Annotated in this window: 49 protein-coding genes, 1 tRNA gene and 1 pseudogene; 23 read left to right on the plus strand and 28 right to left on the minus strand. The window is 71.0% G+C overall.

Features of this window, described 5'->3' with window-relative positions; translation table 11 throughout:
- Positions 1-272: 272 nt before the first annotated feature.
- The 3 genes from AB0J42_RS17030 (at position 273) to AB0J42_RS17040 (ending at position 2225) form a co-directional block, all read left to right on the plus strand.
- Entirely contained in the window at positions 273-680 is a 408-nt protein-coding gene (locus AB0J42_RS17030; RefSeq protein ID WP_364294909.1) for a DoxX family protein, read from the plus strand.
- Between the two features lie 108 nt (positions 681-788).
- Positions 789-1802: an aminotransferase class I/II-fold pyridoxal phosphate-dependent enzyme gene (locus AB0J42_RS17035; RefSeq protein WP_364294912.1), complete on the plus strand. Its 1014-nt coding sequence runs from the start codon at positions 789-791 to the stop codon at positions 1800-1802.
- Between the two features lie 147 nt (positions 1803-1949).
- Positions 1950-2225 carry a hypothetical protein gene (locus AB0J42_RS17040; protein WP_364294915.1) on the plus strand — a complete coding sequence of 92 codons (276 nt, stop codon included), beginning with the start codon at positions 1950-1952 and terminating at the stop codon, positions 2223-2225.
- 54 nt (positions 2226-2279) lie between these two features.
- On the opposite strand, the gene AB0J42_RS17045 is transcribed toward AB0J42_RS17040, so the two are convergent.
- On the minus strand, positions 2280-5429 hold the full coding sequence (locus tag AB0J42_RS17045; protein WP_364294918.1) for a PDZ domain-containing protein: 3150 nt from the start codon (positions 5427-5429) through the stop codon (positions 2280-2282).
- A gap of 149 nt (positions 5430-5578) precedes the next feature.
- On the opposite strand from AB0J42_RS17045, the gene AB0J42_RS17050 reads away from it, so the two are divergent.
- Positions 5579-6022: a hypothetical protein gene (locus tag AB0J42_RS17050; protein ID WP_364294921.1), complete on the plus strand. Its 444-nt coding sequence runs from the start codon at positions 5579-5581 to the stop codon at positions 6020-6022.
- Positions 6023-6026: 4 nt separating this feature from the next.
- Complete coding sequence (locus AB0J42_RS17055; RefSeq protein ID WP_364294924.1) at positions 6027-6995, plus strand: TIGR03557 family F420-dependent LLM class oxidoreductase; 969 nt, start codon at positions 6027-6029, stop codon at positions 6993-6995.
- A gap of 93 nt (positions 6996-7088) precedes the next feature.
- On the opposite strand, the gene leuS is transcribed toward AB0J42_RS17055, so the two are convergent.
- Both leuS and AB0J42_RS17065 read right to left on the minus strand, forming a co-directional pair.
- Positions 7089-9539 (minus strand): leucine--tRNA ligase, encoded by a 2451-nt coding sequence (gene leuS, locus AB0J42_RS17060; RefSeq protein WP_364294927.1) that lies wholly within the window; start codon positions 9537-9539, stop codon positions 7089-7091.
- 692 nt (positions 9540-10231) lie between these two features.
- Positions 10232-10588 carry a hypothetical protein gene (locus AB0J42_RS17065; RefSeq protein ID WP_364294930.1) on the minus strand — a complete coding sequence of 119 codons (357 nt, stop codon included), beginning with the start codon at positions 10586-10588 and terminating at the stop codon, positions 10232-10234.
- Positions 10589-11007: 419 nt separating this feature from the next.
- On the opposite strand from AB0J42_RS17065, the gene AB0J42_RS17070 reads away from it, so the two are divergent.
- Together AB0J42_RS17070 and AB0J42_RS17075 are read left to right on the plus strand one after the other, a co-directional pair.
- Positions 11008-11370 (plus strand): hypothetical protein, encoded by a 363-nt coding sequence (locus tag AB0J42_RS17070; protein ID WP_364294933.1) that lies wholly within the window; start codon positions 11008-11010, stop codon positions 11368-11370.
- Positions 11371-11402: 32 nt separating this feature from the next.
- Complete coding sequence (locus tag AB0J42_RS17075; protein WP_364294936.1) at positions 11403-12236, plus strand: hypothetical protein; 834 nt, start codon at positions 11403-11405, stop codon at positions 12234-12236.
- Positions 12237-12242: 6 nt separating this feature from the next.
- On the opposite strand, the gene AB0J42_RS17080 is transcribed toward AB0J42_RS17075, so the two are convergent.
- Positions 12243-13484: a cytochrome P450 gene (locus AB0J42_RS17080; protein ID WP_364294939.1), complete on the minus strand. Its 1242-nt coding sequence runs from the start codon at positions 13482-13484 to the stop codon at positions 12243-12245.
- Between the two features lie 286 nt (positions 13485-13770).
- Between AB0J42_RS17080 and AB0J42_RS17085 the strand changes: the two genes are divergently transcribed.
- Positions 13771-14991 carry a methyltransferase domain-containing protein gene (locus AB0J42_RS17085; protein WP_364294942.1) on the plus strand — a complete coding sequence of 407 codons (1221 nt, stop codon included), beginning with the start codon at positions 13771-13773 and terminating at the stop codon, positions 14989-14991.
- On the opposite strand, the gene AB0J42_RS17090 is transcribed toward AB0J42_RS17085, so the two are convergent.
- Positions 14972-15799, minus strand: a complete 828-nt coding sequence (locus AB0J42_RS17090; protein ID WP_364294945.1) for an alpha/beta hydrolase — start codon at positions 15797-15799, stop codon at positions 14972-14974. The two genes, AB0J42_RS17085 and AB0J42_RS17090, sit on opposite strands and share 20 nt — an antisense overlap.
- A gap of 52 nt (positions 15800-15851) precedes the next feature.
- A complete protein-coding gene (locus AB0J42_RS17095) occupies positions 15852-17393 on the minus strand; it encodes a GMC family oxidoreductase N-terminal domain-containing protein (protein ID WP_364294948.1) in 1542 nt (513 codons plus the stop codon).
- Between the two features lie 149 nt (positions 17394-17542).
- On the opposite strand from AB0J42_RS17095, the gene AB0J42_RS17100 reads away from it, so the two are divergent.
- Both AB0J42_RS17100 and AB0J42_RS17105 read left to right on the plus strand, forming a co-directional pair.
- Positions 17543-19078: a long-chain fatty acid--CoA ligase gene (locus AB0J42_RS17100; RefSeq protein WP_364294951.1), complete on the plus strand. Its 1536-nt coding sequence runs from the start codon at positions 17543-17545 to the stop codon at positions 19076-19078.
- A gap of 108 nt (positions 19079-19186) precedes the next feature.
- Entirely contained in the window at positions 19187-19996 is an 810-nt protein-coding gene (locus AB0J42_RS17105) for an alpha/beta hydrolase (protein WP_364294953.1), read from the plus strand.
- Between the two features lie 12 nt (positions 19997-20008).
- Here the strand turns inward: AB0J42_RS17105 and AB0J42_RS17110 are convergent, their stop codons facing one another.
- The 4 genes from AB0J42_RS17110 to AB0J42_RS17125 form a co-directional block, all read right to left on the minus strand.
- Entirely contained in the window at positions 20009-21268 is a 1260-nt protein-coding gene (locus tag AB0J42_RS17110) for a cyclopropane-fatty-acyl-phospholipid synthase family protein (protein WP_364294956.1), read from the minus strand.
- A gap of 4 nt (positions 21269-21272) precedes the next feature.
- Positions 21273-22622 (minus strand): FAD-binding oxidoreductase, encoded by a 1350-nt coding sequence (locus AB0J42_RS17115; RefSeq protein WP_364294958.1) that lies wholly within the window; start codon positions 22620-22622, stop codon positions 21273-21275.
- Between the two features lie 126 nt (positions 22623-22748).
- Positions 22749-23732 (minus strand): 2-hydroxyacid dehydrogenase, encoded by a 984-nt coding sequence (locus AB0J42_RS17120; protein WP_364294961.1) that lies wholly within the window; start codon positions 23730-23732, stop codon positions 22749-22751.
- On the minus strand, positions 23729-25279 hold the full coding sequence (locus tag AB0J42_RS17125) for a serine/threonine-protein kinase (RefSeq protein ID WP_364294964.1): 1551 nt from the start codon (positions 25277-25279) through the stop codon (positions 23729-23731). Before AB0J42_RS17125 ends, AB0J42_RS17120 begins: the two co-directional genes overlap by 4 nt.
- Positions 25280-25431: 152 nt before the next feature.
- On the opposite strand from AB0J42_RS17125, the gene AB0J42_RS17130 reads away from it, so the two are divergent.
- A complete protein-coding gene (locus AB0J42_RS17130; protein WP_364294967.1) occupies positions 25432-26553 on the plus strand; it encodes a CaiB/BaiF CoA-transferase family protein in 1122 nt (373 codons plus the stop codon).
- Positions 26554-26570: 17 nt separating this feature from the next.
- Here the strand turns inward: AB0J42_RS17130 and AB0J42_RS17135 are convergent, their stop codons facing one another.
- Positions 26571-27800, minus strand: a complete 1230-nt coding sequence (locus AB0J42_RS17135) for an FAD-dependent monooxygenase (RefSeq protein WP_364294970.1) — start codon at positions 27798-27800, stop codon at positions 26571-26573.
- 91 nt (positions 27801-27891) lie between these two features.
- Here AB0J42_RS17135 and AB0J42_RS17140 point away from each other — a divergent pair, with 91 nt between their 5' ends.
- Complete coding sequence (locus AB0J42_RS17140) at positions 27892-28419, plus strand: TetR/AcrR family transcriptional regulator (protein ID WP_364294973.1); 528 nt, start codon at positions 27892-27894, stop codon at positions 28417-28419.
- Here the strand turns inward: AB0J42_RS17140 and AB0J42_RS17145 are convergent.
- On the minus strand, positions 28416-28868 hold the full coding sequence (locus AB0J42_RS17145; protein WP_364294976.1) for an effector binding domain-containing protein: 453 nt from the start codon (positions 28866-28868) through the stop codon (positions 28416-28418). The genes AB0J42_RS17140 and AB0J42_RS17145 overlap by 4 nt on opposite strands.
- Positions 28869-28965: 97 nt before the next feature.
- Here AB0J42_RS17145 and AB0J42_RS17150 point away from each other — a divergent pair, with 97 nt between their 5' ends.
- The 3 genes from AB0J42_RS17150 (at position 28966) to AB0J42_RS17160 (ending at position 32604) form a co-directional block, all read left to right on the plus strand.
- Positions 28966-30405 (plus strand): GuaB1 family IMP dehydrogenase-related protein, encoded by a 1440-nt coding sequence (locus AB0J42_RS17150; protein WP_364294979.1) that lies wholly within the window; start codon positions 28966-28968, stop codon positions 30403-30405.
- 53 nt (positions 30406-30458) lie between these two features.
- Positions 30459-30833 carry an FKBP-type peptidyl-prolyl cis-trans isomerase gene (locus tag AB0J42_RS17155; protein WP_364294982.1) on the plus strand — a complete coding sequence of 125 codons (375 nt, stop codon included), beginning with the start codon at positions 30459-30461 and terminating at the stop codon, positions 30831-30833.
- Positions 30834-31077: 244 nt separating this feature from the next.
- Positions 31078-32604 carry an ATP-dependent DNA ligase gene (locus tag AB0J42_RS17160; RefSeq protein ID WP_364294984.1) on the plus strand — a complete coding sequence of 509 codons (1527 nt, stop codon included), beginning with the start codon at positions 31078-31080 and terminating at the stop codon, positions 32602-32604.
- 244 nt (positions 32605-32848) lie between these two features.
- Here the strand turns inward: AB0J42_RS17160 and AB0J42_RS17165 are convergent, their stop codons facing one another.
- On the minus strand, positions 32849-33322 hold the full coding sequence (locus tag AB0J42_RS17165) for a MarR family transcriptional regulator (RefSeq protein ID WP_364294987.1): 474 nt from the start codon (positions 33320-33322) through the stop codon (positions 32849-32851).
- Between the two features lie 57 nt (positions 33323-33379).
- Here AB0J42_RS17165 and AB0J42_RS17170 point away from each other — a divergent pair, with 57 nt between their 5' ends.
- Complete coding sequence (locus tag AB0J42_RS17170) at positions 33380-34156, plus strand: alpha/beta fold hydrolase (protein WP_364294990.1); 777 nt, start codon at positions 33380-33382, stop codon at positions 34154-34156.
- A gap of 188 nt (positions 34157-34344) precedes the next feature.
- Here the strand turns inward: AB0J42_RS17170 and AB0J42_RS17175 are convergent, their stop codons facing one another.
- Positions 34345-34935 (minus strand): DUF1707 and DUF4870 domain-containing protein, encoded by a 591-nt coding sequence (locus AB0J42_RS17175; RefSeq protein ID WP_364294993.1) that lies wholly within the window; start codon positions 34933-34935, stop codon positions 34345-34347.
- Positions 34936-35071: 136 nt separating this feature from the next.
- Between AB0J42_RS17175 and AB0J42_RS17180 the strand changes: the two genes are divergently transcribed.
- The gene (locus tag AB0J42_RS17180) at positions 35072-35419 is read left to right on the plus strand and encodes a hypothetical protein (RefSeq protein WP_364294996.1); all 348 of its coding nucleotides are present in this window, start codon (positions 35072-35074) and stop codon (positions 35417-35419) included.
- Positions 35420-35693: 274 nt separating this feature from the next.
- Here AB0J42_RS17180 and AB0J42_RS17185 read toward each other — a convergent pair.
- Positions 35694-36751: pseudogene (locus AB0J42_RS17185) on the minus strand (SDR family oxidoreductase).
- Between the two features lie 767 nt (positions 36752-37518).
- Here AB0J42_RS17185 and AB0J42_RS17190 point away from each other — a divergent pair.
- Entirely contained in the window at positions 37519-39357 is a 1839-nt protein-coding gene (locus AB0J42_RS17190) for a cellulose binding domain-containing protein (RefSeq protein WP_364294999.1), read from the plus strand.
- Positions 39358-39586: 229 nt separating this feature from the next.
- Here AB0J42_RS17190 and AB0J42_RS17195 read toward each other — a convergent pair whose 3' ends face one another.
- From AB0J42_RS17195 to AB0J42_RS17230, 8 genes are all read right to left on the minus strand, one after another.
- A complete protein-coding gene (locus AB0J42_RS17195; RefSeq protein ID WP_364295002.1) occupies positions 39587-40723 on the minus strand; it encodes a DUF4192 domain-containing protein in 1137 nt (378 codons plus the stop codon).
- A 95-nt stretch (positions 40724-40818) separates the two neighbouring features.
- Complete coding sequence (locus AB0J42_RS17200) at positions 40819-41547, minus strand: EI24 domain-containing protein (protein WP_364295005.1); 729 nt, start codon at positions 41545-41547, stop codon at positions 40819-40821.
- Positions 41548-41557: 10 nt separating this feature from the next.
- Entirely contained in the window at positions 41558-42139 is a 582-nt protein-coding gene (locus AB0J42_RS17205) for a nucleoside triphosphate pyrophosphatase (RefSeq protein ID WP_364295008.1), read from the minus strand.
- Between the two features lie 16 nt (positions 42140-42155).
- Positions 42156-42701: a DUF937 domain-containing protein gene (locus tag AB0J42_RS17210; RefSeq protein ID WP_364295011.1), complete on the minus strand. Its 546-nt coding sequence runs from the start codon at positions 42699-42701 to the stop codon at positions 42156-42158.
- Between the two features lie 67 nt (positions 42702-42768).
- Positions 42769-44712: an ATP-dependent zinc metalloprotease FtsH gene (gene ftsH, locus AB0J42_RS17215; protein ID WP_364295014.1), complete on the minus strand. Its 1944-nt coding sequence runs from the start codon at positions 44710-44712 to the stop codon at positions 42769-42771.
- Between the two features lie 35 nt (positions 44713-44747).
- Positions 44748-45557, minus strand: coding sequence for a hypothetical protein (locus AB0J42_RS17220; protein WP_364295017.1), 810 nt, complete (start codon positions 45555-45557; stop codon positions 44748-44750).
- Between the two features lie 168 nt (positions 45558-45725).
- Entirely contained in the window at positions 45726-46403 is a 678-nt protein-coding gene (locus tag AB0J42_RS17225; protein ID WP_364295021.1) for a peptidyl-tRNA hydrolase, read from the minus strand.
- Positions 46404-46440: 37 nt separating this feature from the next.
- A complete protein-coding gene (locus tag AB0J42_RS17230) occupies positions 46441-47376 on the minus strand; it encodes a DUF5996 family protein (RefSeq protein ID WP_364295024.1) in 936 nt (311 codons plus the stop codon).
- 56 nt (positions 47377-47432) lie between these two features.
- Between AB0J42_RS17230 and AB0J42_RS17235 the strand changes: the two genes are divergently transcribed.
- Entirely contained in the window at positions 47433-48635 is a 1203-nt protein-coding gene (locus tag AB0J42_RS17235) for an FAD-binding protein (protein ID WP_364295027.1), read from the plus strand.
- Positions 48636-48650: 15 nt separating this feature from the next.
- Entirely contained in the window at positions 48651-49706 is a 1056-nt protein-coding gene (locus tag AB0J42_RS17240) for a 3-oxoacyl-[acyl-carrier-protein] synthase III C-terminal domain-containing protein (protein ID WP_364295030.1), read from the plus strand.
- Here AB0J42_RS17240 and AB0J42_RS17245 read toward each other — a convergent pair whose 3' ends face one another.
- Positions 49707-51500: a hypothetical protein gene (locus AB0J42_RS17245; protein ID WP_364295033.1), complete on the minus strand. Its 1794-nt coding sequence runs from the start codon at positions 51498-51500 to the stop codon at positions 49707-49709.
- 124 nt (positions 51501-51624) lie between these two features.
- Here AB0J42_RS17245 and AB0J42_RS17250 point away from each other — a divergent pair, with 124 nt between their 5' ends.
- Positions 51625-53043, plus strand: coding sequence for a von Willebrand factor type A domain-containing protein (locus AB0J42_RS17250; protein WP_364295036.1), 1419 nt, complete (start codon positions 51625-51627; stop codon positions 53041-53043).
- A gap of 84 nt (positions 53044-53127) precedes the next feature.
- Positions 53128-53200 (plus strand) — tRNA-Ala (locus AB0J42_RS17255).
- Positions 53201-53618: 418 nt separating this feature from the next.
- Here the strand turns inward: AB0J42_RS17255 and AB0J42_RS17260 are convergent.
- Entirely contained in the window at positions 53619-53756 is a 138-nt protein-coding gene (locus tag AB0J42_RS17260) for a hypothetical protein (protein WP_364295039.1), read from the minus strand.
- A gap of 104 nt (positions 53757-53860) precedes the next feature.
- On the opposite strand from AB0J42_RS17260, the gene AB0J42_RS17265 reads away from it, so the two are divergent.
- A complete protein-coding gene (locus AB0J42_RS17265) occupies positions 53861-54880 on the plus strand; it encodes a hypothetical protein (RefSeq protein ID WP_364295042.1) in 1020 nt (339 codons plus the stop codon).
- A 92-nt stretch (positions 54881-54972) separates the two neighbouring features.
- Here AB0J42_RS17265 and AB0J42_RS17270 read toward each other — a convergent pair whose 3' ends face one another.
- From AB0J42_RS17270 to AB0J42_RS17280, 3 genes are all read right to left on the minus strand, one after another.
- Positions 54973-55410 (minus strand): hypothetical protein, encoded by a 438-nt coding sequence (locus AB0J42_RS17270; RefSeq protein WP_364295045.1) that lies wholly within the window; start codon positions 55408-55410, stop codon positions 54973-54975.
- 19 nt (positions 55411-55429) lie between these two features.
- The gene (locus tag AB0J42_RS17275; protein ID WP_364295048.1) at positions 55430-55909 is read right to left on the minus strand and encodes a hypothetical protein; all 480 of its coding nucleotides are present in this window, start codon (positions 55907-55909) and stop codon (positions 55430-55432) included.
- A gap of 584 nt (positions 55910-56493) precedes the next feature.
- On the minus strand, positions 56494-56991 hold the full coding sequence (locus tag AB0J42_RS17280) for a GNAT family N-acetyltransferase (RefSeq protein ID WP_364295051.1): 498 nt from the start codon (positions 56989-56991) through the stop codon (positions 56494-56496).
- Between the last annotated feature and the right edge of the window lie 201 nt (positions 56992-57192).

Raw genomic sequence — 57192 nt, forward strand, 5'->3', positions numbered from 1 at the left:
AGCATGGACGTACGGCATCACGCGGACGTAACGCATCACGCGGAGGCACCGCATGGACGTACGGCATCACACGGACGTAACGCATCACGCGGAGGCACCGCATGGACGTACGGCATCACACGGACGTAACGCATCACGCGGAGGCATGCGGCATCGAGAAGATACGCGGGTGGTAGGGCCTTTCCGGGTCCGTCGCACAGTGCACCTACCTCCACCCCGCCCTGTATCCAGGCCCATTCCGCCGCGTGATCGTGGTGCGTAGCGTCGCCGGCATGAAGAAGATCGGGCTGTGGGTGCTGCAGGTGATCGCGGCGCTGACGTTCCTGCTGGCCGCGGTGGGCAAGTTCACCGGGGCGGAGCCGTCGGCGTCGACGTTCGAGGCGATCGGGTGGGGTGTCTGGTTCCGTCACCTGGTGGGTGTGGTGGAGGTGGCGGGGGGCGCGGCGCTGCTGGTGCCTGCGCTGGCCGGGGTGGCCGCGATGGTGCTCGCCGGGTTGATGGCCGGTGCCGTGGTGACCGAGGCGTTCGTGAGCGGCGGGCCGGTGGCGGTGCCGCTGGTGTTGCTCGTGGTGAGCGGGCTGATCGCGTGGGGGCGGAGCGACCGCACCGCTGTGCTCTGGGAGCGTGTCGCGCGGGACGGGCGGGTATGCGACGAGAGTCGCCGCGAGGGGCATTCCTAGAATGACCGGGTGAGCGACGCATTCGTGAGTGAACCGTTCAGAGCACGTAATGACGGACTCAAATGGGCGAAAGCCAAACCAGGCGTCATTCCAGCCTGGGTCGCCGACATGGATCTGCCGACCGCTCCCGCGGTGGTGGAGGCGCTGCGGCGGCGCGCGGAGGGTGATCTCGGCTACCCGGTCTGGCTCGACAGCGCCGATGGCGGGCCGCTGGCGGTCGCTTTCGCGGAGCGGATGGCCGCCAGGTTCGGCTGGGAGCCCGATCCCGGCCTGGTCCGCACCTACAGCGATCTCAACCAGGCCCTCCAGGTGCTGCTGCACGTGTGGACCGCCCCGGGCGACGCGGTGGCGCTGCACGTCCCCGCATACCACCCGTTCCTCGGCACGCTGGAGACCATGGATCGGCCGCTGCGGCCGATCCGGCTGGTGCCGGACGGTGACTCGTGGCGCGCGGAGATCCCCGACCTGACCGGCTGCAGGGTGCTGCTGCTGGTCAACCCGCAGAATCCGACCGGCCGGGTCTTCACCCGCGCGGAGCTGGAGGAGCTGGCCGAGCTGGCCGAGCGGCATGACCTGCTGGTCATCTCCGACGAGATCCACGCGGATCTGGTGTACGAGCCGAACCGGCACATTCCGTTCGCCACGATCCTGCCTGACCGGACAGTCACCCTGACCTCGGCCACGAAGGCGTTCAACCTGGGCGGCATCCGTTGTTCAGTGGCCCACATCGGCTCGGCCGAGCTGCGTAAGGCGCTGGACGAGCAGCCGCCGTTCCTCTTCGGCTCGGCGAACCTGTTCGGTGTGGAGGCCACGGTCGCCGCCTGGGGGCACGGCGACGCCTGGCTGGCGGACACGGTCGCGCTGCTCGACCGCAACCGCCGGACCCTCGCCGAACGCCTGCCCGCCGGTGTCTCGTACCGCGTGCCGGAGGCCACCTACCTGGCGTGGCTCGACTACGGCCGGCCCGGCATGGCGGAGCGGCTGGAGCAGGAGGCGAAGGTGCTCCTCAACGACGGCGCGTCGTTCGGGCCGGGCGGCGAGACGTTTGTACGGCTCAACTTCGCGACGACCGAGCCGGTTCTCGACGAGATCCTCCGGAGGCTGGCCGGCGTCCGGCTATGATCGAAGTTCGCGGGCGACCCCGTCTTCCTGGCCGCCCTCACTCCCAAGGGCACGGCTCCGATCAAGGGCAGGCAGCGTATCAGCGGGCGCTGGTATAACCACAGCCTCGGCTTCAACATAGGGTGCGGCGTCGGCACGTCCAACACGGTGTACGCGATCGGCGAGGGCCACGGGCGCTTCCAGGCGACGGTCGGGGTGACCGGCGGGCGGAGCGACAGTCCGGTGACGTTCACCGTGTTCGCCGACGTCGACGAGGACGAGTGGGGTGACGAGTCCGAGGAGCTGGGGGTCGCCGCCGCGGTGCCAGGGCGGTCGGCCACGCTGGACGTGCCGCTGGACGGGGCCACGCGGATCATTCTGCGGTCCAACGCCTCGCTCTGTGTCAAGGGCATGGCCGTGTGGGCCGACCCTCGGGTCTTCTGACAGAAGCCCGGGTCTCCTGCCCCCGTGGGACAAGGGGGCAGGAGACCGGCCTGGTTACGGGACGGGCGGCAGGTCGGGCGGGGTCGCGGCGGGCGTCTCCTCCAGGGCGGCGAGCGCCAGTTCCACCGCCTTCTCCAGCTGCGGGTCGCGGTCGGCGGTGCGGTCCTGGGGCGTGATGACGACCTCGACGTCCGGGTCGACGCCGTGGTTCTCCACGCCCCAGCCGTGGCCCTCCAGCCAGAACGAGTACCGCGGCTGGGTGACGACGGTGCCGTCGACCAGCGAGTAGCGCTGGTCGATGCCGATCACGCCGCCCCAGGTGCGGACGCCGACCAGGGGCCCGATGTCGCGGTTCTTGATCCCGGCGCTGACGATGTCGCCGTCGGAGCCGGCGAACTCGTCGGTGACGGTGACGACGGGCCCGCGCGGCGAGTCCTCGGGGTAGCGCATCGGCTCGTGGCCGCGTGCCTGGATCCAGCCGGTGACCTTGCGCGACAGCTTCTCCAGGATCAGCTCGGACACGTGCCCGCCGCCGTTCTCGCGCACGTCCACGACGAGTCCTTCGTATGCCATCTCGGTGCGCAGGTCGCGGTGGAACTGCGCCCACCCGGACGCCACCATGTCGGGCACGTGCAGGTAGCCGAGCCGCCCGCCGGACGCCTCGCGGACGTAGGCGCGCCGGTTCTCCACCCAGTCGTGGTAGCGCAGCCGGGTCTCGTCGGAGATCGGGGTGACCACGACCGTGCGGGTCTCGCCGCCGGTGGCGGGGCGGACGGTCAGCTGGATGGGCTGGTTGGCGGTGCCCGCCAGCAGCGGCAGCGGCCCCCGTACCGGATCGACGGGCCGGCCGTTGACGGCGACGAGCGCGTCCCCGGGACGGACGGCGACGCCGGGCGCGAGCAGCGGCGAGCGTGCGTCGTGGTCGGACGACTCGCCGGGCAGGATGCGCGTCACCCGCCAGGTGCCGTCCTCGTCGCGGGCCAGGTCGGCGCCGAGGAGGCCCTGGCGGCGGCGCGGGTCGACGGGCTGGCCGTTGCCGATGGCGTAGGCGTGGGAGGTGCCGAGCTCGCCCTGCACCTCCCAGAGCAGGTCGACCAGTTCCGAGTAGGCGCCGATGCGTTCGACGAGCGGCGCGTAGCGGTCGAGGACGCCCTGCCAGTCGACGCCGTTCATGTCGGCGCGCCAGAAGTGGTCGCGCATGAGGCGCCCGGCCTCGCGGTAGCCCTGCCGCCATTCGGCGACGGGGTCGAGCTGGACGGAGACCCGGTCCAGTTCGATGGTGACGACCTCGTCGCCTTCCGCGGCGGGGCGGGTCTGCAGGCCGTTCTTGCCGTTGACGACGAGCCGGGTGCCGTCGCCGCTCACCTCGAAGGCGCGGTAGTCCTTGCCCAGCTCGCTCTTGGCGCGCTTCTTCAGGTCGTAGCGTTCCAGCACGATCTCGCCGGTGGAGTCGGTGCCGTCGCCGAGGCGGCCGGTGAGCGGGTGGCGCAGCCAGAGCAGCGCGTCCTTGGCGGTGCGCAGGTTGCCGTAGCGGCCGGCGGGCACCGGGACGGGGACCACGCGGGAGGCGAGCCCGTCGGGGTCGACCTCGGTGCGCGGGGGCGCGTCGTCCTTCTTCTTCTCCTCCGCGGGCGGGTGGTCGTCCTCGCCGTTGAAGCCGCGTCCCCGCAGGCTGGGGGCGAACGGGGAGGGGGTGTCGGCGCGCAGCGGCACCAGGTACGGGCGGCAGCCGACGGGGAACGACAGGTCGAACACGTGCGCGTCGTAGACCGGGTCGAACGTCCGGACCGACAGGAACGCCAGGTGCTTGCCGTCGCGGGTGAAGACGGGGTCGTAGTCGGCGAACCGGAGCGGGGTCACCTCGATGGTGGAGGTGCCGTCGACGCGGCCCATCTTGATCTGGGAGAGCGGCTCGTGGTGCGGGTGGACCCAGGCGAGCCAGGCGGAGTCGGGCGAGAACGTGAGCCCGCTGATGTCGCCGTGGCCCGTACGGTCCAGTTCGCGCTGGGCGCCGGTCTCGATGTCGACGACCAGGAGGCGGCCGTCGTGGGTGGCGACGGCGGCGTGCTTGCCGTCGGGCGAGGCTGTCAGGGCGAGGACGCGCCCGAGCTCGCCGGCGGCCAGCGTGCGGATCTCGCCGCCGGGGGTGCCGACCTCCAGGCCGTCCTCGCCGGTGGCGTCGGAGACCCAGATGGCGCGGCCGGTGGAGTCGAGCACGCGCGGCAGCCGGACCCGGACGCCGGGCTCGGCGCGGAGGGTGCCGGCGGGGCCGTCGCGGTGGGTGACCCAGTGGGCGGTGCCGCGGATCTCGACGGCGCTGGCGCGGCCGGTCTCGTCCGGGGAGAACCCGCCGACCTGGGCGGGCGCCGGTCGCTTGGCGCGGGCCGGGCGCGGCCCGCCGAGCTTGATGTCGAGCCGGTACGGTTCCGCGTCCAGGCTTTCCAGCAGCCAGAGGTCGCCGGCGTGGCTGTAGACGATCCGCTCGCCGTCGGAGGTGGCGTGGCGGGCGTAGAACTCCTCGTGGCCGGTGTGCCTGCGCAGGTCGGAGCCGTCGGGCAGGGCGGAGTAGACGTTCCCGGTGCCGTCGCGGTCGGACAGGAAGGCGATTCGGTCGCCGACCCACATGGCGGCCCAGTACTGGGCGGGGCTGTCGGCGAACAGGCGGGTGAACTCTCCGGAGCCTTCGGCGTCGATCCAGATCTTGCCCGCGGTGCCGCCGCGGTAGCGCTTCCACTGGGACGGTTCGCGCCACATGGAGGAGACCGCCACCACCCGGTCGCCGCTGACGTCGAACTCGCTCACCCAGCCGTACGGCAGGCGGGTGGCCGCGCCGCCGTCGAGCGGGACCGCGTAGCCCCACCTCCGCTGCCGGCCGCCCTGCCCGGCGGCGCTGACGACGTGCACGTGGCCGGTGGCGCTCCACCCGCACACCTTGGTCGTCGCGCTTCCCCAGTGGGTGAGCCGCTCGCCTTCCGGTCCGTCGATCTCGGCGGCGAACGCCTCGGGGTCGCCCTCTCGGGTGCTGGTCCAGGCGATGCGGGTGCCGTCGGGTGAGAAGCGGGGGTTCGAGACGGGGATCCGGTCGGCGGTGAACCGCCATGCTCGCCCACCGGCGATCGGGGCGAGCCAGACGTCGTCGTCGGCGACGAAGGTGACCAGGTCACCGGACAGATGGGGGAATCTCAGGTATGCGCCAGTTGTCACAGCTAGACACTAGTGCGCGCCAGGAGTTCCGGGCCAAGAAGACGGAATTACTCCGCCCCCCCTGAAGGCACGGTCAAAACCGGACACAAGGCAGGATGTCATGAAAAAGCATGGGAAGGGGTGAGGGATCGCATCACTCGGGAGGCACCATGCGCATCTTCGCCCGGCCCCACCAGATCCCGCCCCGCGCGGTCGCCGGGGCCTTCATCCTGAACTCCGGCCTGAACAAGGCCGACCCCGACGAGGAGGCGGCGGCCGTCATCCACGGCATGGCCGTCGGCACCTACCCCTTCCTGGCCGAGCAGCATCCGCAGCGGTTCACGAAGCTGGTCTCCGCGGCCGAGGTCGCGCTCGGCGCCGCGCTGCTGATGCCCGTGGTGCCCTCGCTGGTGGCCGGGGCCGCGCTGACCGCCTTCGCCGGCAGCCTGCTCGGCCTCTACCTCAAGACGCCCGGCATGCGCGAGGAGGGCAGCCTCAAGCCCACCCAGGAGGGCATCGGGCTGGCCAAGGACGTGTGGCTGCTCGGCATCGGCCTCGGCCTGGTGCTGGAGGAGCTCTGCGACCGCAAGTCATCCCCGTCCTCCGGAGCGTGACGCGATGGCGAAGATCGGCTACACCCTGATGTGCGAGCAGACGCCGGCCCGGCAGCTCGTCGACTTCGCGGCCCGGGCCGAGCAGGCCGGGTTCGACTACGCCGTCATCTCCGACCACTACTTCCCGTGGCTGGAGGAGATGGGCCACTCCCCGTACGCCTGGTCGGTGCTCGGCGCCGCCGCGCAGGCCACCGAGCGGCTGCCCCTGATGACGTACGTGACGTGCCCGACCATGCGCTACCACCCGGCGGTGGTGGCGCAGAAGGCCGCCACGATGGCGGTGCTGAGCGGCGGCCGGTTCTCGCTCGGGCTCGGGGCGGGCGAGAACCTGAACGAGCACGTCATCGGCGAGGGCTGGCCGTCCGCCGACACCCGCCACCGCATGCTCGTCGAGGCGGTACGGATCATCAAGGAACTGCTCGGCGGCGGCTACGTCACCTATCAGGGCGAGTTCTACGACGTGGACTCGGCCAAGCTCTACGACCTGCCGGAGGAGCCCATCCCGATCGGCATCGCGGCCTCCGGCGGCGACTCGGCCCGGCTCGCGGCCGAACACGCGGACATCCTCGTGGTCAACGAGCCGATGCCTGAGGTGGTGCGGCGCTTCCAGGGCGACGGCGGCTCGGGCAAGCCCGTGTACGGTCAGCTCGCGCTCTCGTACGACACCGACGCGGAGGCCGCCAGGGAACGGGCGCACCGGCTGTGGCGGTGGGCGTCGGCCGGCGGCTGGAAGGTGCTGGCCGAGCTGCCCGGCCCGGTCAACTTCGCGGCCGCCACCGGCACGGTCAGGCCGGAGGACGTGGCGCGGAGCGTGCCGTGCGGCGCCGACGTGGACGCGGTCGTCGAGGCGGCCCGCGCCTACGTCGAGGCCGGCCACACCCACATCGCCCTGGTCCAGATCGGTGCCGACCAGCAGGAACCCTTCTTCTCCTGGGCCGAGAAGGAACTCCTCCCAGCCCTGCGCCGACTCTGACCGCACTCGGCGAATCAGCACAGAACAGACAGGGGTTATAGAAGAGAAGAGCCGCCGCACCATCCGTGCGGCGGCCTTTCCCGTACGTACGACTCAGGGAACGATGTTGACCAGCTTCGGCGCGCGCACGATCACCCGCCGGGGCTCCCCGTCGAGGTGGGCGCGGACCTTCTCGGAGGCCAGCGCCAGAGACCGCAGCTCCTCCTCGGCGATCTCGGGCGAGACCTCCAGCCGGTCGCGGACCTTGCCCGCCACCTGGACCACGCAGGTCACCAGGTCCTGCACCAGCAGCGCGGGCTCGGCGCTCGGCCAGCCGGCCTTGGCGACGGTGCCGGTGCGGCCGAGCCGCTCCCAGCCCTCCTCGGCGGTGTAGGGCGCCACCAGGGACAGCATGATCGCCAGCGTCTCGGCGGCCTCGCGGACCGCCGGGTCGGCGGGGCCCGCGCCGGAGTCGATGGCCCGCCGGGCGGCGGTGGTCAGCTCCATCATGCGGGCCACCGCGACGTTGAACCGGTAGGACTCGACCAGCTTGGTGACCTCGTCGATCGTCCGGTGGGTGACCTTGCGCAGCTCCACGTCGCCGCCGTCGAAGGCGACGCCCGGCTCGCTGGTCACGTCGGACATCACGCGCAGCGCACGGGCCAGGAACTTCTGCGACGCGGCCGGCGAGACGTCGGCCCAGTCGATGTCCTCCTCGGGCGGGCCCGCGAAGACCATCGTCAGGCGGACCGCGTCGACGCCGTAGGCGTCGATCTGCTCGCCCAGGTCGACGCCGTTGCCCAGCGACTTGGACATCGCCTTGCCGCGGTTGATGACCTGGCCCTGGTTGAGCAGGCGCAGGAACGGCTCGGTGAAGTCGACCATGCCCATGTCGTACAGGACCTTGGTGAAGAACCGCGAGTAGAGCAGGTGGAGCACGGCGTGCTCGACACCGCCGACGTACTGGTCGATCGGGCCCCACTTGCGGACCTGCTCGACGTCGAACGGGCCGTCGGTGTAGCCCGGCGAGCAGTAACGCAGGAAGTACCACGACGAGTCGACGAAGGTGTCCATCGTGTCGGTGTCGCGCTGGGCCCGGCCGCCGCACTTGGGGCAGTCGACGTTGACCCAGTCGGTGGCGCCGGCCAGCGGGCTGATGCCCTTGGGCGCCAGCGCCTCGCCGCGCAGGTCGGGCAGGGTGACCGGCAGCTGCTCGTCGGGGACGGGCACCTCGCCGCAGTCGGGGCAGTGGATGATCGGGATCGGCGTGCCCCAGTAGCGCTGGCGGGACAGCAGCCAGTCGCGCAGCCGGAAGTTGACCGCGGCCTTGCCCTTGCCCTCGGTCTCCAGGATCTCGACGATCTTGGCGATGGCCTCGGCCTTGCTCAGCCCGTCGAGCGGCCCGGAGTTGACCAGCCGGCCCTCGCCGGGGGTGGCGACGCCGGACTCGCCGGGGTCGGCCAGCCCGGTGTGGACCACGACGCGCACCGGCAGGCCGAACTTGCGCGCGAAGTCGAGGTCGCGCTGGTCGTGGGCGGGCACCGCCATGATGGCGCCGTGGCCGTAGTCGGACAGCACGTAGTCGGCGGCCCAGACGGGGATGCGCTCGCCGTTGACCGGGTTGATCGCGTAGCGGCCCAGGAAGACGCCGGTCTTCTCCTTCTCGGTGGACAGCCGCTCGATGTCGCTCAGCTTGGCGACCTCGGCGCGGTAGGCCTCGAAGGCGGGGCGCTGCTCGTCGGTGACGATCTCGTCGGCCAGCGCCGCGTCGACGGCGACCACGAAGAACGTGGCGCCGAACAGGGTGTCGGGCCGGGTGGTGAAGACCTGCACCGGCTCGTCGCGGCCCTCGATCGTGAAGAGCACGTCGGCGCCCTCGGACCGGCCGATCCAGTTGCGCTGCATGGTCATGACGCGCTCGGGCCAGCCGCCTTCGAGCTGTTCCATGTCGTCCAGCAGGCGCTGCGCGTAGTCAGTGATCTTGAAGTACCACTGGGTGAGCTCGCGCCTTATGACGTCGGCGCCGCACCGCTCGCACTTGCCCGCCACGACCTGCTCGTTGGCCAGCACGGTCTGGTCGTTGGGGCACCAGTTGACCAGGCCGCCCTTGCGGTAGGCCAGGCCGCGCTCGAAGAAGCGGTTGAACAGCCACTGGTTCCAGTGGAAGTACTCAGGGTCGCTGGTGTGGAGGCGGCGCGACCAGTCGAAGGAGATGCCGTAGCGCTTGAACGAGGTGGCCTGCGTCTCGATGTTGCGGTAGGTCCACTCGGCGGGGTGGGCGTTCCGCCTGATCGCGGCGTTCTCCGCGGGCAGGCCGAAAGAGTCCCAGCCGATCGGGTGGAGCACGTTGTAGCCGCGCTGGAACCAGTAGCGCGCGATGACGTCCGCGAGAGCGAAGACCTCGCCGTGGCCCATGTGGAGGTCACCCGAGGGGTACGGGAACATGTCGAGGAGGTAGCGCCGCTCCCGGGGGTCGGCCGGGTCCTCACTCGCCCGGAACGGGTCCATCTCCTCCCAGCGCGGCAGCCACTTGGCCTGGAGCGCCTGCGGGTCGTACTCACTCACGGCGGTTGTCCTTCTGATTGACTCGGACCCATAAGAAAGCCCCCCGTGACCAGAACGAGGGGCAGCCGCGACGGCGAGACTTTCAGAACCGTCGCGGCCCGCTAAGCAGCAGGGTCGCGGAACGCATACGTCAAGCCTAGCGCACGTCTTCGGTTGAATGCGGGCGGTCGATCGAGGTCCGCGGGCACAATAGACCCTTCAGGTTCGCGAGACCTGATGGTGATCCATCCGTTGTGACCTCATATGTCCCATTAGAATACGCTCGTCACCGTGGTGCACTCAGCTGGACCGGAACGCTCGGAGGCCGATCTGCCGATGCAGGATCCGCCGACCGATCCGCATGGCTTCGCCCGTTTCGCTGCGGAGTCGGCTGACTCTCTTGGAAAATCCCATGAGATCATGCACGCGACGTCGAATCCGGACAAGTATTCAGGAGGGCCGGACCCCATGGCATCGGAGAACTCCGGAGCATCGCACCGGCCACCCTCCTGGCCCGAGGTTCCACGGCAGGACGTGCCCACCTCCTGGCCCGAGACGCCCGCGCCCGGCCCGCAGCCCTCGTGGCCCGAACCGCCGCGCGACGACGCGCCCGGCGGCTGGCCCGAGCCTTCCGGCGGCCCCACCTCCTGGCCGCCCGCCCAGCCGCCCGCGCCGTCCTGGCCCGAGCCGCCCGCCCCGAGCGGCGGGCCCCCTCAGTCTTCGCAGTCCTCGCAGCCCTCGTGGCCCGAGCCGCCGCCGGTCAAGGACCCGCTGCCCGCGTGGTCCGAGTCCCCGCGCTCGTCGTCGCCCTCCGACGCCTGGTCCAACCTGAACTCCCCCGCCCCCTGGCCCCGGCCGGCCGACAACCCGCCCGCCGACCCGCTGGAGGGCACCATGACCATGGACCGGGTCTCCGACCAGCCGAAGCCCGCGCCGGTGCCCAACGACCCGGACTCCTCCGTCCTGGGCTCGTACGGGCCGGGCAACCTCGAAGACCACCCCGGCCGCGCCAAGAGCTCCGCGGCCGCCGCCGCCGAGCGGACGATGATGTACGGCCGAGCAGACCTCACCGGCGCCCAGAGCTCCGGTGGTTCCGACGCCCCCGGCGGCGCAGACGGCTACGGCGGCCACGGAAGCGGCGCCGACGGGTATGGCGGCCACGGCAGTGGCGGCTACGGCGGGACCGACGGGTACGGCGGCCACGGTAGTGGCGGTTACGGCGGGGCTGACGGCTACGGCGGTCGTGGCGGCCCCGGAAGCGGTGATGGTTATGGCGGTCGCGGAAGCGGTGACGGCTACGGTGCCGACGGGTACGGGGGTCGCGGAAGCGGTGGAGCCGACGGTTACGGCAGGTCCGGTGGTACAGGCGAGTATGGCCGTCAGCCGCAGAGCGGGCAGTCCGGGCTGGCGGATCTCGTGAGGAGCGGACACCCGGGCGGGCCGGAAGGCAACGCCGGTCCAGGCGCGCGTGCGCATGCCGGAGCAGGTGTTGACGCTCCCACCGGCCCCGGTGGCGCGGGCGGCCCAGGTGGAGCCGGTGCCGGGGGACCCGGCGGGGCGGGCTCTGGTGGATTCGGTGGCCCAGGCGGACCCGGTGCTGGCGGACCCGGTGCTGGTGGCCCGGGCGGTGCCGGTCCCGGTGGGCCTGGTGCCGGCGGGTATGGGCCTGGTGGTCCCGGTGGGCGCGGCGGGTATGGGCCTGGGGGGCCGAGTGGGCCTCAGGGTCCAGGCGGCCCCGGCGGCAATTACGGGCCGGGTGGGCCGGACAACCCGTATGGGCCGGGCGGGCAGGACGGTCCGTATGGGCCAGGTGGGCGTGGCGGCGAGCAGGGGCGGCCGGGGGCGAACCTGAGCCGCGACCCCTCCGACCCCGACCGCCCGTTCGTGACGGCGGGTCAGATCGGCAGCTCCCGGACCCCTCCCCCGGAGCGCCAGCAGGAGCTCTGGAACACGGTCTTCGGCGACAACTACCAGGCGATGGGCGAGCCGGACTCCCTGGAGGAGCCGGGCAAGCCGCTGTGGATCTACGCGCTGGCCAGCTCGGCCGCCGTCGCGTTGGTGATCGCGCTGGTGTGGGCGTTCCTGGCGGGCCCGCTGGCCAGTGACGACTCCAGCGCGAGCGCCGCGGAGGCCACCCCGTCCCAGGCGCCCTCGGCCGCGCCGAAGAAGACCTCCAGCACGATCGGCAGGCTGCCCAACTACCGGGGCCAGGCGTCGCCCGTGACGGGCGTCGTGCAGGACTCGCAGGCGGGCATCCAGGTCCCGAGGCTGGGCGGCGACTGGCGGCTCGACGAGCGGCCCACGGTCAAGGGCACGTACGGGTACGACACCCGCCAGTACGCCATGGTCGGCGACGACCTGGCCGCCCAGGTGATGACCGGCCCGCTGCCGGAGAAGTTCGCGGGCAGGTACACCTCGCCGGACGACCTGGAGCCGGTGATCAAGGCGGTCGTGGTCGACGCGCGCAAGCGGCTCTACTCCGACGGCAACAAGGTGCGCAAGATCGCGCAGCAGCCGCTCAAGGTGGGCGACAGCACGGGCAGGCTCATCGCCTACTCGCTGACGTCGCCCACCGAGAAGGCGACGATCGTCGCCGCGGCGATCAACACGGGCGGCGACCTGCCGGCGATCGTCTTCATGTCGGTGCCCGCCGAGGGCAAGTCGCTGCTGCCGGACGTCAACACCGTCGTCAAGCGGCTGCGCCTGCTCCAGGGCTGAGCGCCGTCAGAAGACGCACTCCATGTGCTTGATGCCGTTGATGAAGGCGGAGTGCAGCCGGTCCGGCTTGTGACCTTCGATGCCGGGGACGCGCCGCAGCAGTTCGCGGAACATCACCGTGATCTCGCGGCGCGCCAGGTGGGCGCCGAGGCAGAAGTGCGGCCCGGGCCCGCCGAAGCCGACGTGCGGGTTGGGCTGGCGAGTGATGTCGAACCGCTCGGGGTCGTCGAACACCGCGGGGTCGCGGTTGGCGGCCCAGTAGTAGAGCACGACCTTCTCGCCCTGGCGGTACTGGTTGCCGTTCATGACGTGGTCGCGGGTGACCTTGCGGCGCATGAAGTTGACCGGTGACGCGAGGCGGACGATCTCCTCGACGGCTGTCGGGGCGTGCTTGTCGAAGTCCTGGCGCCAGAGTTCGCGCTGGTCGGGGTTCTTGGTGAGCAGGCGCAGCCCGTACGAGATCGCGTTGCGGGTGGTCTCGTTGCCCGCCACGACGAGCAGGATGAAGAACGAGCCGAGCTCCTGCGAGGTCAGCCGCTCGCCGTCGATGTTGGCGTTGACCAGCGAGGAGGTGAGGTCGCCGGTCGGGTTGTCGAGGCGGTGCGCGGCCAGGTCCTGCATGAGCTGCTGGAGTTCCATGCCGGCGGTGAGCAGGCGTTCGGCGATGCCCTCGACGTCGGTGCCGACGTACTCGGGGTCGAAGCCGCCGAGGATCATGTTGGACCGCTCGAAGACGAACTGGTAGTCCCGCTCGGGGATGCCCATCATGTCGCAGATGATCTTCAGGGGCAGGCGGGCGGCGACCTCGGTGACGAAGTCGCAGCCGGGGCCGGTGACGAGGAGGTCGTCGACGATCTTCTCGGCGGCGGTCTCGACGTCCGACTCGAACTGTTTGATCATCTTGGGCGTGAAGGCGCGGGAGACGATGCGCCGCAGGCGGGCGTGGCGCGGGTCGTCCATGTTGATCATGGAGCCGAAGTACTCGGCGAACTCCGGGGGCAGGTCGGGGATGTTCGTCGCGCCGCCTTGCCCCGAGGAGAAGACCTCCGGGTTGCGGCTGGCTTCGAGGATGTCGGCGTGCCGCACGAGCGCGTGGTAGCCGGGGCCCTTCGGGGCGAAGGAGATCTCGGGCTCCTCGAAGAAGACCGGCGTGTCTCGCCGGCGGAGCAGATCGAAGGCCTGCCTGCGCTCCGACATGGGCCTGGCCCAGAAGGAACTGTCCGACAGGTCGAATTCGAGGGCGGTCATGGAGCCATCATTCGAGCCCCGGCGGCCGTTAGTCAATGGGGTGGACGTACACCGTACGTATCTTTCGCGAAAAGCCGGTCGCCGGGGCTTCCGGGCGGTCGCTAAACTGCCCGCGTGAACTTCTTCTTCCTGCGCTAGCGATCCGCCGGCGGGTCGCGGACGACCCCACCGCCGGTGATGCGGGACGGCCTGCCGCCGTCCCGGGTCGCGACGTGGGAGAAGAACGCAGGTGCGGTACGCACGACCTGCGGAGGGTCGCCGGGCGCGTCCCTTCGCGCGCTTCGCCGTGGCCAGGTCGGTTCGAGGGCTCGAACCCCTGGTCGCCGCTGAGATCGAGAACTCCCGGCTGGGCCGGGTCCACGGACTGCGCCATCGTGAGGTGTGGTTCGAACCGGAAGGCTCCGGGCTGACGGGGCTGCGAACGGCCGACGACGTCCTGCTGGTGGCGGCCGTCGTGGACGGCGTCGGGGCCGCCCGCTCGGCCCTCCGCCGCCTCGGCGCCGCCGCCCGTACCATCACCCCTTTCGAACCTGTAGTGCCGGGAGAGGCCGGAAGGTCGTCAGAGACCGGCTTTCCCGGAGTCACCGGGTTGGAGGTGTCGGCGTCGTTCGTGGGACGGCGTAACTACACGCGGTTCGAGATCGAGGACGCCGTCGGGGCGGAGCTGTCGCGGCGGCTGCGGCTGCCGTATTTTTCGAGGTCAGGCGGGGTGGCGCCGCCCGCCGGGTGCGTGGCGTGGCGGGTCACGATCGAGGACGACCGCGCGGTGATCGCGGTACGGGTCGCGGAACGGCCCCTGCATCGGCGGGCGTACAAGACGGCCTCGATCCGGGGCACCCTGCACCCGCCGGTGGCCGCCGCGATGGCTGCTCTCGCCCGGCTCGACGGCGTGCGCACGATCCTGGACCCCTGCTGTGGCGCGGGCACCACCCTCATCGAAGCCGCCGTGCTCGCCCCTGGAGCCCGCCTGCTCGGCCTGGACCACGACCCGCACGCGATCGCCGCCGCCCGCTCGAACGCCTACCGCGCCCTCGGAGGCTGGGACCGAACGACCCGCCCCACCGAAGTGCGGGTTGAGCGGAAAGCGGGGGTTGAGGGGGAAGCGCGGGCCAAGGCGCGGGTTGGGACAGCTCGGGCCGAAGCGCAGGTGAAGGGGTCAGCGCAGGGCATGACGCGGGCCGAGTGGAAAGCACATGCCGAAGCGCGGGTTGAGTGGGTGGCGGGGGATGCGGGGTCGGTGCCGTTGGAGGAGGGCAGTGTCGATCGGGTGCTGGTGAATCCGCCGTGGGGGCGTCAGGTGCCGCCCGCCGGGGTGCTGGCCGGGAGGCCGGACCGGTTGTGGCGGGAGGTGCGGCGGGTGCTGGTCCCGGATGGGCTGGTGGTGGCGTTGCTGTACGACCTCGACGGAGGTCCGCCGGGGTTCGAGGTGGTGGAGCGGGTGCCGGTGAGCCTGTCGGGGCGGCGTCCCGTGCTGGTGGCGCTGAGGCCTAGAGCCAGTCGAGGATGAGGCGGTTGACGGCGTCCGGCCGTTCCAGGTGGAGGAAGTGGCCGGCGCCGGGCACCAGTTCGGCGCGGGAGCCGGGCGGCAGGTGCGGGAGCGCCTGCTTGGCCGCGTCGGGGGTGAGGCAGCCGTCCTGGTCGCCGTGGAGGTAGAGGATGGGGGTCGACTCCGCCCGGCCGGGGTCCGGGTAGCGGCCGGTGGGCGGGGTGGTGCCCAGCATGGCGCGGTAGTAGCCGATGGCCGCCGCCAGGTTGGCGGGTTCTCCGATGCTGCGGCGGACGAAGGCGAGGTCGTCGGTGGCGTCGTAGCCGGGTGACCAGTCGTTCCAGAGCCGTTCCAGGAACCCCGGTGACGCCGCGGCGGCCTCGGCCAGCGGCGTCTGGAAGAGGAACACGTAGAACGACCTCTTGAGCTGGTCGTACTGCATGAGCGTGGTGCGCAGCGCCGCGGGCGGCGGGACCGCCATGGTGACGGCGGCCCGGAACCGGTCGGCGAGGGCGTAGACGGGGAGCGTCCCCCAGTCGTGCCCGATGAGGACGGCGTGCTCGTCGCCGCCGAGTTCCTCGTGGAGCGCGAGGACGTCGGCGGCGAGCGCGGCGCCCTCGTAGGCGGCGTCGGCGGGGATTTCGGTCGGCGCGTAGCCGCGCGTGAAGGGCGCGACGGCGCGGTAGCCGCGTTCGGCGAGCGCGGGCATCAGGTGGCGCCAGGTGTGCGCGGTGTCGGGGAAGCCGTGCAGGCAGAGCGCCAGCGGCCCGTCCCCTACGGTCAGGTACGAGAACTCCACACCGTTGGCGTGGACGGTCCTGATTTCCATAGCAGCGCAACCTAACATTCCGGACACCCGGAAGGGGAGCGGTCCGGCGTGATCAGCTCTGCGCGATCAGGTCGGCCGCCTTCTCGCCGATCATCACCGCGGGGGCGTGGGTGTGGCCGCGGTTGAGCGTCGGCATGATCGAGGCGTCCGCCACCCGGAGGCCCGCGACGCCGCGGACGCGCAGCGACGGGTCCACGACCGACGCCTCGTCGGCGCCCATCCGGCAGGTGCCGACGGGGTGGTAGAGGGTTTCGGCGCGGTCCCGGATCCACTGGGCGATCTCCTCGTCGCTCTCGGGCGAGGTGTAGGGGGGCATCGGCCCGCCCGCGTACGGTTTCATCGCGTTGGTGGCGAGGATCTGCTTGGCGGTCTTGAGCCCGGCGGTCAGGCGTCTGAGGTCGACGCCGGCGCTCAGGTAGGCGGGGTCGATGACGACGTCGCGGCCGTTCAGCCCGACCCGGCCCCGGCTCTCGGGCTGCAGCAGCACGACGCCGACGGTCATGCCGTGGCCGGTGGGCGGCTTGAGGCCGTGCTCGACGAACGGCACGGGGGCGTAGACGAGTTCGATGTCGGGGGCGGGCTCCTCCGGGGAGGTCCGGACGAAGGCGACGGCCTCGCCGACGTTGGAGGTGAGCATGCCCGAGCGGAAGACGAGGTAGCGCAGCAGGTTGGCGACGGACTCGGCCCTGGTGAGGGTGACGGGCTTGGTGCAGGAGACGAACGCGCCGGTGGACAGGTGGTCCTGGAGGTTCTTGCCGACCTCGGGCAGGTCGCGCACGACGGGCACGCCGGCGTCGTGCAGTTCGGCGCCGTCGCCGACGCCGGAGCGCATGAGCAGGTACGGCGAGCCGACGGCGCCCGCGGCCAGGATGACCTCGCGCCTGGCCCGGATCCTCGCGCCGCCGCTGTGCTCGATGCCGGTGGCGCGCCCGTCCTCGATGACGACCCGGTCCACGGACGCCTCGGTGATCACGGTGAGGTTGGGGCGTTTCATCGCGGGCCGCAGGTAGGCGTCCGCGGCGCTCCAGCGGCGGCCCCGGTCCTGGGTGACGGGGGTGGGGCTGTAGCCCTCGTTGGAGGGGCCGTTGAGCTCGTCGAGCCGGCGTAACCCGATCTCCTCGCAGGCTTTGAGGAAGGCGGCGGTGGTGACGTTGGGGCTGCGCAGGTCGGAGACGTAGAGCGGGCCGGCGGTCCCGTAGACGCCGCCGTGGTTGCTGCCGACGCGGCGCTCGGCCAGGCGGAAGTACGGCAGCACGTCCTCGTACGACCAGCCGGGGACGCCCCACTGGTCGTAGTCCAGGGCGCAGCCGCGTACCCACATCTGGGCGTTGAGCGAGGAGGAGCCGCCGATGACCCGCCCGCGCGGCCAGTAGAGCTCGCGCCCAGCCATCTCGCCCTGCTTGGCGGTGGTGAGATTCCAGTCGTACGGGGTCTTGAAGAGTTTGGAGAAGCCGAGCGGCATGCGGATCTCCAGCTTGTCGTCCCGGCCGCCGGCCTCGACGAGCACCACGGAGACCCCGGGATCGGCCGAGAGGCGTCCCGCGAGGACGCATCCCGCCGACCCGGCCCCGACGATCACGTAGTCGTACTCCATGAACCCCTCCCAGGGGCGAGGAAAATCTGCTCTCTGCTTACTCCAGGAGAACGATCGCGTCCATATGCATCTGTTACCTGAGTTACCTACCGGTTGGTATGGCTCGCTGCGAGTATTGGCGCAAGGCCCATAGAGGAGGGAAAGGCGTCATGCTCAACCTGTCGGTCGTCCTGGAAGACAGCGCCAGGAACACCCCGGAGAACACAGCCATCGTCTTCGGCGACATGCGGCTGCCGTACTCCATGATCGACACCGTAGCCAACCAGGTCGCGAACCTGCTCGTGTCGCGCGGCATCGGCCGGGGCGACAAGGTCGCGATCGCCTGCCCCAACCTGCCCTACTTCCCGTTCGTCTACTTCGGCATCCTCAAGGCCGGCGCGGTGGTGGTGCCGCTCAACGTGCTGCTGCAGTCCAAGGAGATCGCCTACCACCTGGACGACAGCGACGCCAAGGCGCTGTTCTGCTTCGAGGGCACCCCCGAGCTGCCGCTGGGCGAGCGGGGCAAGGCCGGTTTCGAGGCGGCCGACGGGTGCGAGCACTTCTTCGTGCTGCCCGCCACGCCGCTGGCGACCGAGTCGGAGTACGGGGAGTCGTTCTGGGCGGCGCTGGACGGGATGCCGGGCGAGTTCGAGACCGCGCAGACCGCGCCCGACGACACCGCGGTCATCCTCTACACCTCCGGCACCACCGGCCATCCCAAGGGCGCCGAGCTCAGCCACCAGAACATGCTGATGAACGTCCTGGTCAGCGACAAGATGTTCCCGCGGGCCGAGAACGGCGACACCTACCTGGGCGTGCTGCCGCTGTTCCACTCCTTCGGGCAGACGGTGGTCATGAACACCGGGTTCATGCGCGGCGCCAAGGTCGTGCTGCTGCCGCGCTTCGAGCCGGGTGAGGCGCTGGAGCTGATGCGCCGCGAGGAGGTGACGTTCTTCGCGGGCGTGCCGACCATGTACTGGGCGATGCTCACGAAGCTCCACTCCGAGGGCGCGGAGAAGCCGACGACGCTGGAGATCACGGTCGCGGGCGGCTCGGCCTGCCCGGTCGAGGTGCTCAAGGACTGGGAACGGACCATGGGCATCAAGATCCTGGAGGGTTACGGCCTGTCCGAGACCGCCCCGGTGGCGAGCTTCAACCAGCCCGGCCGCCCGGCCAAGCCCGGCACGATCGGCACCCCCATCTGGGGCGTGGAGATGAAGCTCGTCGACGCCGACTGGAAGACGGTCGAGGGCGAGGGCCCCGGCGAGATCGCGATCCGCGGCCACAACGTCATGAAGGGCTACTACGGCCGCCCGGAGGCCACGGCCGAGGTGATGCGCGACGGCTGGTTCCGCACCGGTGACATCGCCACCCGCGACGCCGACGGCTATTACTCGATCGTCGACCGGGCCAAGGACATGATCATCCGCGGCGGCTTCAACGTCTACCCGCGCGAGATCGAAGAGGTCCTCATGACGCACGAGGGGGTCTCGCTCGCGGCGGTGGTGGGCGTGCCGCACGACTCGCACGGCGAGGAGATCAAGGCGTACGTCATCCGCGAGCCCGGTGCGAGCATCACCGAGGACGAGCTGGTCGAGTGGGCCAAGGCGAACATGGCGGCCTACAAGTACCCGCGGATCGTCGAGTTCCGCGACTCGCTGCCGATGACGGCCACCGGCAAGATCCTCAAGCGCGAGCTGCGTTAGTGCCGGACGCGGGCCCCCTTTTCGGATGAGGGGGCCCGCGGCAGGCGAAACGCTTCGCCCCGCCCCGGCGATCTGTTCGTGTACGGCTCACGAACATCGGAGGATCGCATGGAATCTGGCACGCTGGCCGTGCCCGGCGCCGAGCTGTACTACGAGATGCGCGGGGCGGGGCCGGTTCTGCTGCTGGTCAACGGCGGCGAGGGGGACGCGGGCGCGTTCGAGCCGCTGGCCACGGTGCTCGCCGACCACTACACGGTGATCACGTACGATCCACGCGGCAACTCGCGCAGCCGCCTGACCGGGCCGCTGGGCGAGCAGCGCATCCCCCAGCACGCGCGCGACGCCCACCTGCTGCTGCGGGCGCTCTGCCGCGAGCCCGCCTACCTCTTCGGCACCAGCTACGGCGGCATGGTCGTGATGGACCTGCTGGCGGCCCGGCCGGAGCAGGTGCGCGCGGCGGTCGCGCACGAGCCGCTCCTGGTCGAGCTGCTGCCCGACGCCGACCGCTGGCACGCCGCCTTCCAGGAGGTGTACGAGACGTTCGAGCGGGAGGGTTCACCGGCGGCGCTGCTCCGGCTGAGCGGCCTGCTGGGCGTGGCCGCGCCGCCGGAGGTGTCGGACACGCTGCCGCCGCCCCTGGCCGCCATGCTGGCGCGGGTGCACGTCAACATGTCCTTCTGCCTGGCCTACGAGCTGCGGTCGTTCGTCCGCTACGTCCCCCATCTGGAGGCGCTGCGGAGCGGCAAGTTCACCCTGGCCGGCAGCGGCGAGGCGGACGGCACGCTCGGCCACCGCACCGCCCGCGCCCTCGCCGACCTGCTCGGCCTGGAGATCGCCGGCTTCCCCGGCGGGCACGCGGGTTTCCTCACGCACCCGGCCGAGTTCGCCAAGACGTTGTACGCGGTGCTGAACGACTGATCGGATCTTTCGTCAGGGCCAGTCGCGGGACGGCCGCAGCGGCATGCCCGACCGGCCCTGGTCGTCCAGCTTCACGCCGAGCACCTGGTGGAGCTGGACCTTGTTGCGCTCGAACCCGACGATGCACCCCGCCATGTAGAGAGCCCAGACGCGGGCGGTGCCCACGCCGACCTCCTCGACCGCGGCCGTCCAGTTGGCGTCCAGGTTGCGGCACCAGTGAGCCAGGGTCTTGGCGTAGTGTTCGCGCAGGTTCTCCTCGTGGCGGATCTCGAAGCCGTGGTCCTCCATGTTCCGGATCAGCAGGCCGACCGACTCCAGCTCGCCGTCGGGGAAGACGTAGCGGTTGATGAAACCGCCCTTGTTGATCGTCTTCTCCTTGCCGGTGGGCCGGGTGATGCAGTGGTTGAGCAGCCGGCCGCCGGGCTTGAGCTTGCCGTTGAGGAAGGTGAAGTAGGCGGGCAGGTTGTTCTTGCCGATGTGTTCGGTCAGGCCGATGGAGCTGACGGCGTCGAAGCCGGTCTCGGTGACGTCGCGGTAGTCCATGTGGCGGACCTCGGCGAGCTCCTGCAGCCCCGCCTCGGCGATGGCCTTCTGCGCGTACTCGGCCTGCTGGCGGCTGAGCGTCACGCCGAGCGCCTTGACGCCGTAGTGCTTGGCCGCGTGCATGACCATGCCGCCCCAGCCGCAGCCGACGTCCAGCAGCCGCATGCCCTCCTTGAGCCCGAGCTTCCGGGCCACCAGGTCGAACTTGGCGAACTGGGCCTCTTCCAGCGTGGCGTCCTCGGTGGGGAAGGTGGCGCAGGTGTAGGCCATGGACGGGCCGAGCACCCACTCGTAGAAGCGGTTGGAGACGTCGTAGTGGTGCTGGATGGCCTTGGCGTCGCGTTCCTTGGCGTGCCGGGAGCCCAGCTTGGCGAGCGTGCTCGTGCGTACCTCCTGCGGCGGCAGCGGGACGCGCATGAGCAGCGGCTTGACCCCCAGCGAGCGGACCGCGGCGATCTTCTCGGCGGTGGTCAGGTCGTTGGTGGTGATGTTCCACATCCGGTCGAGCAGGGTGTAGAGGTCACCGTGCACGTCGAGGTGGCCGGTCACGTACGCCCGTGCGAGCCCCAGCTCGCCCGGCGCCTGTGCCAGGTAGGCCACCGCGATCGGGGATCTCACCTCGATGGTGACGTCGGCGTCGTCAGGCCCGGCCTTGGTGCCGTCGTAGGCCGTGAACGCGATGCCGGCGTCGGAACCGACGATCTTTTCGAAGATGGAAGCGAGAGCCATCACATCACCTTCCCCGCACGCACTTGTCGTACAGATCAAGCAGGCGCCCGCTCGGGTCGTATTCCCGCTTGACCGGCCAGTAGACGTCCCCGTTGTAGAGCCGCCAGAACTCGTCCTTGCCGTAGAAGGACGTGGAGTAGAGCGACTTGTGCCCGTCGAGCTCGTGCACCGCGGTCTCGATGAGGCGGTTGTGGTAGCCGTCGAACTGTCCCCGTGGCAGCGGTACCATGCCCCAGAACCCGAAGTTCACGTAGAGCTTGCCCGGTTCGAGCGGATAGAGCGGCCAGCGCGAGCCCGCCCGCAGCGGGCACATCCAGACCGGCGTCATGCCGACGTCGCGGTCGAAGAACTCCAGGAACTCCGCTCCCCGCTCGACCGGCACCTCGATGTCCTGGATGACCGACTCGTGCACCGGCAGGCCGCGCCAGCGGTCGATCCGTGCGCTGATCCCGTGCTTGCGGTCGAGCGCGACGAGCCGGCGGTAGACGTCGGAGCGCATCCAGCGGCGCGGCATGAACGTGCGGACCATCGGCTTCTGCACGCCGAACGCGCGCGAGCACCAGAACCAGTCGGTGTCCCAGCGCCACAGGTAGTCGCGGACGGTGAGCCAGTCGCGGGCGCGCTGCCGGATCGACTGGTAGTAGATCCGCATGCCCGTGTAGTCGGAGGTGTAGGGGGCCCGGTCGGCGAAGCGGCCGAGCGTGAGGTAGAGCTCCTGCGGGCCGAAGAACACCCCGTCGACGAAGTCGACCGGCTCGCCGTCGTGCTCCATGCTGTCGCAGATCTCCTGCATGGCCAGCATGCACTTGTCGGCGTCGGTGAACCGCACGTGGGTGAGCCGCACGTACGGCTTGACCTTGCGCAGCTTGATCCGCAGGCGCAGCGCGTAGCCCAGGGTGCCGTAGGAGTTGGGGAAGGCCCGGAACAGGTCGCGGTGCTCGTTGTCGTCGCGGGCGACGACGACGCGGCCGTCGCCGGTGAGGATCTCCATCTCCTCGACCGACTCGTGCGGCAGGCCGTCGCGGAAGCTCGTCGACTCGATGCCGAGCCCGGTCACCGCGCCGCCCAGCGTGATGGTCTTGAGCTGCGGGACCACGTACGGCATCAGCCCGTGCGGCAGGGTCGCGTCGACCAGGTGCTCGTAGGTGGTCATGCCCTGGACCTCGGCGGTCATCGTCTCGGGATCGACGGCGATGACCTCGTCCAGGTCCCTGGCCGACAGCCGCGCCGTCCGCCCGGAGTCGCGGAACCGGAAGAGGTTGGACGTGGCCTTGGCCAGGCGCGGAGCGGCGTCTTCGGGCATCTCGGCGTAGGAGCGCCGGATGTGTTCCACTGCCCGTCGGTGTGTCGACATCGTCGTCACGCGTGCACCCCCTGGAACCGGCAGAGATCGTCCACAGAACGTTATCTCTCTGGGACTGCCTGGAACAGAGCGGGGCCGTTAAAGGAGCGAAAACTGTTCATCGTGTCAGCAAAAGCATCATGACACCGGCGAACCGGAAAACTTCCTTCTGATGTACGGTGCGACGCCGTTCACCACGTGGGCCACCTCCCGGCCTTCGACGGCGGCGGCCAGGTTCTCCAGGGTGACGGTCAGCAGGCGGCCGGTGGACTCCTGGGTGACGCCGGCCACGTGCGGTGACAGCAGCACGCCGGGCAGGTCGCGGAGCGGGTCGCCGGCCGGCAGCGGCTCGATGTCGAACACGTCGAGCGCCGCTCCCCCGAGATGCCCGTCGCGCAGCGCCGCCACCAGCCCGTCCTGGTCCACGACCCCGCCCCGGGCGGCGTTGACGAGGACCGCTCCCCGCTTGAGCCGGCGCGGGTCGATCAGGCCGCGGGTCTCCTCCGACAGCGCGATCGCCACCACGACCACGTCGCTGGCGGCCAGCAGGTCCTCCAGCGGGGTGTAGCCGGGGTCCTCGCGGGGCGTGCGCGTCCAGTAGGAGACCTGGCCGCCGAAGGCGCGGAACAGCCGGGCGCACGCCTCGCCGATGGGGCCGTAGCCGACGACGCCCACCCGCGCCGCGCCCAGTTCCCGGGGCTGGAGCTCCTGCTGCGGCCACTCCCCCGCCCGTACGGCGGCGTCGGCCTGGGGCAGCTTGCGGATCACCGCCAGGGCCGCGGCCACGCACCACTCGGCCACCGCGCCCGCGCTGACGCCCGCCGTGTTGGCCACCGGCACGCCGGCCGCGGCGAGCGCGGCCAGGTCGTGGCCGTCGACGCCGACCGAGGGCTGCTGCACGAACGCCAGCCGGGGCGCGGCGGCCACGGCCCCGGCGTCCAGCGTGAGCTCGCCCGTCCAGTCGCCCAGCACGATCTCGGCCTCGGGCAGCGCGGCCAGCATCGCCGCGCGGTCGCGGGCGGCGGGCACGCGCACGGTCACCCGGTCGCCGAGCGGGGTGAGCAGGCTCCTGATCAGGTCCTCGGGGAGCGGCGGCAGCGCGAGCAGGTTCCAGGGCGTCATGCGCCCACCGTAAAGCTGCCGATCACCCGCCGCATCAGCTTGGTCTTGCTCTGCCACTGCGCCTCGGTGAAGGTCCAGGACAGGATGTAGGCGGTGTCGTCGATCAGCACGGCCCGGCGCAGCTCGTGGTACTGCCTGCCGGGCGCGGCCCAGCTTGTCCCGTTGCCCTCCCCCGCCGTCCAGACGAACTCCCACTCCACGGCCCTGGCCCCGTGGTGGCGCACCTTCTTGCGGGAGAGGCTGCGCAGGTCGTCGGCGCCCTGCGCGCGCAGCGTCTCCTCCTCGTCGCGCAGCAGCTGGTTCAGGTCGAGCCGGGCGTAGACGGCCTCGACCGACAGGTGCCCCATCCGGCGCGGGTGCGTCCACTCGGCGTGGTGCTCGCCGCGCGCGCCCCGCCATCCGGTGGGCCGTTTTATGGTCCAGCCGGCGGGCGAGGTCCACGGCCGGAGCACGGCCCGCGCCCTGGTCGGGGTGGGCGTCGGCGTGGGTGTCACGGTCTCCACCGGGGTGGGCGTGACGACGGTCGGCGGGGCGCTCGGCATCGGGCTGGTCGCCGCCGCCCGGTGCGCGAGCTGGGAGGCGCCCTCCGCCGGGCCGCCGGATCTGAAGTAGGCGACCGCGCCGGCCGATACGACCAGGACGGCCGCCGCTGCCGCCGCGGCGACGGTACGGGCGAGCCCGCGTGAGGCGCCGGACGGGGGCGCGTCCCGCTCGTCGGCGGCCGATCGGGTCTGCAGGACGGCGGCGAGCAGTTCGTCGGCCTCCTGCGCGCCGACCCGCTCGGCCGGGTCCTTGCGCAGCAGCCCCTGCAGCACCGGGTGCATGGCCGGCGGTATACGCCGGTAGTCGGGCTCCTCGTCGAGGATGGCCTTGAGCGTCTCCATCGGCTCGCCGCGCTCGAAGGGCGAGCGGCCGACCAGCGTGGCGTAGAGGGTGGCGCCCAGCGACCACAGGTCGGAGGCGGGGCCCGCCTCGGTGCCGCGCACCCGCTCGGGGGCGAGGAAGCCGGGCGAGCCGGTCACCATGCCGGTCTTGGTGAGCGAGGCCTCGCCCTCGGTGGTGGCGATGCCGAAGTCGGTCAGCACCGCCCGGCCGTCGTCGGCGAGCAGGACGTTGCTGGGTTTCACGTCGCGGTGCAGGATGCCCTGGGCGTGCGCGGCTACGAGCGCGGACAGCACCTGCCGCCCGACGTCGGCGGCCTGGCGCACGGGCAGCGCGCCCATGGTCGCCACGACCTCCTCGACGGACGGGGCCCGCACCAGCTCCATGATGATCCAGGGCCGCCCCTCCTCCTCCACGACGTCGTACACCGCGACCACGGAGGGGTGGTTGAGCTGGGCGGCGGTGCGGGCCTCCCGTGCGGTGCGGACGAGCTGGCGCTCCCGATCGGCCTGGGGCAGTCCCGCCGGGAGGACCACCTCTTTGACCGCGCACTGCCGGTTGAGCAGCGTGTCGCGGCCTTCCCAGACCACGCCCATACCACCGCGGCCAAGCGCGCGTACTAATGCGTAGCGCTTGGCGATCAGCCGGCTGCTATCCGAATCCATTTCCTACCCCTGTTGACCACCCGAATAGTGGGCAAGTTTCCCATACCTCACCTCCCTCTGAAGGCTGGTCAGGAAGGCGTCTTGCCAGAGCGCACCGAATGTTGTTCTACTAGTGCCGGTGTTCGCCTGCCCGTCATGAGAAGGAGACGCCGATGTCGCACGCTCGTCAGGGTCCGCTGTCCGGGATCCGGGTGCTGGAGCTGGCGGGGCTGGCGCCGGGGCCGTTCGCCGGGATGATGCTCGCCGACCACGGCGCCGAGGTGCTCCGGGTCGACCGGGTGGGCGCGGTCTCCGACCGGCCGCGCACCGACGTGATGGACCGCGGCAAGCGCACGATCGGGCTGGACCTGAAGTCCCCCGACGGCGTGGCGGCCTTCAAGGAGCTGGCCCGGCAGGCGGACGTGGTGATCGAGGTGTTCCGGCCGGGCGTGGCCGAACGGCTCGGCATCGGCCCCGCGGACCTGCACGCGGTCAACGAGCGGCTGATCTACGGCCGGATGACCGGCTGGGGCCAGGACGGCCCGCTGGCGGCCTCGGCGGGCCACGACATCGACTACCTGGCGATCTCCGGGGTGCTGTCGATGCTGGGCCGCGAGGGCGAGAAGCCCACCCCGCCGATCAACATCCTCGGCGACTTCGCCGGCGGCGGGCTCATGCTCGCGTACGGGGTGCTGCTGGCGCTGTTCGAGCGGGAGCGCACCGGCCGGGGACGGGTGATCGACGCCGCCATGGTGGACGGCGCGGCGATCCTGTTCGCCATGTTCTACCAGGCCGTCAGCGCCGGCCTGTGGGGGCCGCGCGGCACCAACCTGCTCGACACCGGCGCCCCCATGTACGACACCTACGAGACCGCCGACGGGCTGCACCTGGCGGTGGGCCCGCTGGAGCCGCAGTTCTGGGACACGATGGTCTCCCTGATGGGCCTCACGGACCTGCCCGACCGGAACGACCGGGCGCAGTGGCCGGCGCTGAAGGAGCGGCTGGCGGCCGAGTTCCGCAAGCGGACCAGGGCCGAGTGGGAGGCGCTGTTCGACGGCTCGGACGCCTGCGTGTCGCCGGTCCTGTCGATGGCCGAGGCGCCCGCGCACCCGCACAACGCGGCCCGGGGCACCTTCGTCGACGTCGGCGGGGTCAGCCAGCCCAGGCCCGCGCCCCGGCTGGACGGCGCTCCCGACCCCGACCTCGCCCCCGCCACCCGCCTGGACGACCTGTCGGCCTGGGGCATCCCGGCGGAGCAGGCGGCCAAGCTGCGCGCCCAGGGTGTCCTGGCCTGACCGGCTCTCCGGGCGCGCTAGCGGGGCGCGGTGCCGCGGGCCGTCTCGTACCGCGAGTAGTCCTTGAGCGTCACCGCGTCGTGCAGCCGCGTGCTCCCGCCGCCCAGCCGCCCGGCCGCCCTGATGAGCGGGTCCGGGATACGGCGGAGCACCCGCGCGGCCTGGACCAGCGCCCACAGGTCGAACCGGCCGCGGGGGACGAGCCGCCTGGCCATGCCGAGGGCCAGCTTCCGGCTGCCGCGCACGTACGCGCCGATCTCGGCCTCGTACGCGGGGAACGCGCGGGCGGGGTCGCCGCCGGCCGCGGCGAGCTCGCCCGCCAGCACGTACGCGCCGACCACCGCCAGGCTGGTGCTGCCCCCGACGGCGGGACCCGGGCAGTAGCCGGCGTCGCCGACGAGCGTGACGCGCCCGCGTGACCAGGTGTCCATGCGCAGCTGGGTGATGCTGTCGAAGTAGAACGCGGGCGTGGTGCCGAGCTCGGCCAGCAGCCGCGGCACCTCCCAGCCGAGATCGGCGAAGTGCTCGCGCAGCAGTTCCTTCTGGCGGGGGACGTCGCGGTAGTGGTAGTCGAGCGGCTCGCGGGTGCGGAAGAGGAAGACGGCCCGCGCGTCCGGCAGGTGCGCCGCCGAGTACAGGCCGACGATCCGGTCGATGGCCGAGACGCCTTCCATGCGCCCTTCCAGGCCCAGATAGTCGGGCACGGACAGCACCGCCAGGTAGGCGCCGATCCAGGTGGCGAAGCGCTCCTCGGGGCCGAAGACCAGGCGGCGCACGTTCGAGTGCAGCCCGTCCGCGCCGATCACCAGGTCGAACCGGCGCGACGGCCCGCGCTCGAACGCCACCTCGCCGTCCTCGGCGATCGCCGTGATCGAGTCGCCGAAGACGTACTCGGCGTCGTCCCGCCCGGCGTCGTAGAAGATCTCGCTCAGGTCGTCGCGCATGATCTCCACGTGCCGGTCGGAGAAGGCGGTGATGAGCTTGCCGACCTGCATGCCGACCGGCCTCGACCGGCCCGGCACGTGGAAGGTCAGCAGCTCGGTGCCGGTCTTCCGCGCCCTGACCTGGTCGAGCACGCCCATCTTCTCGGCGATGTCGACGGCGGGGCGGAACAGGTCGACCGCGTGGCCGCCGGTCTTGCGCAGCGTGGGGGCGCGCTCGACGACCGTGACCTCGAACCCGTAGCGGGTGAGCCAGTAGGCGAGGACGGGGCCGGCGACGCTGGCCCCGGAGATGAGTACTTTCATGGACTTCCCTCCTTACTTACCGGATGGTAAGCGGGCGCCCGGAGGCGGCACAAGAGGTTACTTAACGGAAGGTAAGGAATAGGGTTGTCGCATGTCCAGGCCGACCGACACCCGGGCGCGCATCCAGGCGGTGGCGCGAGAGCTGTTCGTGCGCCAAGGCGTGCAGAACACCAGCCTGCGCCAGATCTCCGACCAGCTCGGCATCACCAAGCCGGCCCTCTACTACCACTTCGCCTCACGCGACGACCTGGTCCGCAGCATCATCCAGCCGCTCCTCGACGACATGGAACGGTTCCTGGACGGCCGCGAGCCCGGCGGCGACCCGCGCGAGCTCCTGGAAGACCACTTCGACCTCATCTGGCGGCACCGCGAGGTGATCGTCATGGTGGTGCGCGAGCTGTCCGTGCTGTCCTACCTCGACCTGGGCAAGCGCATGATGGCCTGGCGGCAGCGGCTCATCGTCCTGCTGCTCGGCGAGAACGTCACCACCGCCGAGCGCATCCGGGCCACGGTCGCGCTCGGCGGCATGTCCGACTGCTCGGTCGAGTACGCCCACCTCCCGCTGGAGGAGGTCAAGCCGACGGCGGTCGGCGCCGCCGCCGCCGCGCTCGGCCTCTAGACCGCGAGATAGATGTCCACCCCGCCCGGGTGGTGCACCTCCAGATCGGTGGTGAACGCGCGGGCCGGCGTGCCGCCCGACTCGGTGTGCTTCCACACCTGCTGCCACGCCTCGGCCAGCGCCTGCGGCATCGGGCCGCGCACCTCCAGCCTGACCGTCGTGGCCGCCGGCACCCGCACCGCGACCATGCCCTCCGGCAGCCGCGGCACCGTGCGCACGGCCGTGCCCACGATCTGCGTGTAGGCGCCGTGGTGGTCGCTCTCGTAGTCGGTGAGCACCGCGTACAGATTCTCGTCCACGCGGTTGGGCACGTGGGCGAAGGCCCCCGGAGCACCGGCCCGCTGCCACAGGGCGGGCAACCTGGCCCGCGCCTGATCCATCTCCTCGGCGTTCGTGGTGCGTACTGCGTAACCGACGACGATCATCTCGCCCCGCTCGGTGACGTCCACGCGCCCTCCCTCCCCCATAAGTATCCCGGCCGATCATAAGCCCCCGAGAAAGGGGGAAATTCCAGGTACCGGCAGACCACGCATAAGGTGAGTGAGCGTGAAATTCCTCAACGGTATGGCCCCACCGTACGACCTGACCTACAGCGACGTGTTCATGACCCCGTCGCGCTCCTCGGTCGGGTCCCGGCTCGACGTCGACCTGTCCACGAACGACGGCACCGGCACCACCATCCCCATCGTCGTGGCCAACATGACCGCGGTCGCCGGACGGCGGATGGCCGAGACCGTCGCCCGCCGCGGCGGCATCGTGGTGATCCCCCAGGACATCCCCTTCGACGTCGTCGCCGACGTGGTCGACTGGGTGAAGAAGCGCGACCTCGTCCACGACACGCCCATCGTGCTCACCCCGCACGACACCGTCGGCGAAGCCCTGCAGCTGCTGCCCAAGCGCGCCCACGGCGCCGTCATCGTCGTCGACTGGGAGAACCGGCCCGTCGGCGTGGTCACCGAGGCCGACTGCCAGGGCGTCGACATGTTCACCCAGCTCTCCCAGGTGATGTCCAGCGAGCTGCTCACGCTGCCCGCCGGGCTGGCCCCGCGCGAGGCGTTCGACCGGCTGCACGACGGCCGCCACCGCCTGGCCCCCATCGTCGACGAGTCGGGCCGCCTGGTCGGCATCCTCACCCGTACCGGCGCGCTCCGCGCCACCCTCTACCAGCCCGCCGTCGACGACCAGGGCAGGCTGCGCGTCGCCGCCGCCGTCGGAGTCAACGGCGACGTCGCCGCCAAGGCCAAGGAACTGCTCGAAGCCGGCGTCGACTGCCTCGTGGTCGACACCGCGCACGGCCACCAGGAGAAGATGGCCGCCGCGCTGCGGGCCGTCCGCGCCCTCGACCCGCACGTGCCCGTCGCGGGCGGCAACGTCGTCACCGCCGCCGGCGTGCGCGACCTGGTCGACGCGGGCGCCGACATCGTCAAGGTCGGCGTCGGGCCCGGCGCCATGTGCACCACCCGGATGATGACCGGGGTCGGCCGGCCGCAGTTCTCCGCCGTACTGGAATGCGCGGCCGAAGCCCGCAAGCTCGGCAAGCACGTCTGGGCCGACGGCGGCGTCCGCCACCCCCGCGACGTGGCGCTGGCCCTGGCGGCCGGCGCGGCCAACGTGATGATCGGCTCCTGGTTCGCCGGCACCTACGAGTCGCCCGGCGACACCCACACCGACGCCGACGGCCGCAAGTACAAGGAGAACTACGGCATGGCCTCCGCGCGCGCCGTCCGCCTCCGCACCGCCGAGGACAGCCCCTTCGACCGGGCCAGGAAGGCGCTGTTCGAGGAGGGCATCTCCACCTCGCGCATGTACCTCGACCCGCGCCGGCCCAGCGTCGAGGACCAGATCGACGCCATCGTGGCCGGGCTCCGCTCCGCCTGCACCTACGCGGGCGCGACCAACCTGGAGGAACTGCACGAACGGGCCGTCATCGGCGTCCAGAGCGCCTCCGGCTACTCGGAAGGCATGCCGCTGCACACCAGCTGGTGACCTGACCGCGTAGAGTCGTCGGGTTCATTGCCATCGTCTACAGGAGCACTTTCGTGGCACTCACGAAGCCGGAGATCGACTTCCCGGGCGGCAACCCGCCCGCCGAGCTGGAGATCGAGGACATCGTCGTCGGGGACGGCCCCGAGGCCAAGCCCGGCCACCAGGTCAGCGTCCACTACGTCGGCGTCGCCTTCTCCACCGGCGAGGAGTTCGACGCCTCGTGGAACCGCAACCAGACGTTCGAGTTCCCGCTGGGCGGCGGGCGCGTCATCGCCGGCTGGGACCAGGGCGTCGCGGGCATGAAGGTGGGCGGCCGCCGCAAGCTCGTCATCCCGCCGCACCTGGGATACGGCAACGCCGGCGCCGGCGGCCGCATCAAGCCCGGCGAGACCCTCATCTTCGTCGTGGACCTCCTCGGCATCAGCTGACCCCGTCCTTTCTGGGCAGGACACATCTACGGGAAGCTCCGCCCCGCCTCTCCCGCACTGCGCGGTCGTTCCGAGGCGGGGCTTTCCATGCTTCCAAGCTGGTCGCGGAGACCTGCCGTGCTGGACGGCGGCCCTCATGTGGGACTGCGGACCTCCACCCGAAATCACCGCTACCCCCGCCCGGCTGGATGGCGGTCCTGGTGGGGGTTGCGGAAATGTCGTGAAGGTGAGGCACGATAGCGGTGTGCTGCTGATCGACGTGGTCCGGGTGTCCGAGGCGGTGGCGCGCACGCCGGCGCGGCGGGGGAAGATCGGCCATCTGGCGGAGCTGCTCGGCCGGGTCGGCCCCGGCGAGGCCGAGATCGCCATCTCCTACCTGTCGGGTGAGCTGCCGCAGCGCCAGATCGGCGTGGGCTGGCGCTCACTGCAGGACCTGCCCGGCCCCAAGCTGGTCGCGACCGCCACGCTGACCGACGTCGACACCCTGCTCTCCAGGATCAAATCCGTGTCCGGCCAGGGCTCCCAGGCCGCGCGCAGAGCGCTGGTGCAGGAGCTGTTCGCGGGGCTGACCAGCCAGGAACAGGCGTTCATGCTCAAGCTGCTCGGCGGCGAGCTGCGGCAGGGCGCGCTCGACGGCGTGATGATCGAGGCGATCGCCGCGGCGTCCGGGGCTCCGTCGGCCGACGTCCGCCGCGCGCTCACCCTCCGCGGCTGGCTGCCCGCCGTGGGGGCCGCGGCGCTGGCGGGCGGCGTGGCGAGCCTGAAGGAGTTCCGGCTGGAGGTGGGCCGCCCGGTCTCGCCGATGCTCGCCGGCAGCGCCCCCGACGTCGCCGCCGCCCTGGCGAAGGCAGGCGCCCCGGCCGCGCTGGAGTGGAAGCTCGACGGCATCCGCGTCCAGGCCCACCGCTCGGGCTCGGAGGTCGGGGTTTTCACCCGTACGCTCGACGACATCACCTCCCGGGTGCCCGAGCTGGCGGAGGCGGTGCAGGCGCTCCCGGCGGGCGACCTGGTGCTCGACGGCGAGGTGATCGCGCTCCGCCCCGACGGCCGCCCGCACCCCTTCCAGGTGACGGCCGCCCGCACCGGCAGCAAGATCGACGTCGATCGCCTGCGCCGGGAGACGCCGCTGAGCGTCTTCTTCTTCGACGCGCTCCGGGTCGAGGGCGCCGACCTGCTCGATCTTCCGTACGAGGAGCGCCAGGAGGCGCTGACGGCCACCGTCCCGGAGCCGCTGCTGACCCCGCGCCTGGTCACGTCCGACGTGGCCGAGGCGGAGCGCTTCTTCGCCGAGGTCGTGCGGGCCGGTCACGAAGGGCTGGTCGTCAAGGCGCTGTCGTCCCCGTACGCGGCCGGGCGGCGCGGCGCGGGCTGGATCAAGGTGAAGCCCCGCCACACGCTCGACCTGGTGGTCCTGGCCGCCGAGTGGGGTCACGGCCGCCGGGAGGGCAAGCTGTCCAACCTCCATCTCGGCGCCCGCGACCCGGCGACGGGCGGGTTCGTCATGCTGGGGAAGACCTTCAAGGGCCTGACCGACCAGCTGCTCGCCTGGCAGACGGAACGCTTCCTGGAACTCGCCGAGGGTCCCACGGACGAGTGGACCGTACAGGTCCGTCCAGAGTTGGTGGTGGAGGTCGCCTTCGACGGCGTGCAGCGCTCGCCCCGCTATCCGGGCGGCATGGCCCTCCGTTTCGCCAGGGTCCTGCGCTACCGCCCCGACAAGCGCGCCGAGGACGCCGACACGGTCGACACCGTCCGCTCCCTCATGATCTGAGACGTACGAGGTCGCGGTGATGTAAGGCGTGCGGCGCCGAAGAGGCTGCGGTCGAGGTGGTCTGAGGCGTGCGGCGCCGAAGAGGCTCGGTCGAGGTGGTCTGAGGCGCACAGCGCCGATCAAGCCGGTGCTGAGGCGATTCGAGCCGTGCGCGGTCGGAGGGGTCGTGGTCGAGCACGGCCGGGCGGAGGCGCGGTAACGGGCGTCCGGGACTGAGGCATGTCGAGCCGGTGCGGCTTCCCGTTTAGTCCACCTCCACGTTGTCGAGGAGGCGGAGGAGGCTCGACAGCACGTGGAGGCAGGCGTCCACCTCCTCGGCGGTCACCTGGGCGGCGGCCGGGCTCAGCATGGCGCGTTCGCGGTCGATGAGGGCGTTGATGGCGGCCCGGCCCTCGCCGGTCAGGCGGATCAGCGAGGAGCGCCGGTGCGCCGGGTTGGGGACGGACTCCACCAGCCCCAGGGCGGCCGCCTCGTTGGTCATCCGCTGCACGAACTGGCGGCTCAGCGCCTGCGCCCGGCCCATCTGCGGGACCGTCATGGGCCCGTGCTCGCGCAGCAGGTTGAGCACGGCCCGCACGCCGACCGTCAGCCCCTCGACGGGCGCGTCCTGCTCGACCTTGCGGTAGGCGCGCCGGTAGAGCGGTCCGACGAGGTCGAACACTTCGATGAGCCGGTCGGTCAGCTCTCCGGACGCCGGATCACGGCCTGTCTCGCTCACCCCACCATGATGACACCTGAGTTGCCATCTTCTCACCAGAATGACACCCTGGTTGTCATGAATGACCTGTTCTGGACGGACACCGGCACCGGCCACCCCCTCGTCCTGCTGCACGGCGGCTTCCTCGACCACCGCATGTGGGACGACCAGATCCCCGCCCTCGCCTCGGACCACCGCGTCATCGCGCCCGACGCCCGCGGCCACGGCCGCTCCGCCAACGCCACCGGCCCGTACCGGCTCACCGACGACCTCGCCGCCCTGCTGCGCCACCTGGACACCGGCCCCGCGATCCTGGTCGGGCTCTCCATGGGCGGCAGCATCGCGATCGACACCGCTCTGGAGCACCCCGACCTGGTCAGCGCCGTGGTCATCAGCGGGTCGGGCACCAGCGAGCCCTACTTCACCGACCCCTGGACCACCCAGGCCATGGCCACCTGGAACGCCGCTATGGCCGCCGGGGACCTGGACGCCTCCGTCGAGGGGTTCATGCTCTTCGCCGCCGGCCCGCACCGCTCCCTCGACGCGGTCGACCCCGAGGTGGTGAGCCGCCTGCGCCGGATGACCCGCGACACCATGTCCAAGCACCACCCCGGCGAGCCGAACCACCTCACCGCCGTCCGCGACACCTGGGAACGCCTCCCCCAGATCAACGTCCCCGTCCTGGCCGTCAACGGCGCCATCGACTCACCCGACCACCTCGGCATGGCCGAACGCCTCACCGGCCTCGTCCCACACGGCCGCACGATCTCGATCGAGGGCACCGCCCACTACCCGAACATGGAACGCCCGGACGCCTTCAACAAGCTCCTCGGCGACTTCCTGCGCACCCTCTGACCCTCGACTTCGACCGGCCTCCCCGTGACTACCGGCCGGGGCCGACTGGAAACCCGCCTCCGCAGCGAGGGTGGATCTGGAACGCCCAGACGCCTTCATCCTCGACGGGTTTCCTCCGACGACCGGCCCGGAAAACACGAAACCCGCCTCCGGAGCGAAGGCGGGTCAGGTCCGCAGGGCGGCGGAAGTCACTTCACCAGGCGGATCGTCATCGGGTAGCGGTAGTCGCCACCCGTCAGCGCCGAGACGCCCGCCACGATCGACAGCACGATTCCGACCACCCAGATGACCGGCACCAGCACGATGCCGATGATCGTCAGCGGGAGCAGCATCGACGCGCCCATCAGCGTGAGCTGGAAGTTCAGCGCCTCCACCGCGTGACGGCGGATGAAGGGCGAGGTCTTGCCGCCCGTCAGCATCAGGATGAGCGGGCCGATGATGGGAAAGCCGAGCAGGGTCAGCAGGTGAGCCGCCGAACCCCCGAGCCGCTCGTTGCTCTCCGGCTCACCGGTGTAAGGGGCCGCGGGGGCAGGAGCCGGGCGGGGCATGGCGGCGGGGCCGTACAGCTCCTCCATGATGGGCATCAGGTCGCCGTGGGTGCGCGCCGTCATCGCCCGCTCCAGCCGGTCGTCGAACTCGATCTTGTCGAACCGACCTTCGGCGTAGGCGGCCTTGACGTGCTCCACCACGTGTTCGCGATCCTGGTTGGTGACGCGCAGCTCGGCCTGCGGCACCTGTCCCGGCCTGGAGGGTGTGGGTACCCCAGTCATCACAGCCATGCCTCTCCCCTTGGGATACGAACCATCCCTTTCATACTGTCGTACGGCCCGCCACGCTGGGCATCAGGAGGATCCCGGATGTATCCCCGAGATCTTCCCCGACGCGCCGGAGCGTTTGACGGTATAAAAAGGATTCATGAGATGGCGAGACCGCTACGGCCTCCGGCGACTACGTGGCAACAAGATCGCGAAATTCGATCGTGAGGCCACCGACGCCGACATCGAAGCGCTCATCGCCTTCGCGAAATCGCGGCGCGGCGTTGAGTTCTACGTCGAGCCCGAGACCTTCGCGACCGACACCACCGCCGTCGCCGTGGCCGACGACGGCGAGTGGACGCGGCGCAGGGTCGGATCCCCGGCGGTGATCCACAAGGTGGCCCGCGACCTGGCATTACCGGTATACGACGTCCAGCTCACCGGCTACCCGCAACGCATGCGCGCCTACAACGAACGCCGCCGCCGCGAAGGCGACGAACGCCTCTGACCCGCCCGCCGCCGCGAAGGCGACGAACGCCTCTGACCCTCCCACCGTCCCCGCCGACCCCGGCCTGACCCCGCCGCCGACATCTTTCCGCCCTCCAGGACAACCCTGACCCAGACCGCACCCCGATCGGCACTGCCCCGGCAAGCCGCGCCCCGGCCCTGTAGGAGCCCGGAGTCGACCTGGCGGGAGCCTCAGACGCGGCTGCCCTGGGGGAGGCGGCACTCCAGCGCGCCCACCTGAAGCCGTACGGGAAGGTGGTACGGCGGGTGCCGGGCTACAGCATCGCGGCGGGGATGACGTTGATCAGGCCGCCGTCGACGAGGAGGTCCTGGCCGTTGACGTACGATGCCTCCTTGGAAGCGAGGAAAGCCACTACGGCGGCGACCTCCTCGGCGGTACCGACGCGACCTGCGGCGACGAGTCCGGCCGCGGCGGCCTGGGCTTCGGTGCGGAAGGCCGGGGTGTCGATGTATCCGGGGCTTACCGAACTCACCCGGATTCCCCTTGGGGCGAGTTCGGCTGCGAAGGTGCGGGCAAGAGTGTGCACGGCCGCCTTGGTGGCGGTGTAAAGCGCTGCGTCCGGGGCGCCGCGGTGCAGGGCGAACGAGGCGTTGACAACGATCGCCGCTCCGTCGGGAGCAGCGGGAGGGACTTCTGGACGGTGAAGAACACCGACTTGAGGTTGATGTCGACGACTCGGTGGAACTCGTCCTCGGTTACCTCGTCGATGGCCTGGAACGCGCCGGTTCCGGCATTGGCGAAGACCACGTCGAGGCGGCCGTGTCTGTCGCGGATGGCGGCCGTCAGAGTCTCGAGGTCGGTGAGGTTCGCCGCGTCACCGGCGATTCCGAGGACGCGGTCACCGAGTTCCTCGGCCACCTCGTTCAATCGCGTCCTGTCGCGGCCTGTGATGACGACCTGTGCGCCTTCGGCGAGCAGGCGGCGCGCGGTGGCCAGGCCTATGCCGCTGGTACCCCCTGTGATGAGTGCGATCTTGCCGTCGTCGTTGCATGCCAGCACATTCCAGTAGCGATCACGCAACAGGGCCGGACGTTGCTCCCAGGCGTCGAGGAGTTGCCGCACTTGCGGGGTCACCGCACCCCCGCCCAGCTCACCGGCGGGCGGTGGGTTGAGGCCGACCAGCAGGTAGAGATGTCCGCGCTCAGCCGCATTCAACAGCAGTGCCCTCGCTACGGCGTCGAGCACCTCGGCGGAAACCGTGATGTCACGGCCCTGTTCGAGCCACGTGTACCAGGAAACCCCGACCCCCGCCAAGACCGCGACCTCCTCCCGCCGCAGCCCGGGAGTCCGCCTGCGCCCTACTGAGGACATGCCCACGTCCTAAGGCGTGAGCCGCTCGCGACGGCCACGCAGAAAGTCCCGGAGCTGCTCATGACGGGTGCGCACGGCTTCGCTGGCCATAAGAAACGGTAACAGCCGACCCAGCATGCTTTCTCGCTGGATCCACTCACCAGCGCCCACGACCGCGTCGACGGCGCCGCCCGCCGCCGGCACGGGGCCGCTGCTCTACGGCGCGCCGGGCCGGCCACCGCGCTCGGTCGGAGGCCGATCCCGTGACCTGCTCGGTCAGCACTTGCTCGGCGATGGCGCGGAAGGCGAGATCGTGCGCGACACAACGCATCCTCCTCGCTCTCACCTGCGGCTTGTGACAGCGGCCATGAGAGGCGGCGATGCGGGGAGACTGGCTCACTCCCCATGCGACGGAGGCGGCCAAGCCCTTTATCAAAGCGACTGACAAACAGGAAAAAGAGCTCCGGCTGCTGTTCAGCCTGAAATTTTCACTCCGTTTCCAGACGGAAAGACGCGATACGTGCCAGCAAACGGCATGGGAGCGCCGCCCGTCACCTTAGAGGAGCGAGCCGCGCCTTGACGGAACCTGCATGCCTCGTATTTGCTCCGTCGCATCACCACCCATCGGCAGGAACGGGCGCGGCAAAGCGATGTGAACGACACGGTTCTTCCGTCATGCCCTTTAATCACGCCGGTTCCGCACGTATGAGAGGACTGATTCAGCTCATGTTAACGCTAACTGACGCCCTGGCACCGTCCCTCCCGACGGTGCCACAGGCAGGTGAGTGATGATCCGGCGTAAATCCGTCCTCGCCGCCGTCATCGCGGCAGTGCTTCTCGCGGTGGCCCCAGGTGGCACGGCGCTGGGCAGCAGCGAAACCACGTCCCGCGCGGCGAGCGCCGCCGCCGCCGCGACGCCAGGATGCGGCAAGACTCCAACGCTCAGAAGTGGCACGCATACGATCCAGAGCAGCGGCCAGACTCGCTCCTTCATCCTGAGAATTCCCGACAACTACGACAACACCAACCCCTACCGGTTGATCTTCGGGTTCCATTGGCTGGGCGGCACCGCCAACGACGTCGACTCAGGCGGGAGCAGCGGATACACCTGGTCTTACTACGGGCTCAGGCAACTGGCGAACAACACCGCGATCTTCGTCGCCCCCCAGGGACTGAACAACGGCTGGGCCAATTCCGGTGGGCAAGACCTGACCTTCGTCGACGACATGATCAGCCTGATCGAAGCAGACCTGTGCGTCGACACCACGCAGCGGTTCGCCGGAGGTTTCAGCTACGGCGGCGGCATGAGTTACGCCCTGGCCTGCGCTCGGGCGACGGTCTTCCGCGCGGTCGCGGTCTACGCCGGCGCACAGCTCAGCGGATGCAGCGGCGGCACCCAGCCCATCGCCTACATCGGGCTCCACGGCCTCAGGGACAACGTGCTCAACATCTCGCAGGGCCGGTCGCTGCGCGACACGTTCGTCAGGAACAACGGGTGCACGCCCCAGAATCCGCCCGAGCCGGCACAGGGCAGCCTGACGCACGTCGTCACCGCCTACTCGGGATGCCGATCCGGATACCCGGTCGTGTGGGCGGCGTTCGACGGGGGGCACACCCCTGGTCCAGTGGACGGGTCCACCGCTGACGACGGCGCACGTACCTGGACCAAGGCAGTGGTGTGGGACTTCTTCAACCAGTTCCAGAGCACGGACGACACCACTCCGCCGACCTCTCCGGGCACTCCCGCCGTCTCCAACGTGACCGCCACCAGCGCCACCCTGACCTGGACGGCATCCACCGACCAGGGCGGCTCCGGCCTGGCGGGTTACAACGTCTACCGGGAGCAGGGCGCCACCGACCCGCTGCTCGGCCAGTCCACCACCAACTCGATCACCCTGACCGGGCTGACCGCCGACACCGAATACCAGGTCTACGTACGAGCACGCGACGGCGCGGGCAACCTGTCGGCCAACTCCGCGTCCGTCACGTTCACCACGACCTCCACCGGCGGCGACACCACTCCACCCACCGCCCCAAGCGGGCTGACGGCCTCCGGCACCACCGCTGACGGCACCAATCTGTCCTGGGCCGCCTCCACTGACGACGTGGGGGTCGCCGGCTATGACATCCTGCGCGCACCCGGGGCCACCGGCGGCACCTTCGCCCAGGTCGGCACCTCGGCCACGACCTCGTACAGCGACACGGGCCTGACCCCGAGCACCACCTACCGGTACCAGGTCCGGGCTCGGGACGCCGCCGGCAACCTCTCGCCGGTGTCCGACACCGTCCAGGTCACCACCAGCGGCACCAGTACCGGAGCCTGCTCGGCGACGCCGACCGTGCAGACCCAGTGGGGCACCGGCTATGTGATCCAGCCGCTGACCATCACCAACACCAGTACCTCGACGATCACCGATTGGACGGTCGCCTTCACGCTCCCGGCCGGGCACACGCTGACCGGCTCGTGGAACGCCACCATCACCACCAGCGGGCAGACCGTGACGGCCAGAAGCGTGAGCTTCAACGGCACGCTGGCCCCCGGAGCCACCACCAGCTTCGGCTTCCAGGCCACCCGCCCCGACGGCGACACGGCCCTGCCATCCGGATACACCTGCACCAGCGGGTGACCCCGCGACCGGATATCGGCCCAGCCCTCGGCGAACGTCTCGGCGGGGCTGGGCCGCACCCGTTCTTCCTCACCACTGAACTGCACGCTGGTGAGGGCGCGGCGATCAGCGAAGGCCTCGGACGTGCGGTTCAAGATCGCGGACAGCTCACGACGGCTGGTCCCGTACGAGTGACACTTCACCCGCCTGGACAGTCCGACCGGGATCGGGCCGGGACCTGGCTGAGGGGTCAGGCGGGAGGGTCAGGGGTGTGCTCGATCGCCGTGAGAAGGGGCAGGAGCCACGACGCGCGAGGTGGGCCCATGGCGGCGTCGAGTTCGCTGGGGACGGGCATGCGGCCGTCCAGGACCGCCGGGGGCAGCAGGTGCTGGAGGGCGTGCATGAGCAGGTTGGCCATCGAGTAGTGGGGGTCGATCGTCAGCGCCCGTTCCAGGGCGATGGTGGCCAGGATGCTGTCACCGGCCCGCCACGCCGCCATGGCCAGGAGAGACGCCGCCGGGGGTACGAAGCCGGGCTCCAGGCGGCGGGTGAGGTCCTTCCAGAGCGGGATGTGGGAGTCGTCCATCATGGTCCAGGCCTCGTCCCGGATCCTGATGACCATGAGGTCGAGGCCCAGCCGGGCGGCTTCGGCATCATCCAGTCGGTCTCCCTCGGCCGCGCGGGCCATCGCCGCCCGGACGCGAGCGAGCCCTTGAGCGACGAACTCCCCGGCGAACTCGTCCGCGGCAGGCTGACCGGCGAACCCGCCGATTCCCGAGGACGCGGCAGCCGGTTCACCGGCGGGAGAGACCGCGGCCAACGCTCCAGCGGCGGTGCGGAAGGCCGCGATCGCCTCGGCCGTCGCCCGGCTCATCGACTGGCGTGGGGGGCCTGTGATCGGGGCGACGGTGCGTTGCAGGGTCTGGCGGTCGGGGAGGGCGACGAGGCCGCGGACGGTCGCCTCGGCGGCCACGCGGCTGCTCAGCGGATCGTACGGGGTGCCGTCGGGCGGGCAGCAGGTGGCGCTGTCGCACACGTACGACCAGTAGCGGCCGTCGTGGGCGCGGAGCGCTTCCGCGACCTCGACCCCGGCGACGGCGGCCGTCGCGGTGGCCTCGTCGACGGCGGGGGTGACGGCCTCTCCGGGGCCGTAGCCGACGATGACGGCCTGGGTGATCTGCTCGCGTTCGAAGAGCCGGGTCAGGGGGGCGAGTGTGCCGGGCGGCATGGGGACGTTCCAGCGGGCGGCCACCTTGGCCTGGCTGTGGGCGAGGCCGACCACGATGAGGCTGTCGGCGGGGTGGAAGCCGACGAGGTAGGGCACGGCGGCGAGGATGTCGGCCGGGCTGGTGAGTGTGAGGCAGGCGGCGGAGATGTCGGTCGTCATGGGCACCGAGGGTGCCGTGCGGTGGGCCCGCGCCGATGACCCGAAGCCGGTTCTGTGGATGAGTGACCGAGAAAGCCGTCCGCCTGTGGACAGGCTCAGGCCGCGAGGCGGTCCCGTACCATCATCGCCGCGCCCGCGACCGCCGCCGGCATGGCCACGATCGCCACCAGCGGCAGCATGAACAGCAGGAACACCACCACGCCGAAGCCGAGCGACACCGGCAGGTTGGCGCGGAGCACGCGGAAGCGCTCCTTGCGGAGCATCCCGCGCCGCTCCAGCGCGAGCGTGCTCAGCTCGACCGTCAGGAAGAACCCCGACACGGCGGCCCCGACCACCGGCACCACGGTCTGCCCCAGCACGGGCACGAAACCGAGGACGAGCAGCGGCACGGTGAACAGCAGCACGTACCAGAGCGTGACCAGGCTGTCCTTGATGGACCGGGGCAGCGTCTGCCACCAGGGCGGCCCGTCGGGCTCCTCGATGCCGTCGGCCAGCGACGACAGCTTCTCGTAGAACGGCTCCCCGATGGTGAGGGTGACCGCCGCGAAGGTGAGCACCGACACCGCCAGCCCGCCGAGGAACAGCGCGACGGCCACCGCCCCCCGGAACTCCCCGCGCCAGGACCAGGAGTCGGCGAACGGGGTGAGGAGTTCGGCCAGCGTCAGCGCGTTGGTGCCGAGCAGGATCAGCGCGACCACGTACACGGCGAACGCGATCACGGCGGGGATCAGCCCGAACAGCCACCACCGACCGTTCCTGGCAGCCCAGGCGACGCCTTTCAGGAAGAAGCCGACACCGGTGCAGAAGTCGCGCAGCGATCGCATGCCCGGCAGGCTAGCGCCAGAACGCGCTGACCGTGTATCCGAGCTGGTCGAACAGGTCGCGCAGCAGCGGCAGCGAGAGACCCAGCACGTTGCCGTGGTCACCCTCGATGCCCTCGACGAACCAGCCGCCGCGTCCTTCGATGCTGAACCCTCCGGCCAGGTTGAGCGGCTCGCCGGTGGCGACGTAGGCGGCGATCTCCTCCTCGGAGGGGCTGCCGAAGTGGACGACGGTGGTGGCGGTCTCGGCGGCCTGCTTGCCCGCGGCGACGTCGATCACGCAGTGGCCGGTGACGAGCCGCCCGGTGCGGCCGCGCAGGATGCGCCAGCGCTCGGTCGCTTCCTCGGGGGTGCCGGGCTTGCCGTAGCCGCGGCCGTCGAGCTCCAGGATGGAGTCGCAGCCGATGACCAGGCCGTCTTCCAGCTCGCCGGCCACCTTCTCGGCCTTGGCCTTGGCCAGGACGAGGCTGAGCGCGGCGGGTGAGTAGGCGGTGAAGGCGTCCTCGTCGACGCCGCTCACGATCACCTTGGGATCGAGGCCCGCGCTGCGCAGCAGGGCCAGGCGGGCGGCGGACGCTGAGGCCAGAACGATCATCCGGCCAGCTTACCGTTCACCAGACCGTGCCCCGTGCCCTGGTGGCATGCGGCTCGGGCAGGTCGCCGAAGGCGTCGGCGAGGAGGCCGGCCAGTTCGCGGGGCAGCGTGGCGCGTTCGCGGCCGAGTTCGGCGGCCATCTCGTCGGTGCTCATGCCGGCCTCGTTGGCCCGGACGGCGAGCAGGGACATCACCATGGGGGCGAGCAGGGCCAGCAGCCGCATGACGGCGCCCGGGTCGAGGCCGGAGAGCCGGGCCAGCCCGTAGGCGGCTGTCTCGGTGCCCTGGCCGCCGAGCACGTGGGCGAGGATGTTCTGGCCGTCGCGGGCCAGGGAGGCGACGTCGCCGTTGAACGGGTCGGCGTCGGTGTGCTCGTCGAGCGCGGCGCGCAGGGCCTCGGCGGCGTCGGGATGCTCGGCGTCGCGGGCCATGCCGCCGACGATCATTCCGGCGGCGGCCGCGATCGCGTCGCGGGCCCTTCCGGGGTCGGTCGAGAGCATCCCGCCGATCTGCTCCAGGCCGGGATCGCCCAGTTCGGCGAGAAGCCGGTCGGTAAGTCTCACGGCAGTCCCCCGATCTTCGTCCCGGTTGACGTTCCCTGAGCGTTGCCGGGTTAAGTCCGGAGACTTCCTAACTTTTCGCCAATTCTCCGGGGCCGGGCTCCAGGGCCTGTTCCCCGAGCCCGGCGGCGGTGTAGGCGCTCTCCTGGTCGAGCGTCTCGTGCTCCAGCAGGGCCGCCACGATGCTTTCGAGCTTGTCGCGGTTCTCCCGCAAAATGCGGACGGCGTCCTCGTAGCACTCGTCCACGATGCGCCGCGCCTCCTCGTCCACGATGGCCAGCATGGCGGGCGAGGCCTGCGGCTGCTGCCCGTCACTGGGCAGGATGGAGAGCGGGCCGACCTTCTGCGACATGCCCCAGCGGCCCACCATGCCGCGGGCGATCATGGTGACCTGTTCGAGGTCGCTCTCGGCGCCGGTGGTGATGACGCCGTAGATGACGTCCTCGGCCGCCATGCCGCCGAGCGCCCCGGTGATGCGGCCGCGCAGGTAGCGCTCGTCGTAGGCGTAGCGGTCGGTCTCGGGCGTGGAGAGGGTGACGCCGAGCGCCCGGCCGCGCGGGATGATGGAGATCTTCCGGACCGGGTCGGCGCCCGGCAGCAGCATGCCGAGCAGGGCGTGACCGGCCTCGTGGTAGGCGGTCCTGACCCGTTCCTCGTCGGGCATGACGATGCTGCGGGCGGCGCCGAGCTGGAGCTTCTCCAGCGCGTCGGAGAAGTCGGCGGCGGCGACCTTCTCCCTGCCGCGCTTGGCGGCCAGCAGCGCCGCCTCGTTGACGAGGTTGGCCAGGTCGGCGCCGGTCATGCCGGGGGTGGTCCGGGCGATCCGGTCGAGGCTGACGCCCTCGTCCAGCGGCACGCCGCGGGTGTGGACGGCGAGGATCGCGGCGCGCCCGGCCGCGTCGGGCAGCCCGACCTGGACGGTCCGGTCGAACCGGCCGGGGCGCAGCAGCGCCTTGTCGAGGATCTCCGGCCGGTTGGTGGCGCCGATGACGATGACACCCTCCGCGCCGGAGAAGCCGTCCATCTCGGTGAGGATCTGGTTGAGGGTCTGCTCGCGCTCGTCGTGGCCGCCGACGCCGCCGGAGCCGCCGCGGGCGCGGCCGATGGCGTCGATCTCGTCGATGAAGACGATGGACGGCGCGACCTTGCGCGCCTCCTCGAACAGGTCTCGTACGCGGGAGGCGCCGACGCCGACGATCATCTCGATGAACTCGGAGGCGCTGGCCGAGAAGAACGGCACCTTGGCCTCACCGGCGACGGCCCTGGCGAGCAGGGTCTTGCCGGTGCCGGGCGGCCCGGCCAGGAGCACGCCCTTGGGCAGCTTGGCGCCGAGCTTGCGGTACTTGTCCGGGTCCTTGAGGTAGTCGACGATCTCGACCAGCTCGTTCTCCACCTCGTCGATGCCGGCCACGTCGTCGAACGTGACGCGCACCTGCCCGGCCTCGACCGGCTTGGCGGCCTTCGACTTGCCGAGGCCGCCGAGCCCGCCGCCCATCATGCTGGCGCCCCTGCGCATGATCCAGATCCACAGGGCGGCCAGCAGCAGCACGGGGAAGAAGGCCAGCAGCAGGTTGAGGAAGAAGCCGCGGCCGGTGTCGAGCGGCTCGGCCCGGATCTCCACCGCGGCCGCGTCCAGCTGCCGGGAGAGCTGGTCGGTGTCGGCGAAGGTGGGGATCTCGGTACGGAACTCGGTGTAGGAGCGGTTGTCGCTGTCGGGGTCGCCGGCGGCCGACTTGAGCTTGCCCTCGACGGACAGGCCGGTGGCGTAGATCTCGCTGACGTTCTTGTCGTTCACCTGCTTGGTGAACTCGGTGTAGGAGATGGTCTCCACCTGGCCGGTGTCGAAGAACGACGACACCAGGAAGAAGACGGCGTACGCGGCGAGCATGGTGGCGGCGAACCGCCACCAGTTGATCTTGGGGCGACCGCCGGGGGTGCCGGGCAGTCCCTCGGCCCGCCACGGTCGCTTCTCCTTGCCGTTCTCGGCAGGTCGCGGCGGACCCGAGCGCTCCACGACGTCGTCACTCCCCAAATCGGCCGCCCTTCATCTCAACGCATGGCACGCACTCCGGCGATCACGCGGGGGATGTCGCGCCACCTGTCCCGTTGCGTGTCCGGCACTGTGATGAACACCAGTCCGGGCTTGGTCATTCCGCCGTCCACGACCATGACGGCGGCGCGGGAGCTGCGCTTTCCGTATTTCACCTGGTAGAGAAGCGCCCAGCCGTCCTTGATCCGCTGCGAGCCGAGCCAGCGGATCTCGGAGCCCTTCGGGTGGTGGTTGAGCGTCCACCGGGCGGCCAGCAGCGCGGTGTCGCGGTCGGACTTCTGCGGCTTGATCGGCACCGGGGCGCTGACCAGCATGCCGCGCGGGCCGCTGCGCGGCATGGGCAGCACCTGCCGGGTGCTGAAGGGGGCCGGGCCGGACGACTTCCAGGGCTTGGACAGCTTGGGCACGGCCAGGCCGGAGCGCTTGTCCTTGACGACGCTCTTGCCGGCGCGGGGCAGGGACAGGCGCTTGAGCTTGGCGGGCAGCCGGGGCAGGCGCTCGTCCGCGTACAGGGCCTCCATCGCGGTGTAGCCGGGCGCGAGCGACGTGCCGGGCGTGGGCGTGGGGCGCGGCGTCGTCGCACTCGGCGTAGGCGTCGGTGTCGGTGTCGGCGTCGGTGCGGTTTCGTCGCCGACGATGCCGGAGGCGGGCTCGACGGCAGGCGGGCCGGACGAGACAGGTACGGCCGATGGCGCGGCGACCGGCCGGGGCCCGGCCTCGTCCGGTCCCGAAGGGAGCACCAGGGCAACCCCGACGGCGGCGACCGCCACCGCCGCGACCACGGCGAGCCCCCGGTAGATCGCCCCCATCCGGATGTCTCCGATACGGGAGCGTCTGGGCGGCGAGGCAGGGATTCCCGGTCTGGCTTCGTTCTTCACAAGGGAACCTCTGGTCTCATCAACCCCATTGAGCACGACGGGAGCGTACGACAAAACCGGCCAATCTGCGGCCTATTGCTACCGAAGTGTCATCTTCGGTCAGCCCCGGGGGTTGGATCCGGCCCTCCTGATCACTTCTCCGCGGAGCCACGGCGCCTCGGCGACGAAGGTGTACGAACCGGGATCGATCTCGGTGAACCCGGCGTCCCGCACCACCGGCAGCCCCGCCCCCACCCGGGCCGCGAACCCGCCAGGGTCGGCCGTACGCACCGACACGGCCAGCCCCCGCGCCCGCCAGGCCTCGCGCCCGGCCGCGTCGCTGGCCCACCAGGCGAGCTGGGCGGCGTGCCCGGCCTGCGCCATAGCCTTGCCCGCGGACATGCGCAGCGCGGGGTTCTCCCACAGGACCGGCGGCACGGCCGGTCCCGGCTCGGCGGTGTCGGCCAGCTCGGTGCCCGACACCTGCAGCCGCGCCAGATCCCTGGGCCAGCCGTCGAGCGGGACGGGCGGGTGGACCCGCACCTCGGCGGTGCGGTGGCTGACCGTGCGGCCGGGCAGCGCGACCGCCCGCCGCCACTCGGCGCCCCTGGCCCGGCGCACCACCTTCCGGATCCGGCCGGCCTGCCAGGCGCGCAGCTCCTCCGCCCACTCCCCCGGATCGTCGAGCAGGCCGAGCACCGCCATCGCGGCGGCCTCCAGGGCGTCGGTGCGCTCGGGCGGCGCGTCGCGCTCGATCCGCACCACGAGGGGCAGGACCATCTCTCCGGTGTCGTTCATCGGATCCCAGCATGCCCGATCCCGCCGGGGCCGGGAGTCAGGGAGCGGCCACGGGGTCGGTGATGCCGCCCGGGCAGGCGAGGGCCTCGACGTCCCAGCCCGCGAGCCGGGCGCCGGCCTCGTAGGCGCTCTGGTAGAAGCTCAGTACGGCGTCGCGCGGCGACTTCTCGGCCCGCGCGTCGTCGTACCGGAGGATGGCCAGGTGACTGCCGCGCTGCGGCACCCACTCGGCGGTCCCGGGCCGCAGAGGCTGGTCGGCCAGGCCCGGCGGCTCCGGAGCGGTGTAGGAGTAGAAGGCCGGTTCGGGGAAGGTGTCGTCGCCGAACCAGAAGCCGGAGCTGATCACCTCGCGCGAGTAGGCCTCCCGGGTCACCGGGTCGGCGTCGGCCGGCTGGTCGACCACCCGGTCGGAGAACCGGGTGCAGGCGATGTCGAAGGTGTGCCAGAAGTGGTGGACCGGGCTGACCTTGCCCGCGTAACCGGCGGCGAACTCCTCCAGCAGCAGGTTCACCTGGCTGAGCACCTGCCAGTAGCGGGTGGCCAGGACGGGGTCGTAGGCCGCGTGCTCGCTGTCGTCGGCGAACGGCCGGCCGGAGTCGGGCAGGTCGAACGGGTGCGGCAGGTCCGGCTCGGCCGTCACCCCGAGGAGTTCCAGAGCCCGCAGCGTCTCCCGGTAGAACGACGCCACGGAGTGGCCCTGCAGCGGGAAGGCCACTTCCCTGCCGTCGAGGGACGAGACGACCAGCCGGTGGCCGACGAGGTCGAAGTCGACGGTGAAGATCGGCCCGCCGTCGGCCCGTCCCGTCGGGCGGGTGGTGATCCCCCGCCCGGTCAGGTGGAACGGCACGTGCCACCAGTGGTTGCGCCGGATTCCCGCCGCCAGCCGGATCTTGCCGACGATCTGGGTGAAGCGGTGCAGCGTGGCCTTGGTGTCCTGCCACTCGGCGAGCGGAATCGCGGGAAACAGTTCCATGCCCTCACCCTCCCCAGCCCCGTCCGAACCATGAGCGACTGTGGCAAAGTAGGGCGGTGACGCTCACCAACTGGGCGGGAAACACCGCCTTCACGGCAGCCCGGATTCACCACCCCACCTCCCTCGACGAACTCCGGCGCCTGGTCGCGGACGCACCGCGGGTGCGCGCGCTGGGCAGCGGTCACTCCTTCAACGACGTCGCCGACTCCCCCGGCGAGCTGGTGCGGCTGGATCGCATGCCGCACCTGGTCGAGATCGACAGCGCGGCGGCCCGGGTGCGGGTCGGGGCGGCGACCACGTACGCGCGGCTCGCCACCGAGCTGCACGCGGCCGGGTTCGCGCTGGCGAACCTGGCGTCGCTGCCGCACATCTCGGTGGCGGGCTCGGTCGCCACCGGCACCCACGGTTCGGGGCCGGGCAACCAGAGCCTGTCCGCCGCCGTCCGCGCCCTGGAGCTGGTCACCGCCGACGGCTCCCTGGTCACCCTGGAACGCGGCCACGACGACTTCCCCGGCGCGGTGGTCGCCCTCGGCGCGCTCGGCGTGGTGACCGCGCTCACGCTGGATCTGGTCCCGGCGTTCGAGCTCCGCCAGTACGTACGAGAAGACCTGCCGGACGACGCCCCGCTCGACGAGGTCATGGCCGACGGCTACAGCGTCAGCCTGTTCACCGACTACCGCGGCACCCGGGCCTGGATCAAGCGCCGCGACGAGCTGCCCGGCGGCGACTGGCACGGCGCCCGGCCGGCGGACGGCCCGCGCCACCCCGTACCGGGCATGCCCGCCGAGAGCTGCACCGCGCAGCTCGGCGTGCCGGGGCCATGGCACGAGCGGCTGCCGCACTTCCGCCCCGACGCGCCGCCCAGCAGCGCCGGGAACGAGCTGCAGTCGGAGTGGCTGCTGGACCGCGCGGACGGCGCCGCCGCGCTGCGCGAGCTGCGCGCCGCGGGCGACCGGATCCGGCCGGTGCTGCAGATCTCGGAGGTGCGCACGATCGCGGCCGACGACCTGTGGCTCAGTCCTTCGTACGGGCGGGACAGCGTGGCGTTCCACTTCACCTGGGTCAAGGACCCGGAGGCGGTGCTGCCCGTGATCAAGCTGGTGGAGGACGTGCTGGCGCCGTTCGGCCCGAGGCCGCACTGGGGCAAGCTGTTCAGCCGCCGCCCGGCCGTCCCGGACCGCTTCCGCGACCTGGTGCGCCGCTACGACCCGGACGGCGTCTTCGCCAACGCCTTCACCCGGACCCTCCTGGAGACCTGACGCCCCGCCCGCCGGATGTTAGCCGCGGCTTCTCAGCGGCAGGAATCAGGCATGTACATCTGGGGGGTACAGACCGTCCTGCCGGACCACCGGTACGAGCAGGAGGAGATCACCGAGGCGTTCGCCCGGCTCACCAACGCCGACGAGGGGCTGCTGAAACGGTTCCACACGGCCACCGGCGTGACCGGCCGGAACCTGGCGCTGCCGCTGGAGGAGTACGCCAAGCTCGACTCGTTCGGCCGGGCCAACGAGGTCTACGCCGAGGTCGCGCTGGATCTGGGTGAGCGGGCGATCGCCGGGGCTCTGGAGAAGGCGGGGCTGCCTCCGGAGCGGGTCGACCATCTGGTGTTCTGCTCCACCACCGGGATGGCCACGCCGTCGCTGGACGCCCGGCTGGCCCAGCGGGCGGGGCTGCGGGCCGACGTCAAGCGGGTGCCGGTGTTCGGGCTGGGCTGCGCCGCCGGGGCGGCCGGGCTGGCGCGGCTGCACGACTATCTGCGGGGCTGGCCCGGCCAGGTGGCGCTGCTCGTCTGCGTCGAGCTCTGCTCGCTCACCGTGCAGCGCGACGACACCTCGATCGCGAACCTGGTCGCCAGCGGCCTGTTCGGCGACGGCGCCGCGGCGGTGGTGGCGACCGGGCACGGCACCGGCCGCGAGGTGGTGGCCACCCGCAGCAGGCTCTATCCCGGCACCGAGCGAATGATGGGCTGGGAGATCGGCGAGCACGGCTTCCGCATCGTGCTCGACGCCGAGCTGCCCGACTTCGTGGACCGGGTGCTGGCCCCCGACGTCGCGGCCTTCCTCGCCGACAACGGCCTCACCCCCGGCCAGGTCGGCACCTGGATCTGCCATCCCGGCGGCCCGAAGGTGATCGACAAGCTCGCGGCGGCGCTGGAGCTGCCCCCCGAGGCGCTGGAGGTGACGTGGCGGTCGCTGCGCGATCACGGCAACCTGTCGTCGGTGTCGGTGCTCCACGTGCTGCAGGAGACGCGCGGGCGCAGGGACCAGCCCGCCGTGCTGATGGCGCTGGGGCCGGGCTTCTCCGCCGAGCTGCTCCTGCTGCACTGGTGATCAGGACGCGGGCTTCGACACGGGGATCCGTTCCAGCCCTTCCGGCTTCTTCCCCGGGTAGACGCCGGTCAGCAGCGAGCTCACCGTGTACAGGTGCCAGGCCAGGGCGGGCTTCTTGACCACCGGGTCGGCGAACAGGGCGCGCACCTGGTCCGGGTTCACGATCGGCGTCAGCACGTCCAGGTTGTCCAGCACCTGCCGGCGCAGAATGTCCGTCAGGTCCGGGCCGGGGCTGGTCCGCCAGCTCCAGCCGCCGCCGGTGCGCAGCGTCGGCATGTGGGCCGGGGGCCGCTGGGTCCGCCGCCACCAGCGCGACGGCTGCTTCTCCAGGGCGTCGGCGAACCGCCACGGCTTGCCCTCGATCGGCACGTCCCGCAACTGGGGAGCGAACCGCAGGATGAGCGCGTAGATCACCTCTTCGGACAGCCGCCAGGCCTGATCCAGCTCCAGCGCGGCCCGTACCACGCGGTTGTCCAGGAACGGCCGGACCGGGTCGCCGCGGCGCAGCGACCCCGCGCGGGCGCTGGCCTGCCAGCGGCCCACCTTGTACCAGACGTATATGTGGTCCAGCGCCTCCAGCCGGTCCGCCTTGTCCAGCCACGGCCGGGCCAGCTCGCGGGCGTGCTCGTTCGCCTCCTCGGTGAACAGCTGCCCGTCCTTGCAGAACGTGGTGGTGATGCGGCGCAGCAGCGCCTTGTCGCTCAGGTCCTTCTGCAGCAGGTTCAGGCTGCCCGCGCGGAGCGTCTCGCCGCTCTGCCCGGACATGGTCGGCTTGCCGGAGTAGGGCAGGTAGCTCACGATCGACTCGTACGCGGACGTCATGCCCTCGCACGTCCGCAGCGTCTCCCAGACCCGGTCCAGCGGGTGCTCCACCAGCACGGCGTCCTGCCCGGCCGTCTGCGGCGGCGCGATCACCGTGTACTCCACGCCGAGACGGCCGGCGATCTGCCGGGCCAGGATCACGTCCGGGTGCGTGTCGAGCCCGTTCGTGGTCACCCGGAACGGCACCTCCGCCGCGTACAGCAGCGCCGCCAGGATGCGGGTGTCGCGCCCGCCGGTGAGCGCCAGGTTGACCGGCTCGCCGAGGCCACGCAGCGGGGCGACGGTGGCCAGCAGCGCGTCGGCCAGCTCGCCGATCGCCCGGCGCTTGCCCCGCTCCGACGTGGGCGCGGGCTCCGCGCTCGGCATCGGCGTCTCGGTGATCACGCGCCGCCCGTCGCGCACGTCCAGCCGCGTGCTCGGGCGCAGCGCCGACACTCCCTTGTACGGGGTCTCGTCCGACAGGAAGAAGCCCTGGCGGATCATGCTCTGCAGGGCGAGCACGTCGTGCTCCACCCGGTCGCCCTCCTGGGCGGCCAGGTGCACCAGCAGGGCCCGGCTGCCGGCGATGTGCAGCTCGGGCGTCTCGGCGTAGAACACCGGGCAGACCCGGTTGATCGCGGTCGCCGCGGAGAACACCCCGTCGCCCGCCACCCACGCGGAGAAGCAGCCGCCGACGCCCTCGCCGAGCGGGTCGCCGATCAGCCGGCCGGCGTCGTCCGGGTCGGCCAGGTGGCCGTTGATCCCGAGCACCCGCCCGTCCGACTCCCACAGCAGCGGCGGCCGGCGCGAGTCGTCCGGCTCGTTCGTCCACGCCAGCAGGGACACGCCGCGGCCGTGCCACTCACGCCCGCGGATCACCTCCGGCGGGACCGGGAACACCGTCTCGACGGCGGAACGGACCTTCTCCAGGACCCGGGCCGGAACCTCCCGGCCCTTCGCGGCCAGACCCACATAGATACGCACGGCACCCATGCCTACAGGAAACGACCACTCTGTGACAATCGATCACGTAAGAGTCGCGGTTTGTGCTCGCTTGCGTCACCGGCCCGGCGCGGCCCCTCCAAAGCCCGTCCAACGGGGTGGAGGTGACAGCACCATGAGAACACGCTCGCTGGCCGCCATCGGCCTCGCGGCACTGCTGGCTCTCACCGCGTGCAGCGGACCGGGCGGAACCGCCCAGGAACACCCCGCGCCCATGCGGCCGGAGGCGTCAGGCACCACCAGCGCCCGGATCTCCACGTTCGCCCTCGACGTGGACACCGCCTCGTACTCCTACACCCGCCGCGCCCTGCGCGAAGGACGCCGGCCCGAACCCGGCCACGTCAGGCCCGAGGAGTTCGTCAACTCCTTCCGCCAGGACTACGCCGAACCCCGCGACAACGGCTTCACCGTGCACACCGACGGCGCCCGGCTGCCCGGCCGCGACCGCGCCGTGCTCCGCGTCGGCCTGCAGACCCGCGGCACCGGCGCCGAGGCCCGCCGGCCCGCCAACCTGACCTTCGTCGTCGACGTCTCCGGCTCCATGGGCGAGCCCGGCCGCCTCGACCTGGTCAAGCAGTCGCTGCACACCCTGCTCGACCAGCTCACCCCCGGCGACCAGGTCGCCATCGCCGCCTTCAGCGACCAAGCCGAACTGCTCGCCGCCATGACCCCGCTCGCCGCCAGAGACGACCTGCACGCCGCCGTCGACCGGCTCGTCACCCAGGGCGGCACCAACCTCGAAGCCGGGCTCGTCCTCGGCTACGACGAAGCCTCCCGCGCCTACCGGCCCGCCGCCACCAACCGGGTCATCCTGCTCTCCGACGGCCTCGCCAACCAGGGCGACACCGGCTGGCAGGGCATCCTCGACCGGGTCAAGGAACGCGCCGCCAGACAGATCACCATGCTCACCGTCGGCGTCGGCCGCGAGTACGGCGACGAACTCATGGAACAGCTGGCCGACAACGGCGACGGCGCCGCCCTCTACGTGTCCACCGTCGACGAGGCCCGCCGGGCCTTCGTCACCCGGCTGCCCGCCACCCTCGAACTCCGCGCCCGCGACGCCAAGGCCCAGGTCGAGTTCAACCCCGCGGCCGTCGAGGAGTACCACCTCATCGGGTACGAGAACCGCGCGCTGGAGACGGAGGAGTTCCGCGACGACAGCGCCGACGGCGGCGAGGTCGGGCCCGGCCACTCCGTCACCGCCCTGTACGCGCTCACCCTCAAGCCCGGCGCCGAAGGCCACCTCGCCACCGCCACCGTCCGCTGGCAGGACCCCGACACCCGGCAGCCCTCCGAGACCTCCGACTCGGTCGACGTGGGCGCCCTGTCGGGCGAACTCTGGTCCGACGCGCCGCTCCGGCTCCAGATCGACGTCGTCGCCGCCGCCTTCGCCCTGCACCTGCGCGACGGCGAGGCCTTCGGCCTCGACCTGCCCTCCCTCGGCGAGCACGCCGGCCGCCTCGCCCGCGCCGCCGAGGACCCCATGGTCACCGAACTCGCCGGCCTCATCACCCAGGCCCGCGAGGTGCGCTGACCATCCGCCGCTGCCTGCCCCCGTGCACAAAGCGGTACGAGAGAGGTCGGGAGGTCCGATACACTGGGGCACGCAGCGATGCGAGGGGCTATGGCGCAGTTGGTAGCGCGCTTCCATGGCATGGAAGAGGTCTGGGGTTCGAATCCCCATAGCTCCACCTAGATTCAATGGCCACAGCGGCACAGTTGAGCTTCCGCTATCGTCCGCGCCTCCGGCGCAAAGGGCTTCGCCCTCCAGCGCTCCGCGCCTTTCCAGCTCAGGCGTTCTTCCAGTCGGGCCGCCGGCCCGACCCCTGAAGGTCCTCGCTTCGCTCGGGCTGCCTCATGATCCGCTCGCGCCGCGTCGTAGGGCGGTTCGGGAAGGCCGCCTTGTAGGGCGGGTCGGAAGGCCACCTCGTAAGGCGGGTCGGAAGGCCACCTCGTAAGGCGGGCCAGAAAGCCACCCGAAAGGCGGGCCGAAAGATCACATCTAGGGCGGTTTCAGATAGCCGCATCCTTACCGCGTCTGGGTACTCTGCGGCGACAGCGAACTGGCCGAGGGCTCGATCTGGAAGGTGGCCGAGCACGCCAGGCGGGTCAGACGGCGGAGAGCTGACACCAGACGATCTTGCCGACGCTGCCCGGACGCCGCCAGCCCCAGGACTTCGCCACGCTGTCCACGATGAGCAGCCCGCGCCCGCCCTCGTCGAAACAGTCGGCCCCCTCGCGCGGCACCGGCGGATCGGGGTCGCGGTCCCAGACCTCTATGAACGTCTCGTCGCCCGTGGTCGTCAGTAGTCATCCTGGACATGCGTACCCCGGATGGGAGGATGGTGCAGGTGACGATTTCCCGACGGGCCTTCGCTCAACTGCTCGCCTCCGGCGCGCTGTCCGCGCTCGCGCCCGGCGTCACCGACACCGACGAGGTCCGGCGGGTGGCCGGTGCGATCGAACGGCCCTCTCGTGTCGACGGGGAAGTGATCGGCTACTTCCGCCGGGTGCTGTCCGAGCACTACTCCGCCGACAAGATGCTCGGCCCGAGGTCACTGCTGCGGCCGGTGCTGGCGCAGATCGAAGTCCTCGACGACCTGCGCCGGTGCGCCGCGACCACGTACACCGATCCGCTGCTGCAGGTTCTCGCCCAGTACGGCGAGATGGCGGGCTGGCTCCACCAGGATCTGGGCGACCTCGGCGACGCGATGGCCTGGACCCGCCGGGCCGCCGAGTGGGCCGCCTGCGCGGGCGACACCCACCTGGCCGCCTACATGCTGGTGCGTCAGTCGAACATCGCCTGCCTCACGGGTGATCACGCCGCCGTCGTGCAGTTCGCGGCCGCCGCCCGCCGTCGCCCGGCCGAACTGGAGCCGAAACTGGCCGCGCTGGCCGCCCAGCAGCAGGCACGCGGGCTGGCCGGGCTCGGACAGCACCGACAGGCGTTCGCCCTGCTCGACGACGCGGCCGAACTCCTGCGCGCCCACCCGCACGTGACGCGCCCGGACGTGCCGGTCTACCTGCACCACTATGACCTGGACGCGCTGCGGGAGCAGTCGGCGGCCTGCTACCGGGCCATCGGCCGGGCCGACGTCGCCGCACGCATCCTCACCGAGCAGATCGCCAGACTGCCGGCCAGTGTGACGCGGGATCGCGGTCATCTGACCGCGAAGCTCGCGGTCGCCGTCGCCCAGTCCGAGGAGGACCCCGCCCGGGCCGCCCACCTCGGCCATGAGGCGCTCGAAGTCGCGGTCCGCACGGGTTCGGCGCGTATCCGGAGCGAGTTGCAGGCACTGGACGAGGAGTTGCAGGCGCGGTGGCCGGACCATGCCGAGGCCGGCGCCTTCCACGACGCGCTCACTGGCTGATCAGGGAGACCGGCCTCCTCGACCTCAGAAGCGTTCGGGCGTCAGGCTTTGTCCATGTTGGGCTCCACGCCTCCGCACGAAACCCGCATGATCTAGTTGAGGGGCGAATAGTAGTTCCCGGCGTTGCGTGACCGTTCATCGGCCAGGCGGGCGAACTCGGCAAGCGCTGGGTCCTCAGCATCCTTCGCCATATCGAGGACCTTGCGCCACTTGTCCACCTGGGCCGCGTACCCTTCCGGCCCGCTGTTGGCGACCAGCGCGAGCAGCGGGCGCGCCTCACCGCAGATCTCGGAAGACGAGACAGCGGGGGCACCACAGGCGGACAGAGCAAGCAGGGCACAACCGGCTAATACGGCTCTCTTCCGGAGGGTTCGGGGCGACATGGGCCTCTCCTGACTGAAGGCATGACAATTGACCGGCCCCACGGTAGCGGTCGCGGCCCACATCCATGCCGCATTCACTCCAAGCCGGATTTCACGCACATCGGCGTAGCGGATCTGACGCACATCGGCATACCGGATCTCACGCACGTCGGCTTCTCCGAGGCAATCAACCGAGCCGCATTGATCGCACCTGGGCATGCTCCGCGCGTAGGGCCCGCTCCACGGCCAGTTCAGCGCGGAGACCTGCTTGCTGCGCGGCCCTCAGCAGTTGGTTCTTCGTGGCGGCACCGCGATCCAGCAGTTCGGCGACAGCGGAGTCGATCAGGTCTTGGCCGGTGCCGTCGGCGGCGGTCTCCGCGATGGCGCGGACGGGTTTCGTCACCCGGAATCCCTCTCGCTCTTCGAGCTGATCATCCGTGAGCTCTGCCATGTGGAGAGCCAGCGCCGGATGCCGCCGGCGAAACCCGGGCGGAACCGTCAGGTGGATCTCGGCGGGATTGGCGATACCGAGATCGTGGACAGCGAGTGCGGTGGGCGTGGGACACCACCGCGAGCCCCTGACTCCACAGCGCCCACCGGACGAGATCATGCTCTTCACTCGGAAGGTCGATGAACTCCTGAAAGCGATAAATGCCGCGATCGACACGGATCCAGTTGCCGCGCTGTACGTGGAAGTACTGCGACTGATAGGTGTAGCCGTCCTCAAGAGCCTGGGCAGCGGTGAAGTAGCCACGCTGATGAGCCGCCCGACGCCAGAGCCGCACCCGAGGCTTGTCCCGTTGCGAATCCACACACTCCAGCGTGCCCGAACTAACAGAAGCTTTTAGGTTGATGTTCGATGCCTCCGACAACCTCCTATTTTGTTTCAGTTTCGAAGCCTGATCAGCCGATGACGTCCGCGACCGCCCACCGCCTTGGTCTCCCGCCGCGACCGGATTCAGGCCCTCGATTTCCGCCGTGCACGGTTAACTATTTGAGGATCATCGAATTCTCCACGATAGAGCGCGGACGCCACTGCCCTTCGGAGCGGCGAAGCGCATCATCAAAACAGCCCGAGCGGAGCGAGGACCGCCAGGGGTCGGGCCGGAGGCCCGACTGGGAGAACGCCTGAGCTGGAAAGGCGCGTAGCGCCTCGGAGGGCGAAGCCCTTTGAAAGACCGGGCACACATCCGGGGGCCACAAGGGCTACGGCGGCGGGAAATCCAAGTCGGCAACCGAGGCTGAGCAGCTTCAGTCCCGCTCCCACTGCCACATGCGCTCGCCGTCCTTGACGAGATCCGTAGGCCGTAGACCGATCCTGGCGGCTACCTTCATGGATGCCTGATGACCAGGGTGGATGTGGGCCTGGACGATACCGATCCCCTGGCCGCGCAGCCATTCGGCCATCGCCCCGGCGGCTTCCGAGGCATATCCGCGCCCCTGCCAGGCCGTCCCCACCACCCATGCGATCTCGGCCCGCCCGTCGGTGACGGTCGCCTGGACGGTGCCCACCGCCTGGCCGTCGTGCCTGCGCCGCAGGATCCAATTGAGCCAGTCCTGCCGGCCGTCCGGAGAGTGCCCCATGACCATCCGGGCATACCGCGACCGCAGGGCATCCAGGTCCGGCGGCCCTCCCCCGATGAAGGCGTACAGGTTCTCACCGGCGAGGACGTCCACCATGTCGTCGGCGTCCTCCACCGTGAGAGGCGCCAGCGTGAGCCGGTCGGCCTCGATCCGACCGGCGCTCACACGACGGCCGCCACCGCTGTATGGGTTCACGCGCTGGAGTCTTCCACGGGGCCGAGGCCGTCGGCCAGCCAGTTTTCCGCTGCCCGACAGGGGGCTTGTCCCGACCGGTCTGAAGCCGGTAGTGAGCGCCTCCAGGCGAAGCCGCCCAAGTAGAGGGTCTCCGTACAAGGAGCCGTTCACAGGGAAGCCTCGTGGAGCGTC

It is taken from the genome of Nonomuraea sp. NPDC049649 (assembly GCF_040675175.1).
GTDB lineage: Bacteria > Actinomycetota > Actinomycetes > Streptosporangiales > Streptosporangiaceae > Nonomuraea.

Coding starts and splice junctions, on each gene's coding strand:
- AB0J42_RS17030 (WP_364294909.1), top strand. CDS start 273: ATGAAGAAGATCGGGCTGTGGGTGCTGCAGGTGATCGCGGCGCTGACG.
- AB0J42_RS17035 (WP_364294912.1), top strand. CDS start 789: ATGGATCTGCCGACCGCTCCCGCGGTGGTGGAGGCGCTGCGGCGGCGC.
- AB0J42_RS17050 (WP_364294921.1), top strand. CDS start 5,579: ATGCGCATCTTCGCCCGGCCCCACCAGATCCCGCCCCGCGCGGTCGCC.
- AB0J42_RS17055 (WP_364294924.1), top strand. CDS start 6,027: ATGGCGAAGATCGGCTACACCCTGATGTGCGAGCAGACGCCGGCCCGG.
- AB0J42_RS17080 (WP_364294939.1), bottom strand. CDS start 13,484: ATGACCGCCCTCGAATTCGACCTGTCGGACAGTTCCTTCTGGGCCAGG.
- AB0J42_RS17090 (WP_364294945.1), bottom strand. CDS start 15,799: ATGGAAATCAGGACCGTCCACGCCAACGGTGTGGAGTTCTCGTACCTG.
- AB0J42_RS17095 (WP_364294948.1), bottom strand. CDS start 17,393: ATGGAGTACGACTACGTGATCGTCGGGGCCGGGTCGGCGGGATGCGTC.
- AB0J42_RS17100 (WP_364294951.1), top strand. CDS start 17,543: ATGCTCAACCTGTCGGTCGTCCTGGAAGACAGCGCCAGGAACACCCCG.
- AB0J42_RS17105 (WP_364294953.1), top strand. CDS start 19,187: ATGGAATCTGGCACGCTGGCCGTGCCCGGCGCCGAGCTGTACTACGAG.
- AB0J42_RS17110 (WP_364294956.1), bottom strand. CDS start 21,268: ATGGCTCTCGCTTCCATCTTCGAAAAGATCGTCGGTTCCGACGCCGGC.
- AB0J42_RS17115 (WP_364294958.1), bottom strand. CDS start 22,622: ATGTCGACACACCGACGGGCAGTGGAACACATCCGGCGCTCCTACGCC.
- AB0J42_RS17120 (WP_364294961.1), bottom strand. CDS start 23,732: ATGACGCCCTGGAACCTGCTCGCGCTGCCGCCGCTCCCCGAGGACCTG.
- AB0J42_RS17125 (WP_364294964.1), bottom strand. CDS start 25,279: ATGGATTCGGATAGCAGCCGGCTGATCGCCAAGCGCTACGCATTAGTA.
- AB0J42_RS17130 (WP_364294967.1), top strand. CDS start 25,432: ATGTCGCACGCTCGTCAGGGTCCGCTGTCCGGGATCCGGGTGCTGGAG.
- AB0J42_RS17135 (WP_364294970.1), bottom strand. CDS start 27,800: ATGAAAGTACTCATCTCCGGGGCCAGCGTCGCCGGCCCCGTCCTCGCC.
- AB0J42_RS17140 (WP_364294973.1), top strand. CDS start 27,892: ATGTCCAGGCCGACCGACACCCGGGCGCGCATCCAGGCGGTGGCGCGA.
- AB0J42_RS17170 (WP_364294990.1), top strand. CDS start 33,380: ATGAATGACCTGTTCTGGACGGACACCGGCACCGGCCACCCCCTCGTC.
- AB0J42_RS17175 (WP_364294993.1), bottom strand. CDS start 34,935: ATGGCTGTGATGACTGGGGTACCCACACCCTCCAGGCCGGGACAGGTG.
- AB0J42_RS17180 (WP_364294996.1), top strand. CDS start 35,072: ATGAGATGGCGAGACCGCTACGGCCTCCGGCGACTACGTGGCAACAAG.
- AB0J42_RS17190 (WP_364294999.1), top strand. CDS start 37,519: ATGATCCGGCGTAAATCCGTCCTCGCCGCCGTCATCGCGGCAGTGCTT.
- AB0J42_RS17195 (WP_364295002.1), bottom strand. CDS start 40,723: ATGACGACCGACATCTCCGCCGCCTGCCTCACACTCACCAGCCCGGCC.
- AB0J42_RS17200 (WP_364295005.1), bottom strand. CDS start 41,547: ATGCGATCGCTGCGCGACTTCTGCACCGGTGTCGGCTTCTTCCTGAAA.
- AB0J42_RS17205 (WP_364295008.1), bottom strand. CDS start 42,139: ATGATCGTTCTGGCCTCAGCGTCCGCCGCCCGCCTGGCCCTGCTGCGC.
- AB0J42_RS17220 (WP_364295017.1), bottom strand. CDS start 45,557: ATGGGGGCGATCTACCGGGGGCTCGCCGTGGTCGCGGCGGTGGCGGTC.
- AB0J42_RS17225 (WP_364295021.1), bottom strand. CDS start 46,403: ATGAACGACACCGGAGAGATGGTCCTGCCCCTCGTGGTGCGGATCGAG.
- AB0J42_RS17230 (WP_364295024.1), bottom strand. CDS start 47,376: ATGGAACTGTTTCCCGCGATTCCGCTCGCCGAGTGGCAGGACACCAAG.
- AB0J42_RS17240 (WP_364295030.1), top strand. CDS start 48,651: ATGTTAGCCGCGGCTTCTCAGCGGCAGGAATCAGGCATGTACATCTGG.
- AB0J42_RS17245 (WP_364295033.1), bottom strand. CDS start 51,500: ATGGGTGCCGTGCGTATCTATGTGGGTCTGGCCGCGAAGGGCCGGGAG.
- AB0J42_RS17250 (WP_364295036.1), top strand. CDS start 51,625: ATGAGAACACGCTCGCTGGCCGCCATCGGCCTCGCGGCACTGCTGGCT.